This window comes from Rhizobium herbae, assembly GCF_019511375.1.
GTDB classification, from domain to species: Bacteria; Pseudomonadota; Alphaproteobacteria; order Rhizobiales; family Rhizobiaceae; genus Pararhizobium; species Pararhizobium herbae_A.
Window position 1 is genome coordinate 286,340 of sequence record NZ_JAEUAO010000005.1, and the last position, 54,553, is coordinate 340,892.

Consider the following 54,553-nt stretch of genomic DNA (forward strand, 5'->3'; position numbering starts at 1 on the left):
CGCAGGCGGGGGCCGTAATCGATGAAGGTCTGCGCACCTATATGCTCAAGGTGTACAACCTGATGGCCCTTGGTCTGGCGATCACCGGTATCGCCGCCTTCGCTGCGTTCCAATTCGCATTTGCGGACGGACAGCTGACCGCCTTCGGTCAGGCGATCTATGTGAGCCCACTGAAGTGGGTCGTCATGCTCGCGCCGTTGGCTCTGGTGTTCTACATGAGCTTCCGCATCAACTCCATGAGCGTGTCCGCCGCGCAGACCACCTTCTGGGTCTATGCGGGCCTGATGGGTCTTTCGCTGTCGTCGATCTTCCTGATCTATACCGGCCAGAGCATCGTCCAGACGTTCTTCGTCACGGCTGCTTCGTTCGGCGGTCTGTCGCTCTACGGCTATACCACCAAGCGTGACCTTTCCGGCATGGGCTCGTTCCTGATCATGGGTCTGTTCGGCCTGATCATCGCCTCGATCGTCAACATCTTCCTCGGCTCGTCCGCGCTTGATTTTGCGATCTCCGTCATCGGCGTTCTGATCTTCGCCGGCCTGACCGCCTGGGATACCCAGAAGATCAAGGAAATGTACTTCGAAGCAGACGGTGCCGAAGTCGCCGGCCGCAAGGCCATCATGGGCGCCCTGACGCTCTACCTCGACTTCATCAACCTGTTCCTGTTCCTGCTGCGTTTCCTTGGAAACCGCGAATAACCGGAACCCTGAGACAATCGAAAAAGGCGGCCTCGGCCGCCTTTTTTGTTGCCTGCTCCGCGACGTTTGGCGCTTGCCTGATTGCTCTATCCCGGTATGAAGGACGAGTTGTTTTATCCAATCAGGCCTGCCGATGTCTTTCACCCTGCGCGACGCCACCCTTTCCGACATTCCGGCCATCACCGATATTTACCGGGAATCGGTGCTGAACGGTGTTGCCTCCTATGAGATGACGCCCCCGGCGGAAGCGGAAATGGCGTCGCGTTTCTCAGCGATCACCAGCAATGGTTACCCCTATATCGCCGCGGTCGCTCCGGATGGCGTCCTGCTCGGCTATGCCTATGCATCTGCGTTCCGGACACGGCCGGCCTATCGTTTCCTGGTCGAGGATTCGATCTATCTGGCGCCGCAGGCGCGGGGGCAGGGCGTGGGTAAGGCTCTGCTTGCCGAACTCATCCGGCGCTGCACGGAACTCGGCTTCCGCCAGATGGTCGCCGTCATCGGCGGCGCGCATCCGGCTTCGGTAGCGGTCCATCGCGCGGCCGGCTTCGAGCATGGCGGATTGATGAAGGCGACCGGCTTCAAGCACGGCCGCTGGCTCGATACGATCATCATGCAACTGCCGCTCGGCGACGGCGTGACGACCGATCCGCAGCCCGGCGTCTATCCGGACACGCTCTATCGCGGCTGAATCAGGTTTCGATCAGCCTCAGCATCTTGTCGAAGACTTTCAAGACCTGCTGCAGGTCATGGCCGCGCTTCAGGATCATGCCGTGTGTATTGACGACGCTGTAGGCACCCTGCTTGGCTGCCAGCTTCGGGTTTTTCTCAATCCTGAAGAGCGCCATCTCGCCTGAACGCTTGAACACCGAGAACACCGCCCGGTCGCGCAGGTGGTCCATCGCATAGTCGCGCCACTCGCCTTCGCCGACCATGCGGCCATAGACCTTAAGGATCAGATCGAGTTCCCTGCGGTGGAAGGTGATGGGAGGCGGATCCTGGCTGCTGCTGCGGTATTCGTGCAGGTGGACAACCACATTGGAGGTTGGCTGCCTTTCGGAACGGGTCTCGCCTTGCGGCAAATCCGGCTGATCGGTCATCTTTACCCCGGCCTTTATTGTGACAGGACGGTTACAGTTTGCCTGACCCGCGCTGAAATGCAAGCCGCAAGCCGCACCGGTTTGCCAGAGACTTTTTTCTGTATGCCGCATTTCAGTCAAAACCGCGCCCCATTTCGAAACGACACTCGCGCTCGCCGACATGGGGAGTCCTCCCGATTGTCCGGTCTGCTGTCTGCTCGAGGGATGCGTTTTTCGAGCGGGAGCAGTGTTGGAGTGGTTGGCCATCAGCGCCCCTCGGGCGCGGCCACTCCAAACGCCACGTTTTCTGGCAGCGCCCGTTGCCAAGAAGCCTGGTCGGTTCGGTCCGGTATCTTCGAACCCTCAGCCCCAGCCCCTCGATGCTGCCGGGCCGAACCAGCATCCTGACCCGTCACGGATCAGTTGGCGGCGCTGTCCGCCATGACGGTCGTCGCGCCGAGGATGGCGCCGGGCGTTTCATTGTCCTTCATCTTCTGCAGCAGCACCGCGCAGCCGTCATTGTCGCCTTCACTGAGAACGGAGGCCGGCAGCACGAAATTGGCGGGGTTGCCGTCCCACATGCCGATCGTCTGGACATCGCGCACGGAATGCCAGTAGGAAATCGTCCTGCCGCTGTTCTCACCCTTCTTCACGTCAACCAGTTGCTCGCGGTTGAAATAGACGACGACCACGTTGGCCTTGCCGTCGCCGGCACCGACATTGATGTCCACCTCGTCCTTGCGCACGGTGGCATTGACCGGAACGGTCAGACCCTTGCCCTTTTCACGCATTTCCGTCAGTCGCCGGTTGATGCCGTCGAGATCGGCGCCGTTGATATGGTCGCGTCCGTTGAGGATGGCCTGGGGTGTGTAGACGCCGCTGCGGCCGAGCATCCGGGCATAGGCGTATTGCCGGGCGGTGTTGTCCTTGGTGGCGAGCGTATCGGCCCAGCCGAGATAGTTCCAATAGTCGACGTGATAGGAAAGCGCCACGACCTTGCCGTCATCGATCAGTTTTTTCAACGCCGCATCCGCCGGGGGGCAGGAAGAACAGCCCTGGCTCGTGAACAGTTCGACGACACCGGCCGGCTCGCCGGCTATCACCGGCAACGCCATCAGGCCGAGGCCACAGGCGAGCATGATGCGGCGAAGGTTAGGGGATCCAGGCATCGGGCATCGTTCCATTTCAAAGGATGCGGGGAGCTGCGAAGCAATCGAAGCCTTTCATACGCCGCTCGCCTTTCAACAGAAAGTCACGTTGGAGTGAGGCGAACGACATTGAAGGCGCTGAGTGCACGAGACGCAAAAAGGCCGGGGTTTTGCAGCCCCGGCCCCTGGTTTTCACCCGGATGGATTTAAGCGGCGAGGTCGCGCAAAACGGTCTGCAGGATGCCGCCATTGTTCATGTAGGTAACTTCATCGAGCGTATCGATACGGCAGATGAGAGGGACTTCCTTCACCGAACCGTCGCTGTAGCTGATCCTGGCGACCCGCTTTTCGCGCGGCTGGACATTGGTCAACCCGTCGATATCGACGATCTCGTCACCCTTCAGGCCGAGCGATTCCCAGGTCGTGCCTTGCTCGAAGACGAAGGGCACGACGCCCATGCCGACGAGGTTGGAGCGGTGAATACGCTCGAAGGACTGGGCGATCACGGCTTTTACGCCGAGCAGGTTGGTGCCCTTCGCCGCCCAGTCGCGCGACGAGCCGTTGCCATATTCGACGCCGGCGAAGATGACCAACGGAACGCCCTCTTCCTTGTACTTCATGGCCGCGTCATAGATCGACATCTCTTCCTTCGAAGGATAGTGGATCGTATAGCCGCCTTCCTTGCCGTTCGGTCCCATCATGTGGTTGCGGATGCGGATGTTGGCAAAGGTGCCGCGCATCATCACTTCGTGGTTGCCGCGGCGCGTGCCGTACTGGTTGAAGTCGGCAACGCTGACGCCATGGCCGATGAGGTACGCACCGGCCGGAGACGCCGCCTTGATCGACCCGGCCGGCGAGATGTGGTCGGTGGTGATCTTGTCGCCGAACAGGCCAAGCACGCGCGCGCCCTTGATATCGGAAATACCCGAACCGGTCTTGCCCATGCCGACGAAGTAGGGCGGGTTTTGCACGTAGGTCGAGTTGTCGTCCCAGGCATAGGTCTGGCCTGCCGGAACCTGAACTGCCTGCCAGTTGGCGTCGCCCTTGAACACGTCGGCATATTTCGATGCGTAGAGTGCGCGGGTAACGTATTTCAGGATGAATTCCTGGATTTCCTGCGAGGTCGGCCAGATGTCCTTGAGGAACACCGGGTTGCCGTCGCTGCCGATACCGAGCGGCTCGGTCGTCAGATCTTTTTTGACGGTGCCGGCGAGCGCGTAAGCCACGACCAGAGGCGGTGAGGCGAGATAGTTCGCCTGGACGTCCGGCGAGATGCGGCCTTCGAAGTTGCGGTTGCCCGAGAGAACGCCGGACACGATCAGGCCCTTCTCGTTGATGGTCTTCGAGATTGGTGCCGGCAGCGGGCCGGAATTGCCGATGCAGGTCGTGCAGCCGAAGCCGACGAGGTTGAAGCCGAGCGCATCAAGTGATTCCTGCAGGCCGGACTTGGCGAGATATTCGCCGACGACCTGGGATCCCGGTGCGAGCGAGGTCTTCACCCAAGGTGCCGACTTCAGGCCCTTGGCAACGGCGTTGCGGGCGAGAAGGCCGGCGGCGATCAGCACCGAGGGGTTCGACGTGTTGGTGCAGGAGGTGATGGCGGCAATCGCCACGTCGCCATGGCCGAGATCGAAATCCGTGCCTTCGACTGCGTAGCGGTTTTCCAGCTGTCCCGGCTTCTTGTAGTCGTTTTCGAGCGAGGTTGCGAAGCCCGAAGCGATGTTTTCGAGCGGGATGCGGCCTTCCGGACGCTTCGGACCAGCCATGGCGGGAACCACGTCGCCGAGGTCGAGTTCGAGCGTGTCGGTGAAGACGAGGTCGGAGCCGTCGCCTTCGCGCCACATGCCTTGCGCCTTCGAATAGGCTTCGACGAGAGCGATACGCTGCTCTTCGCGGCCGGACATGGTGAGGTAGTTGATGGTTTCGGCATCGACGGGGAAGAAGCCGCAGGTCGCGCCGTATTCCGGGCCCATGTTGCCGATCGTGGCGCGGTCGGCGAGCGTCATGTTGTCGAGGCCGGAACCGAAGAATTCGACGAACTTCGAAACCACGCCCTTCTTGCGCAGCATCTGTACGACCATCAGCACGAGGTCGGTGGCGGTGACGCCTTCCTTGAGCTTGCCGGTCAGCTTGAAGCCGATGACCTCCGGCAGCAGCATCGAAACCGGCTGGCCGAGCATGGCCGCTTCAGCCTCGATGCCGCCCACGCCCCAGCCGAGAACGCCGAGACCATTGATCATGGTCGTGTGGCTGTCGGTGCCGACACAGGTATCCGGGTAGGCGGTGATCTCGCCGTTTTCTTCCTTCGTCCAGACGGTCTGGCCGAGATATTCGAGGTTGACCTGGTGACAGATGCCGGTGCCGGGCGGAACGACTCGGAAATTCTTGAAGGCCTGCTGGCCCCATTTCAGGAAGCGGTAGCGCTCGCCGTTGCGCGCGTATTCGAGCTCGACATTCTTGGCAAAGGCGGTCGGCGTGCCGAATTCGTCGACGATGACGGAATGGTCGATGACGAGGTCGACGGGAACGAGCGGGTTGATCTTTTCCGGATCACCGCCGAGCGACACCATCGCGTCGCGCATGGCTGCGAGATCGACCACGGCAGGAACGCCGGTGAAGTCCTGCATCAGCACGCGCGCCGGGCGATAGGCGATTTCGTTTTCGACGAGACCCTTGTTGGTCAGCCATTCGGCGACGGCAAGGATGTTTTCCTTCGTGACCGAGCGGCCGTCTTCGAAGCGCAGCAGGTTCTCAAGCAGAACCTTCATCGAATAGGGGAGCTTGGAAACGCCGGCGAGGCCGTTTTCTTCGGCTTTCGGCAGGCTGTAATAGACATAGTCTGTGCCGTTGACCGAAAGCGTCGACCGACAATTGAAACTGTCAAGGGATTTGGACACTGGATACCCCGTTCCGTTTGATCGCCAAAGTGACGTACGAACGCCCGAGCGCATTTGATGCGCGATATGGGATGCGGGTACGGCCATTTCCGCTGTCCGTACGTGGAAATCATTCCATGTTCGGCGCTAGGATGAAATTCACGCCGACCGCTGGCGTGTTGGGGCGGTTATAGATAATTTCTCCGGAACGTGCCAGACCGTGTGCGACCAATTTGAGACAATTTTTTTGCGTTGCGACGAACGTCGTAAAAGGAATGTGAATGCCGATCAGCCTCCTCGTCGAAGGCCTCAGTGCGAAGCGCGGCGAGGACCTGATTTTCCACGATATTTCGTTTGTTTTGACAGCCGGCGAGGCCCTCGTGGTGACGGGTCCGAACGGCTCGGGAAAGTCGACCCTTTTGCGCGTTCTGGCGGGGCTGCTGGCGGCGCAATCGGGCAGGGTGCTGCTTGACGGAATCTCGTCTGAAATCGGCCATCCCCGCGAGTTCTGCCACTACCTCGGCCATCGCAATGCAATGAAGCGCGAACTGACCGTCGAGGAGAATCTTTCCTTCTGGAAATCCTTCATGGGTGATTCGCCCGGCGGGGCCGGTATCGGCATCGAGGAGGCCGCCGAGGCGCTCGGCCTCGGCGGTATTTCGCACCTGCCTTTCGGCTATCTCTCGGCCGGCCAGCAGCGGCGCATGGCGATGGCCAAGCTGCTTGTCGCCTATCGCCCGATCTGGCTGCTCGACGAGCCGACGGCGGCGCTCGATGCAAGCGCCGACCGGCTGTTTGCGACGTTGGTGACCCGGCATCTCGGCGCGGGCGGCATTGTCGTCGCGGCAACGCACCAGCCGTTGGGGGTGGAGGCGAGGGAATTGCGGATGACGGGGTTTGCGGGTGTTGCGGGAGAGGTAGGTCATTGATGCCGCTGTCCTCTTGCCGTGGGGTGCCCCCTCATCCGGCCCTTCGGGCCACCTTCTCCCCGCTGGGGAGAAGAGGGAACGCGCCGCGGCTCCTTCGAATTCAATGCTTCGTTGAGACGCGAGGTGTCTGTTTCTCAGTGGGCGTGCCGCAGACACCCTCTTCTCCCCAGCGGGGAGAAGGTGGCCCGAAGGGCCGGATGAGGGGGGCTTTCGCCGACGATGCGGGAGCCTGCGCATGACCTCCCTCTTCCTCCGCGACCTCAAACTTGCCATGCGCGCCGGCGGCGGGGCGTTGATCGGTGTGTTGTTCTTCATGACCGTCGTCGCCGTCGTGCCGTTCGCCGTCGGTCCCGACCTCAATCTTTTGTCGCGGATCGGCCCGGCGATCCTGTGGATCGGCGCGCTGCTCGCATCGCTTCTCGGGCTCGACCGTCTGTTCCAGGCGGAGCGCGAGGATGGCTCGCTGGACCTGATGCTGATGCAGGAGACGCCGCTGGTGCTGACGGTGCTGATGAAGTGCCTGGCGCACTGGACGGCGACCGGCTTGCCGTTGGTGATCGCCTCGCCGCTGCTGGGGCTGTTCATGAACATGAAAGAGCTTGCGATCGGTGCGACCATGCTGACGCTGCTTGCCGGCACGCCTGCAATCACCCTCATCGGCGCGGCCGGTGCGGCGGTCGCCGTGACGCTGCCGCGCGGCGGTCTGCTGGTGTCGATCCTGGTGCTGCCGCTCACCGTTCCGGTCCTGATCTTCGGGGTCAGCGCGGCCTATGCGGCGGTCGAGGATCCGGCGCCCTTCCTGCCGCCCTTCCTGATATTGATCGCGATCACGCTTTTCTTTGCCGTCATCGGGCCGCTTTCGGCGGCACTGGCGCTGAGGGCCGCGTCGGACTAGAGCATTCCGCCCTTTTGTAGAAGGGCGGATAAAATGCTCTAGAATTAAAGATCGAGCGACCTTTTACGCGTTCATTGAACGCGTGGCGCTCTGACGCAATTGTGATCGCATGGTATTCATTGAAGAGAAGGTCCTTCGGCGTTAAAGAACCATCATGAGCGAAAACAGCCTCAGCATCCGCAAATTCAGCGATCTCGCCAATCCGACACGGTTTTTGGGCCTGGCGGGGCGCGTGCTGCCGTGGCTTGTCGGGTTGACCGTCGTGCTGTTTGCAATCGGCCTCTATCTTTCCTTCACCACCGAGGGCGATTACCAGCAGGGCGAGACGGTGCGCATCATGTACGTGCATGTGCCTGCCGCATGGCTGTCGATGATGTGCTACACGGTGATGGCGGTCTCGGCGCTTGGAACTCTGGTCTGGCGGCATCCGCTTGCCGATGTTTCCGCCCGCGCCGCAGCGCCCATCGGCGCCAGCTTTACCTTTCTCGCTCTCGTCACCGGTTCGCTCTGGGGCAAGCCGATGTGGGGGACATGGTGGGTCTGGGACGCGCGGCTGACCTCGGTCTTCGTGCTGTTCCTGATGTATCTCGGGCTGATCGCGCTCAACCGGGCGATGGACGATCCGGGCAAGGCGGCGAAGGTATCGGCCATCCTGATCCTCGTCGGCTTCGTCAATATCCCGATCATCAAGTTCTCGGTCGAATGGTGGAACACATTGCATCAGCCGGCAAGCGTGCTCAGGCTCGGCGGGTCGGCGATCGATCCGGAATTCCTGTGGCCGCTGCTGGTGATGGCGGTTGCCTTCACGCTTCTGTTCTTCGCGCTGCATATCGCCGCGATGCGCAACGAGATCTGGCGTCGCCGGGTGACCTCGATGCGCCGCCAGGCGGCGCGCGCCGCTGGCCGGGAGGCCTGACATGATGACCCATACCGCCTATGTCGCCGCAAGCTATGGCACCGCCGCCCTTACGGTGGTGGCGCTGATCCTCTGGGTCTGGACCGACGGACGCGCGCGCCGCCGCGAATTGCAGGCGCTGGAGAAGGCCGGCATCCGCCGCCGTTCGGCCCAAGGTGGAGAGGCGCAATGAGCGACGAGGCAACCGAGCTGCAGGGCGCCCGGCCAGGCAAGACGCGCATCGTCCTTGCGCTTCTCCCGCTTTTGATTTTTGCGGGGCTCGCGGCGATTTTCTGGAGCCAGCTCGATTCCGGCCGCGACATCAGCGAAATCCCCTCGGCGCTGATCGGCACCAAGGCGCCGTCGCTCGACCTGCCGCCGCTCGAAGGCGCGACCTTCAAGGGCGCCCCCATGCCGGCGCTCAACGATGCGGCGGTGAAGGGCAAGCTGACGCTGGTCAATGTCTGGGCGTCCTGGTGCCTGCCGTGCCGCGAGGAAAATCCGATCATCCTCGAGCTGGCGAAGGACCCGCGCCTGACGGTGGTCGGGATTAACTACAAGGACCGGACGGACAACGCGCTCAGGTTCCTCGGTGAACTGGGCAACCCCTTCTCCGCCATCGGCATCGATCCGCGCGGCAAGGCGGCAATCGACTGGGGCGTCTACGGCATCCCGGAATCCTACCTCGTCGACGCCTCCGGCACGATCGTCTACAAGCGCGTCGGACCGTTCGATGAGAAAAGCCTGAAGGAAGGGCTTTTTCCAGCGATCGAAAAGGCGACGGCAGGCTGACCAGGCTTGACCCGGCATCCACTCGCAACGGCCGGCCTCCTTATTGACATAGAGCCGGGGGTGGATCCTCGGCTCGAGGCCGAGGATGACCCGAGGGGGCGAGGGTGACCCTACAGCGCCGCGCGTCTTATCAGACGCGCAAAGGTCGCGGTAGCACTTTGAATTGCTGCATGTTTTGTCCTTGAATTGGCTAGGATCTAACGAAACATGCAGTCGGACGAGGGACCGCTGGGTGAACTGGCTTCGTAACGTTCGCAGGTGCGTCTCAAAGAGACGACTGCCAGGCCTTCACGGCCTCCAGTGGATAAACCAGCATCAGCACGTTCAAGGTCAGGTTATCGCGGATCAGCCAGCCGGTGAAAATCTCGAAGAAGATGGCGATGGCGACGGTGGCCGCGACCGGCGCGCGCCAGGCAAACAGGAAGCCGAGCGCCATGAAGACGGTGTCCATCACCGAATTCAGGATGCTGTCGCCGTAATAATCGAGCGAGATCGTCGCGGCGCGGTAGCGGTCGATGATGATCGGCGAGTTTTCCAGGAGTTCCCAGCCGACTTCGATCACCAGCGCCAGAAGCAGCCCGGCGGCGATTGGCCTGCGGCGCAGCACGAGATGGGCAAGGCCGTAGAACAGGAAGCCGTGGATGATGTGCGAGGGGGTGTACCAGTCCGCCAGATGCTGCGAATTGCCGGGGCCGTTGGCGATCGGCTCGAACAGCTTGACATAGCCGCATTCGCAGATCGGGATGCGGCCCATCCAGCACATGATGACCGCCTGCAGGACGACGATGGCGGCGCAGGCGGCAAGCCAGACGGCCTGCCGCTGAGCGGGGTTGCGGGCGTCGATGGCGCTCACTTGCCGGCCTCTTCCGGCGGATTGAGCGAATGCTTCATGATCAGCGGCATCTGGAACATGGTGAAGGCAAGCGTGATCGGCATGGTGCCCCAGACCTTGAAGGCGACCCAGAAATCGTCGGCGGCCTTGGCATCGGGCAGGTAATAGGCATTGGCGCCGCGCCAGACGATCTCGTTGAGGATCGCGAGGAACAGGAAGAACACGCCCCAGCGCAGGGTCAGCTTGCGCCAGCCCTCGGCGTCAAGCTGGAATGCGGCGTTGAAGACATAGCCAAGCAGCGATCTGCCGAAGGCAAGGCCGCCGAGCAGCACCACGCCGAACAGCGTGTTGATGATGGTCGGCTTCATCTTGAAGAACAGCTCGTCCTGCAGGTAGATGCCGAGGCCGCCGAAGACGACGACGACGATGCCGGAGACGAAGGGCATCAGCGGCAGGTGGCCGAGCACGACCTTCGAAACGACGAGCGAAACGACCGTCGCCGCCATAAAGAGCCCGCTGGCGATGAACAGCGGCCCGCCGAGCGTCGCCAGGACCGGAAAATTGGCAGCCAGCCATTCGCCGCGCAGGTTGGCGAAGAAGAAGACGAGCAGCGGCCCGAGCTCAAGCGCGAGCTTCAGCATCGGGTGGTGCCGGTCTTCGGCAGTGGGTCTCGTATCGCTTTCGAATTTCATGGGATCGGTCAAACCTGGTTCGCTTCGCCTCGCCATGTACGCTTCCCACGGCGTGGCATCAATGGGCAATGCCGGCAATCGCATGAGCAAAGTCGCCGGCCTCGAAGGGCTCGAGGTCATCGACGCCTTCGCCGACGCCAATGAAATAGACCGGCAGCTTGTGCTTGGCGGAGATGGCGACGAGAATACCCCCGCGCGCCGTGCCGTCGAGCTTGGTCATGATCAGGCCGTTGACGCCGGCGACATTGCGGAAGATCTCGACCTGGCTCAGTGCGTTCTGGCCGGTGGTGGCGTCGAGCGTCTGCAGCACGGTGTGCGGCGCGTCGGGATCGAGCTTGCCGAGCACGCGGACGATCTTTTCGAGTTCCGCCATCAGCTCGGCGCGGTTCTGCAGGCGGCCGGCGGTATCGATGATCAGCACATCGCTCTTCTTCAGTTTCGCTTGCTCGAACGCCTCATAGGCAAGGCCCGCAGCATCCGCCCCGAGTTTCGAGGAGACGATGTCGGACTTGGTGCGCTCGGCCCAGATCTTCAGCTGCTCGATCGCGGCCGCGCGGAATGTGTCGCCGGCAGCGAGCATGACCTTGAGGCCGGCGCCCGAAAGCTTGGCGGCGAGCTTGCCGATCGTCGTCGTCTTGCCGGTGCCGTTGACGCCGACGACGAGGATGACATGCGGTTTGTGGGAGAGATCAAGCTGCAGCGGCTTGGCGACAGGGGCGAGAACCTTGGTGATCTCGGCCGCCATGATGCGGGTGACGTCCTCGCCGGTCACGTCCTTGCCGTAGCGCTCCGAGGCCAGCGTGTCGGTGACGCGCAGCGCTGTCTCGACGCCGAGATCGGCCTGGATCAGGAGGTCTTCGAGGTCCTGCAGCGTCTCGTCGTCGAGCTTGCGCTTGGTGAAGAGGGCCGTGATCTGGCCGGTCAGCTGCGACGACGTGCGGGCAAGGCCCTGGCGCAGGCGCTGGAACCAGGTGAGTTTCTGTTTGGGGGCTTCGGGCTGGGCTTCGACGGCGGCGCCGCCGGCGGCGAAGCCCTTGGGGAGGATGGGCGTTGCTTGCGTTTCTGCCGCATCTGTCGTGTCGGCCGAGGGGCTATCCCCCTCTGCCCTGCCGGGCATCTCCCCCTCGAGGGGGGAGATCGCTTGCGGCGCGATTTCGGTTCTGTCTTCGAAGAGCGTGGCGGGTTGCCCCCCCTCTGCCCTGCCAGGCATCTCCCCCTCAAGGGGGGAGAGTGGACTCGCGGAAAGTTCCTGCGTTTCGTCAATCGTAGTAGGCTGCGGTGAAGGAGCGGCGGCCTCCGTCTGATCTTCCCCCTTTAGGGGGAGATGTCCCTCCCGGGTCGTGCCTTCGGCAAGCCCGAGGGCAGGCTCCGGCACAGAAGGAGGTACGAAGCTCTCCTCGACCTCGGACGCTTCGGCCTCCACTTCCAGCAGCGACAGCGGGATCAGTCCAAGATCGCCGATCTGTTCGGTCGGGGGGAGAAGTGCGTGTTCCTGTTCTTCCGCGGTCTCTGCCGCGAATTCCGGCGCATCGGCGCTGTCGGCAGAGGGGCCGCCGCCGGTGTCCATCTCCTCCGCCAGCACCGGGTCGGTGGCGACGGGCAGGTCCTCGGTGCGCGAATGCGGCTCGAGCTCGGCTTTGATTGCCCGGGTTTCTTCAGGCGTGAAGGCCGATTCAGCGACGTCCAGAACCGCATCAGCCGCAGGCACGGCGGCGGGCTCGGCTTCGATCGGCTTGTCCTTGCCGAAAGTGAAGACCTTTTTGAGAAAGCTGAGCGCCATTGGGTATCCCGTAAACTCGGGCCGGGTCGGGGCCGTCAGTTGCATGTCCAAAGCGCGACGCGCTTCAGGTCCTTGTCGTTCTCACATGTCACCCCTAGGCCGCTGAGCGGGCTTGGGCAGTATGCGTGAGATGCTTGCCGTTGTGGCCGGTGATCGTCACCTCAACCATATCGCGCGGCGTCAGGCCGGGGACAGCGGCAAGCGTGAAATTTTCCGTATGCGCCAGGCCGTTGTTCTCGACGAGCAGGCTTTGCTGCGTTCCGATCATGCTGTCAAGATGGGCCTGATGGAGCTGAAGTCCAGTGGCGCGCAGCCGGGCGGCACGTTCCTTGACCAGAGCGCGGTCGAGCTGCGGCATCCGGGCGGCGGGCGTTCCTTCTCGCGGGCTGTAGGGAAACACGTGCAGATGGGCGATGCCCGCCTCTTCGGCGAGGCTCACGGCATTCGCAAACATCGCTTCGGTCTCGGTCGGGAAACCGGCGATCATGTCGGCGCCGAAGCTCACCTGCGGCCGCAGCCGGCGGACGTCATCGATGAAACGCAGGGCGTCAGTGCGGCTGTGGCGGCGTTTCATCCGCTTCAGGATCATGTCGTCGCCATGCTGCAGCGACAGATGCAGATGCGGCATGAAGCGCGGCTCATCGGCGATCAGGTCCATAAGATGGCTGTCGGCCTCGATGCTATCGATCGAGGAAAGGCGCAGGCGGCGGATTTCGGGCACCTGTTTGAGAACGGTCTTTGCCAGCAGGCCGAGCGTCGGCGTGCCGGGCAGGTCGGCGCCGTAGCTCGTGGCATCGACGCCGGTCAGGACGACCTCGCGGTAGCCGCTGTCGGCGAGCTTGCGCGCCTGGTCGACGATGGCGCCCATCGGCACGGAACGGGAATTGCCGCGGCCATAGGGGATGATGCAGAAGGTGCAGCGGTGGTCGCAGCCGTTCTGCACCTGGATGAAGGCGCGCACGTGGCCTTCGATGTGCTTCACCATCTGGGGCGCTGTCTCACGCACGCTCATGATGTCGTTGACGCGCAGCTTTTCTTCGGCCGAAACGCCGAAATCGGGTAGCGACCGGTAGGAGGCGCTTTTCAGCTTCTCCTCGTTGCCCAGCACGGCATCGACCTCGGGCATCTCGGCAAAGGCCTGCTTTTCGACCTGGGCGGCACAGCCAGTGACGATGATGCGGGCATCAGGGTTTTCGCGGCGGGCGCGCCGAATCGCCTGGCGGGCCTGACGCACGGCCTCGCCGGTGACGGCGCAGGTATTGACGAGGATGGCATTGTTCAGCCCCGCCCTCTCGGCCTCTCCCCGCATCACTTCCGATTCATAGGTGTTGAGGCGACAGCCGAAGGTTATGACGTCGACGCCGCTCAAAGCGCCCGGCTTTCCGTGGCCGCGATTTCGTCGCGCGACCACAGCCCGGTCGTCGGGTCGACCGTCCCGGACCATTCCCATTCGGCAGGTCCCGTCATGATGACATGGTCGTCGCGCTCGCGCCATTCGATCGACAGGATGCCCGGCGGGGTGGCGCTGGCGACCGTGATCGCCACATTGCGGCCGGTGCGGCCGGTGCGAGCAGCCGAGACGGCGGCGGAACAGGCGGCGGAGCCGCAGGCAAGCGTCAGGCCTGCGCCGCGTTCCCAGGTGCGGGTCGTCAGCGACGAAGGTGAGGTGACCTGAGCCAGGGTGATATTGGCGCGCTCGGGAAACATCGGGTGGTTTTCGAGCAGCGGGCCGAAGCGTTCGAGATCGAACGACATGACGTCGCGATCGACCCAGAAGATCGCATGCGGATTGCCCATCGACATGACGGAGGGCGAATGCAGGATCGGGTCGTCGATCGGGCCGATCTGTAGTTCGATGCGGCTCGTGTCGTAAAATTCCTCCGATAGCGGAATGCGGTCCCACTCGAAAACCGGCATGCCCATATCGACCGAGATCGTGCCGTCGGCATGCTCTTCGGCATTCAGGATGCCGGCGACGGTCTGGAAGGTGAAAGCGCGCCTGCCGGTTTCGCTCGCCAGCGCCTGGACGACGCAGCGCGTGCCGTTGCCGCAGGCCTGTGCCTTCGAGCCGTCGGAATTGAGGATATCGATCCATGCGTCGGTGCCACTGGACTTCGGATCGTGGATCGCCATGATCTGGTCGAACTGGGTGGCCGGATGAGCATTGAGGGCAATCGCCGCTTCCGGTGTCACCTTGTCCTTACGGCCGCGCATGTCGACGACCAGGATCTTGTTGCCAAGCCCGTTCATCCTTGCGAATTCGACCGTTGTGCTCATGAGGTCCGTTCCATCGTTTCTCGCGGTGTATATGGCGGAATTGCGGGGAAATTACCAGTGGTGCGAATCAGCCTCCTCTTGATGGGGCGGTGGATCTCCCACTTCCTCCCCGTCGGGGAGAAGTGGGAGTGTGCGGCGCCGTTTGCTTTCCATCGCATCCTTCAAACATCTTTATCCACGCCCGGAAAATCCGCCGTGGTTTGCTTCAGTTTCACTTGGCCGGGGCGCTGGAAAGTGCCGAGACTAAGGAATTTATATGACGCCTTCCAGCGCCCCGTTCGATGTCTGTCGACTGGCAACTCCGGTTTCTCTGCGGGGATGGCGGCACCTTTTTCCGGTACAGGGTGGCGCTCGACCGATGCCGGATTGCTCCGGTTCTGCGGCGCCACGAAAGGAATTGCTCGTCGCAAGCCCAGTCGCCGCTCCTCATGTGTGCCTCACAGGCACGCCCCGCCCTGTTTCAGGCGGGAGGGAAACCATTTTCTGCCAGTCCACCGGGTAAAGGCGCACGTCCTTCCTCCGCCCGGCACCGGTTCCGTCTCGCCGCGACGCCTCGCAGGGTAGCCGATGACGGAACGCAACGATCATGGCACAGGTTTCTGGGGTGGGGATGAGCGGGGAAACTGCGCGGAGGCGGACGGTCCGTCGAGGCATTGCCATCTTGCTGGTCGCCGGTCATCTTGCCGTCTGTGACCAGACCGGAGACAACAAATGCCTGAAACATCTTCCGTGCTCACCGGAAAATGCATGTGCGGTGCGGTCGAATATGCAGTCGACGATGCCTTCGAATATTCGATGAATTGCCACTGTTCCAACTGTCGCCGCACCACGGGATCGGCCTTCAAGCCGTTCGCCGGGGTCAGGCGGGAGCGGCTACGGGTCCTCAGGGGGGAGGGTGCTGTACTTGTCTACGGCAATGAAGACGATGCCCACGATGTCCACTGCCGGACGTGCGGATCGCTGCTTTATTCCGTCGTGCGCGAGGGTGCCTATGCCCACGTTGCCATGGGCACGCTGGTCGATGCGCCGACGATCCGCCCGTCGGGCCACATCTTCGTCGGCTCCAAGGCGCCGTGGTACGAGATCACCGACGATCTGCCGCAATATCGGGAGTTTCCGCCGGATTGAGGGCGGCTCGCGGCTTGCTTCCTCTTGGCGGGGAGAAGAGGTTGCCGCTAGACCTCAGGCACGTCGAACACCTCACCTGCCCTGAGCGCCCGAAAACGCTCCGGCGCAACGCCTTGCTCGCTCAATGCCTTCTTCAGCGCCGCCTCCGGCTCCTCGATCCCCTCATTGGTCAACTGGATCGTCGCGAAGTGATGGCCGGCGACATAGGCTGCCCGGCAGAGTCGCATGCCCTTCACGGCTTCTGCCGGGTTCTGGTGCTGCGCCTTCATGAACCAGCGCGGCTCATAGGCGCCGATCGGCAGGTTGGCGAGGCGGAAGGAGCCGTGCTTCCTGCAGGCAGCGCGGTAGTTGATGCCGCCATGAAAGCCGGTGTCGCCGATGTGGTAGATTTTTCCGGCGGGCGTCGAAATGACGAAGGCGGCCCAGAGCGCCATGCGGCGGTCACGCGTGCCGCGCGCCGACCAGTGGTGGCAGGGTTCGCAGTCGATGCTGACGCCGTCCGGGAGGGAGAGCCGGTCGCCCCAGTCGACGGCGGACATCTTCGCCGCGGGAATGGCGCGGCGGATGATCATGTCGTTGCCGAGCGGCGTGACGATGTGCGGTCCGTGCGCCTTGTCCAGCCGTTTCAGCGTTGCGATGTCGAGATGGTCATAGTGATTGTGGGTGACGAGCACGATATCGACCGGCGGCAGGTCGTCGAAGCGGATGCCGGGCTCGACGACGCGCTTGGGGCCGGCGAACGAAAACGGGCTGACGCGCGGCGACCAGACGGGATCGGTGAGGATATTGAGGCCGGCGACCTGGATGAGCAGCGTGGCGTGGCCGACCATTGTGACACGCAGGCCATCGACGCGCTCGTCGGGCTTTGCCGGCGGGAACGGACTTGAGGCCTGTTTCGGCCAGGGGCTCCTGCCGCCGCCGAACTGCCAGCGCATCAGTTCGCGAAAGCCGAGCGGCGCCTCGCCCTCCGGGTTGAAGAAATACGTGCCGTCGAAATGATCGGAGACGGGGCCGGTGTAATAGGGGTTGTGCGTCTTCTTGGATGGTGATGTCTGTGTCATGCGGGACCGATCGACGGGATGAGCAGGATGATCTGGTAGGCCGCCAGCGTCATTGTAAGGGTGGATGCCGCTCTTTCCGGCATTTTTGGCCTCTATCCTTGACTTTCCCGCCGCTTTCGTGTTTACCGCCCGCAATCTGCGACAAGAACTGAGACTTGTAGCCGCCGACCGGGACCCATTGCGGTATAAACAGATCCCGGAGGTCAACATCCGACAGCGCGTTGCGCCCTCGGGTGCCTTTTGGCTTTGCGTCTTGTTTTCGTCAAGGAAAAGCACAACGTTTCGGGCATCCGCGCATCTCCCTTTCGAGGCGAAGCCGAGAAAGAAAGGCGCAAAACCAAAAGTCCGAAACGACAAGGATGAAGCGATGTTTGAAAGTCTCCAGGACCGCCTTGGATCAATCCTGAATGGATTGACCGGCCGTGGCGCGCTGTCGGAAGCCGATGTGTCGGCCGCCCTGCGCGAGGTTCGCCGTGCGCTCCTGGAAGCCGACGTCGCGCTCGAGGTCGTGCGCTCGTTCACCGACAAGGTGCGGGCGAAGGCCGTCGGCGCCGAGATCCTGAAATCGATCAAGCCCGGCCAGATGGTCGTCAAGATCGTCCATGACGAGCTGATCGCCATGCTCGGATCCGAAGGCGTGCCGATCGATCTCAATGCACCGGCGCCGGTCGTCATCATGATGGTCGGTCTGCAGGGCTCGGGCAAGACGACGACGACGGGCAAGATCGCCCTTCGCCTGACGACGCGGGACAAGAAAAAGGTCCTGATGGCGTCGCTCGACACGCGCCGTCCGGCAGCTCAGGAACAGCTGCGCCAGCTCGGCGCCCAGACCGGCGTCGATACGCTGCCCATTATCGCCGGCCAGTCGCCGACCGATATCGCCGCGCGCGCCGTGCAGGCCGCAAAGCTCGGCGGTCATGACATCGTCATCCTCGACACCGCCGGCCGCACCCATATCGACGAGCCGCTGATGATCGAGATGGCCGAGATCAAGCGCCGCTCGAACCCGCATGAAATCCTGCTCGTCGCCGATGCGCTGACCGGTCAGGATGCGGTCAACCTGGCGCGCAATTTCGACGAGCGCGTCGGCATCACCGGCCTCGTGCTCACCCGCATGGACGGCGACGGCCGTGGCGGTGCTGCCCTTTCGATGCGCGCTGTCACCGGCAAGCCGATCAAGCTGATCGGCGTCGGCGAAAAGATGTCGGAGCTCGAAGAGTTCCATCCGCGCCGCGTCGCCGACCGCATCCTCGGCATGGGCGATATCGTCTCGCTGGTCGAAAAGGCGGCCGAGAACCTCGACGCCGACAAGGCCCGCGCCATGGCCGAGAAGATGGCCAAGGGCAAGTTCGACCTCAACGACCTCGCCGACCAGCTCAGGCAGATGCAGAAGATGGGCGGCATGGGCGGCATCATGGGGCTGATGCCCGGCATGTCCGGCATGAAGGACAAGATGGCCGCCGCCGGTCTCGACGACAGGCTGTTTTCCCGCCAGCTCGCCATCATCTCCTCGATGACCAAGGCCGAGCGCGCCAATCCCGATATCCTCAAGCATTCGCGCAAGAAGCGCATCGCGGCGGGCTCCGGCACGGATGCGGCCGACATCAACAAGCTTTTGAAAATGCACCGCCAGATGGCCGACATGATGAAGATGATGGGCGGCAAGAAGGGCGGCGGCATGATGAAGCAGATGATGGGCGGTCTTGCCGGCAAGATGGGCCTCGGCGGCATGGGCGGCGGAATGGGCGGCATGCCGGACCTGTCGAAGATGGATCCCAAGCAGCTCGAAGCGCTGCAGAAGCAGGCCGAGGCTGCCGGTCTCGGCAAGGGGCTGCCCGGCGGCGGTTTGCCGGGTTTGGGTGGCGGCATGAAGCTGCCCGGTCTCGGCGGCGGCTTTCCGGGGCTTCCCGGCCTGCCGAAGAAGAAGTGAGGATCGGGGAGCATGGTTGATCCTGCAGTCAAAACAGAACTGTCGAGCTACCGTCAGTCGATCGACAATATCGACGCGGCGCTCGTCCACATGCTGGCCGAACGGTTTCGCTGCACCAAGGCGGTGGGCGTGCTGAAGGCCAAGTACAATTTGCCGCCGGCGGACCCGGCGCGCGAGGAATACCAGATCGCCCGTCTTCGGCAGCTTGCCGCAGACGCGCATCTGGACCCGGATTTCGCGGAGAAGTTCTTGAACTTCATCATCCACGAAGTGATCCGGCATCATGAAGCAATCGCTGCCGATCTCAAGGATTGATCCCGAAAAGTGGATACCGGTTTTCGGACCAGATCGTTCCCGGTGAAATCGGCTTTGACAAATACACAAACAAGGCCGCCACAGGCGGTTGAAGATCTCAAGGAGTACATGACATGGCACTGAAAATTCGTCTCGCCCGCGGTGGTTCCAAGAAGCGCCCGTTCTACCAGATCGTTGTTGCCGATGTGCGTTCGCCGCGCGACGGCCGCTTCCTCGAAAAGGTCGGTTCGTGGAACCCGATGCTGAAGAAGGACGACGCCAAGCGCGTTGAGCTGAACAACGAGCGCATCCAGCATTGGCTGTCGAACGGCGCGCTGCCGACCGACCGCGTGCTGCGCTTCCTCAACGAAGCCGGCATCGCCAAGCGCGAAGCCCGCAACAACCCGGAAAAGGCAGTCCCGGGCAAGAAGGCCCAGGAACGCGCCGCCGAAGCCAGGCAGAAGGCTGAAGACGCCGCTGCAGCTGCTGCCGAGTAAGCCGCGCAACAGCATATTTTTTGAAGGCGGGCGGCGTTTTCATGCCGCCCGTTTTCGTTTATTCGAAGGGCATACTGGAGACCGGCACGGCGATGAGCAAACTGAAGAATCCTGTCCTGATGGGAACGATCGGCGCGGCGCAGGGCCTGCGCGGCGAGGTGCGCGTGAAATCCTTTGCCGCCGAGCCGACGGCGATCGGCGATTACGGCCATCTCCATGCCAAGGACGGCCGCTCCTTCGAGGTGCTCGAGGTGCGCGAGGCGAAGAACGTCGTGATCGTGCGCTTTCGTGGCATCAACGACCGCAACGCCGCCGAGGCGCTGAACGGTCTCGATCTCTACGTCGAGCGAGACAACCTGCCGGACGAGGATCTCGACGACGATGAATTCTTCTATGCCGACCTCGAGGGACTGGAAGCGCTCGACGGCGAAGGCAAGAGCTATGGCACAGTCACCGGCGTCTTCGATTTCGGCGCCGGCGACCTGCTGGAGCTGAAAGGCCCCGGCAAGCGGCCGGTGCTGATCCCGTTCTCCGAATGGTCGGTGCTGGAAATCGATCTGGAAGCCGGCACGATGCTGGTAGATCCGCTCGCGGCCGGGCTGATCGATGACAACCGCGACGATCCGAGCGCACCGTTCAAGCCGAAGAAGAAAAAGTGACCGCCGGACTATGAGCTTTCGCGCGACCGTTCTGACGCTTTATCCGGACATGTTTCCGGGCCATCTTGGCCATTCACTGTCGGGCAAGGCGCTGGAGCGCGGCCAGTGGTCGCTCGAAACCGTGCAGATCCGCGATTTCGCCGAGGACAAGCACCGCACCGTCGATGACACGCCGGCCGGCGGCGGCGCCGGCATGGTGCTGCGGGCGGATATCCTCGCCAAGGCCATCGACCATGCCTGCGCCGGCAACGACCGGCCCCGGCTCCTGATGAGCCCGCGCGGGCGGCCGCTGACGCAGAAGCGCGTGCGCGAGCTTGCGGCCGGTCCCGGCGCGATCATCGTCTGCGGCCGGTTCGAGGGTGTCGACCAGCGGGTGATCGACAGCCGCGGGCTCGAGGAGATCTCGATCGGCGACTATATCCTGTCGGGCGGCGAGCCGGCGGCGCTCACGCTGCTCGATGCGGTCGTGCGCATCCTGCCGGGCGTCATGGGCAACGATCTTTCCGGCGTGCATGAGAGTTTCGAGAGCGGGCTTTTGGAGCATCCGCACTATACGCGGCCGCAGGTGTTCGAGGGCATGGAAATCCCGGCCGTGCTGACATCGGGCCATCACGGCGAGATCAAGAAGTGGCGCGAGGCCGAGGCGCGCAAGCTGACGGCCGAGCGGCGGCCGGATCTTTTGCATCACCCGGTCACAAAGTAGTAAACCGCCAGCAGCAGGCCGACGGCAATGACGATCGCGCGGATGAAGACCTGCGGCACGCGGCGGGCGAGCCAGACGCCGGCATAGCCGCCGAGCGCGCCGCCGGGGATCATGAAGGCGGCATGCAGCCAGCCGATGACATTGCCGCCGGCAAAGACGATGATGGCGACGGCGGCGATCACCATGGCGAGGAAGTTCTTCAGCGCATTGACGCGGTGATAGTCGCCGCCGGTCGACAGGCCAAGCACGGCAAGCATCATGATGCCCATGCCGGCGCCGAAGAAGCCGCCATAGATGGCGGTGACGAATTGCCCGATCAAACCGAGCATCCCGACGGGCGTGCCGCCTTCCTTCGGGTTCGGGCGCAAGAGCGGGCCGAGCGCGAAGATCGCGGTTGCGGCGATCAGCAGCCAGGGCACCATCGCCCGGAACGACGGGTTGGACAGCGACAAGAGGATCAGCGCTCCGGCCAGTCCGCCGATCAGCGAGATGATGCTGAGAATAGCGGCTTCGCGAAAATCCTTGCGGATTTCGCGGCGGTAGGCGAGTGCGGAGGTCACATAGCCCGGAAACTGCACGATCGAGGAGGTGGCGTTGGCGACGATCGGCGGCAGGCCGGCAAGCGTCATGGCGCCGAAGGTCAGGAACGTGCCGCCGCCGGCCACGGCATTGACGGCTCCGGACAGGAAGCCGGCGACAAACAGCAAGCAGGCGGTGATGATGGACATGACGCTCCTCCGGCGATAGAAACGACATAGCCTGCGGGTCAACCGGCGGCAAGACGCCGAAATTGGCATCCGTGCGCTTGCGGGCTTTAGAATTTTTGTCATTCGGGGATGACAAACGCGGGGCTTTGGTGTATTCGCCCGACCGGTTCGGGAATCTCCCGTCGCCTGCAAAACAAAGAATGGTGAATTCGCTCCTGTTTCTCTTGCCGAGAAACAAATCCTGGCGGCGCCCTCTCGAAGGGTTGATCCAAGAGGCATGGTTGAGCGCTCTGGCTGTTTCAGAAGAACTCGAGAAGGTTAGACAAATGAACATCATCCAGCAGCTGGAAGCCGAACAGGCCGCCAAGATCGAAGCCAAGCGCACCCTGCCTGAATTTTCTGCCGGCGACACCGTTCGCGTCAACGTCCGCGTGACGGAAGGTTCGCGTACCCGTATCCAGGCCTATGAAGGCGTCTGCATCGCCCGCTCCGGCGGCGGCATCAACGAAAGCTTCACGGTGCGCAAGATCTCCTACGGCGAAGGCGTCGAGCGCGTATTCCCGGTTTACTCTCCGCTCGTCGAGAGCGTCGAGATCGTTCGCCGCGGCAAGGTCCGTCGCGCCAAGCTCTACTACCTGCGCGATCGCCGCGGGAAGTCGGCCCGTATCGTTGAAGACACCGGCGTTCGCGCCCGCAAGCTGAACGACGCCGAGCGCCAGGCCGTTGCCGACGAAAAGGCACGTCTGGAAGCTGAAAAGGTTGCAGCAGCACAGGCTCTGGCCGCCGAAAAGGCAGCCGCCGAAGCCGCTGAAGCAAAGGCTGCGGCTGAAGCCGCAGCTGCTGCGGAAACCGCAGCGGAATAAGTTTCAATCCTTGAGGGATTGTTGGACAAGGCGGTCTTAGGGCCGCCTTTTTCTTTGGGGGCAGCCTCCATTGGGGAATGGGGGCATTGGGGATGGGGCAATGAACAACTATATCGAAACCAACCGGCTGAACTGGGACGACCGGGCGGCCCTGCACGCGACCGACACCACCGGCAGCTACCGGATCGACAGGGTGCTTTCCGGCGGCTCTTCGCTTCATGCGCTGGAGGCGAGCGAGATCGGCGATATCACGGGCAAGGACATCGTCCACCTGCAATGCCATATCGGCCTCGACACGCCGAGCCTCAAGCATCTGGGCGCGCGCTCGGTGACCGGGCTCGATTTTTCGCCGATCGCCATTGCGGCCGCGCGGGCTTTTGCAGCGAGGGCGAAAACGGAAGCGACCTTCGTCGAGGCCTCCGTCTACGATGCCGCGAGGGCTCTCGCGCACCAGACCTGTGACATGGTCTTCGTCACCTGGGGTGCGATCCACTGGCTGCCGGATATTTCCCGCTGGGCCGAGGTCGTTTCAAGTCTGCTGCGGCCCGGTGGCAGGCTCTACCTGCTCGATGGGCATCCGCAGATGTTCCAGCATCAGGCTTCGGACGGCAGGCTCTCGCTGGCTCACAGCTGGCGCACGCCGCACGATGCGCCGCTGTTGTTCGAGGAAACCCATACCTATACCGGCGACACACGGCCGCTGACGCACAGGCGCATGTATGAATGGTTTCATCCCGTCGGAGATGTCGTCAACGCGCTGCTGAAGGCCGGGCTGCGGCTGGATTTCCTGAACGAACACGAGATCCTGACCTGGCAGCACTATCCCGGCATGATCGAGACGGGCGAGGACCAGTTCGAATTGGAGCTTACCTATCCAAGAATGCCGCTGTCGTTTTCGGTCGGGGCGACGAAGCCCGCGTAGGCCCGTCGGGACTGATGCACCCACGCACTTCCGCAAGATGCATCGGATCATTCCGGCCGGGTCGCGGGATCCCAGTGCTCGTCGGCCTTGCCGTCCTTGATCCGCCACGTGTCAAACCAGGTGGTGGTATAAGTCTTGGCCGGGTCCTTCTCATCCTTGACTTCACGGACATAGCCGACGGTGACGAGGTCGCCCTCGGCGGTGACGAAGGCGACCGGTGTCTTGATCTTCTCCGGGATTGGCGAAGGCTGAAGTTTCAGGACCTCGGTGACATAGGCGACCAAGCCGGCGCGGCCGGGCGCGACATTGGGATTGTGCTGGATGTAACGCTCCGTCAGGTAGTCGCCGGCCTTGTCCCAGTGGTTGGCTTCGAGCAGATCACGGATGATGCCGTAGACCACCTGCTTGTTGGCATTGAGCTTCGGGTCCGGGCTGGTGAAAAGCGCTTCGGCGTCGGCGGCGGCCACCACTGCCTCCTGTGCTTGCGCGGGAGGGGCCGAAAGTGCCGCGCCAACCAGCGACAGGGCGAGAACGGCGGATGCTATAGCGGTTTTCATTGTCTTTCCTTGTGGTCCGGCACACGGCCTGATGTGAGCGGCATCCCTGCCGCCGACAGACGCTAGAGCCTGCGAGGCGGCAGGAAAAGACGGCAGTTTTTCCACCCATGGTGCGCAAAAGGGAAGCAGGTTCCCAGCACCTCACCGCTTCATCGGCGATAGTGCCAGCGCCCGCCGTCGAAACACCGCCACAAGGGGCGATCCCTTCTTGCTTTGGCCGGAGGTTTCGTGACAGTCTTGCCCGCCACAATTCAGGAGCCTTTCATGCTTTCCCGCCGTACCGTTCTTGCCGGGCTGACCGCCCTCGTCGTTGCACCCTTCAGCGTTTCCGCGGCCGATCTGCCGGATCTCGGTGGCCGGACGGTGGTCGTCGTGACCGAGAATGCCTATCCGCCGCTGCAATTCGTCGAGCCGAAGTCGGGCAAGGCGATCGGCTGGGAATACGACGCAATGGAAGAGATCGCCAAGCGGCTGAATTTCAAGCTGGAAATCCAGAACACCAGCTGGGACGCGATGATCCAGGCGGTCTCCGACGGCCAGTACGACATCGGCATGACCGGCATCACCATCAAGGACGAACGCAAGACGCAGGTTGACTTCTCCGATCCCTATATGCGGTCGCAGCAGTTCATGCTGGTGCGCGGCGACGAAAGCCGCTTCACCGACGCCAAGTCCTTCGCCGCCTTTGCCGACGGGTTCGTCGGCGCCCAGCCGGGCACCTCGCCGTTTTACACCGCCGTTTATGAAATCCTCGACGGCAACGAACAGAACCCGCGGATAAAGCTGTTCGAGACGTTTGGGGCGACGGTGCAGGCGCTGAAGGCCGGCGATGTCGATACGGTGCTTACCGACAGCGTCGCGGCCAAGGGGTACGTCGATTCCTCCAACGGCGCGCTGAAAGTGATCGGCGGTCCGCTCGGCACGGAGGATTTCGGCTTCATCTTCAAGAAGGGCTCGGACCTCGTCGCCCCGGTCAATGCCGCGATCGCCGCCTTGAAGGCCGACGGCACGCTCGACAAGCTGAACCAGAAATGGTTCGTCGATTACAAGATGGGCGAATGAACGCTGCCCGATGACGCCTGCGCAGCCTCAAGACCTGTCTGAGAAGGGCGACTATCCCTGGTGGCTGGTCGCCCTTGCGGTTATCGCCGCAGCGCTAGCCGTGGTGATCGTGTCCAATGAGATCTACACCCAGGTCTTTACCATCGTTTCGGCCGGCATCGGCATCACCGTCCTGGTGACGCTGCTGGGGTTTTTCTTCGCCACGCTGCTTGGGCTCGCCATTGCGCTGATGGCGCTGTCGGAGCGTGCTGCCCTGCGCCAGATCGCCCGGTTCTATACCGAGGTCATCCGCGGCATCCCGATCCTCGTGCTGCTCTTCTACATCGCCTTTGTCGGCGCTCCGGCACTGGTGACACTTGTCAACACGGTTCTCGGTCCGCTGGTCGAGGCCGGCTACGCCAAGCCGCTTCTGGTGCGCGACGTGTCCTTGATGTGGCGGGCGATCATGGCGCTCACCATCGGCTATTCCGCCTTCATCGCCGAGGTGTTCCGCGCCGGCATACAGTCGGTCGACAAGGGCCAGATCGAGGCGGCCAAGGCGCTGGGGCTGTCGCGCTACCACCGGTTCCGCCTGGTGGTCTTCCCGCAGGCGATCCGCGTCATCCTGCCGCCACTCGGCAACGACTTCGTCGCGATGGTGAAGGATAGTTCGCTCGTCTCCGTGCTCGGCGTCGCCGACATCACCCAGATGGGCAAGATCTACGCATCCGGTTCTTTCCGGTTTTTCGAGACCTATTCGATCGTCGCCTATATCTACCTGATCCTGACGATCGGGCTGTCGGTGGGCTTGCGGCAACTGGAGAAGCGGCTGCGGCGGGCGCAGGCCCGCTGAAAGGCGCATGACTCGCCAATTGCCGAACCGTCAAAAAATTGATATATGCGCGCCCATGGAATCCAAATTCGGATGTTTTGCGCAAAAAATCGTCGTGCTGCAGGACCACAAGCGTCTGCCGGCACGGTTTTTTGCGTGCGTTTCAGGCGCGCTCAACAGCCGACTTTCCTGATTTGGGGCTGATCCCTGATGCGGCCGCCGGCGCCCTTTTGCCGGATATTTTCCAGACCTTCCTTCATGTTGGATGAAAAGCCATGAGCGCACCGCGTACTCTCTACGATAAAATCTGGGACGACCACCTGGTCGATCAGCAGGACGACGGAACCTGTCTTCTCTACATCGATCGCCATCTCGTCCATGAAGTGACGAGCCCGCAGGCGTTCGAGGGGCTGCGCATGGCCAATCGCCAGGTCCATGCGCCGCAGAAGACGCTCGCCGTCGTCGACCATAACGTGCCGACCTCGCCGGACCGCCATCTCGGCATCAAGAACGAGGAAAGCCGCATCCAGGTGGAGGCGCTGGCGAAGAACGCGGCCGACTTCGGCGTCGAATATTACTCCGAGAACGACAAGCGCCAGGGCATCGTCCACATCGTCGGGCCGGAACAGGGTTTCACGCTGCCGGGCATGACCATCGTCTGCGGCGACAGCCATACCTCGACGCACGGCGCCTTCGGTGCCTTGGCGCACGGTATCGGCACGTCCGAGGTCGAGCACGTGCTCGCCACCCAGACGCTGATCCAGAAGAAGGCCAAGAACATGCTGGTGCGCGTCGATGGCGTCCTGCCGGAGCATGTCACCGCCAAGGACATCATCCTTGCCATCATCGGCGAGATCGGCACCGCCGGCGGCACCGGCCATGTCATCGAATTTGCCGGCGAAGCGATCCGCGCGCTGTCGATGGAAGGCCGCATGACCATCTGCAACATGACGATCGAGGGGGGCGCCCGCGCCGGCCTGATCGCGCCGGACGAGAAGACCTTCGAATACATCAAGGGCAAGCCGCGGGCACCGAAGGGCGAAGAACTGGAACAGGCGATCGCCTACTGGAAGACGCTGCACACCGACGAGGGCGCCCATTTCGACCGGGTCGTCGTGCTCGATGCCGCCGCCCTGCCGCCGATCGTTTCCTGGGGCTCCTCGCCGGAAGACGTCGTCTCCGTCCAGGGCATCGTTCCGAACCCCGACGAGATCCAGGACGAGAACAAGCGCACGTCGAAGTGGCGCGCACTCGACTACATGGGCCTGAAGCCGGGCACGAAGATCACCGACATCGCCATCGACCGCGTCTTCATCGGTTCCTGCACCAACGGCCGCATCGAGGACCTGCGCGAAGTCGCCAAGGTGGTCGAAGGCCGCAAGGTTGCCCCGACCGTCTCGGCGATGATCGTCCCGGGTTCCGGCCTCGTCAAGGAACAGGCGGAAGCCGAAGGCCTCGACAAGATCTTCAAGGAAGCCGGTTTCGACTGGCGCGAGCCGGGCTGCTCGATGTGCCTTGCCATGAACGACGACCGCCTGAAGCCGGGCGAGCGCTGCGCCTCGACCTCAAACCGCAACTTCGAAGGCCGCCAGGGCTTCAAGGGCCGTACCCATCTCGTATCGCCGGCGATGGCGGCTGCGGCTGCGGTATCGGGGCACTTCGTCGATATCCGCGAGTGGAAGTAAGACTTCTACCCTCCCCTTGAGGGGAGGGCTTGCGGTTCGCCTTCTTCTCCCCGGCGGGAGAAGGTGGCGCCCCCGGGTCTTGCCTTTGGCAAGCCCGACGACAGGCTCCGGGGCCGGATGAGGGGCGGCTGGCGCCGAGAAACCCCCCTCATCGCCTCGCATGCGCTCGGCACTTCTCCCCGCGGGGGAGAAGCGGGAGCTTGCGGCAATCGCCTACGCTCCGTATGCGATAGCCGTTGCCCTAAGGGGGAGGGAGATGCCAGATGGCCAAGAAATCGCCGAAGCCGAAACACCGCCTCATCCTGCTGCGCCACGCCAAATCCGCCTGGCCCGACGGTGTGGCCGACCGTGAGCGGCCATTGGCGGAGCGCGGCCGCAAGGCCGCACCCGTCATCGGCGCCTATATGGCGCGTGAAAAACTCAATCCCGATCTCGCCCTCGTCTCGCCCGCCCGCCGCGCCCAGGAGACGTGGAAACTCGTTCGAGAGGCGCTGTCGAAAAAGGTCGCCGAGCGCGAGGCCCCCGATATCTACGAGGTGTCGGCCGAGCGCATTCTCGAGGTGATCCGCGCCGTCGAGCCCTCTATCCGCACGCTGCTGATCGTCGGCCACAATCCGGGCATGGAGAATGCCGCGTCGCTGCTGGTTGCGGGTGGCGATGCCGATGCCATGGGCCGCATGAAGGCGAAGTTCCCGACGGCCGGCCTCGCCGTCATCGGCTTCGATGTCGACGGCTGGGACGAGGTGGAAGCGGGCACTGGTTATCTCCAGCGATTCGTGACACCGCGATCCGTGGGGTGAGGCGGTCAATGAGGATGGATCTCACGCCGCCTCCAGCCGAAAAATTGCCCAGATGTTGCAATCGGCGTGGTACTCTTGCGGGTACCGTTCCTTCAGGCCGCACTGAACCTCTCTTGCCCTGCCGTGGCTTTGCAGCAAACCCTTTGTTGACAGCTCGGCATTGGCAAAGACATCCGGAAAGCCGCCGCAGTTGGTAAGCGCGCTGACGCCTTGGTCCTGATCCAGAAGGTCATAGCCGAGAAATCGAAAGCGATCGCCCAGGCCTTGCAAGACCGCCTCTTCCGATGGATTGCGCAGAACCGCGAGGATGTTGAGGTTCGCCTGCGAGCCGAGTTGCTGCTTGAGGAAATCGAGATCCGTGAAGAAGTTGAGCATGCCGTCTTCGTTGACGATGTGATTCCAATAGCTGGCCTTGGTTTCCTTGAGAATGACCGGGCAAAGCATCCCGTCAAGCGAAACGACCTCATCAAGTTGTGTCAGGCCCGACCAGACGATGTAGTCGCGCCATTGCGAACCTTTTGACGGATCGAATCTTTCCACGGCGATATAGAGCGCTGTGTTGCCCGATACGTTCCCATCCCTCGTCGTCATCCCACCACCCTCACCACGGTCCCCCGCCGCATGAACCGCAACAGCCGTGTCATCGCGGGCCGGCTGACGGCGACGCAGCCCTCGGTCGGCATATAGCCGGGCCTGGCGAGATGGAAGAAGATGGCCGAGCCGCCATGGCGTTTGCGGCGGCGCAGGTTCCAGTCCATCACCAGGCAGATGTCGTAGAGGCCGTCGGCGCGGCGCATCTTTTCGTGGCTGGGCTTGAAGGGGGCGGTGACGGGACGGTTGTAGTTGGCATCGCGCGGTTCGTCGCACCAGAGCAGGTTTTGCGGCGTGAAGCGGAGCGGCAGGGCCGTCGGCGGCGGTGTGATACGGTCGTGGCGGACATAGCCGCCGATCAGGCGCATGGCGGCAATCGGGGTGGCGCCGTCGCCCTCGCGCTTGCGCGAGCTGATGCCGCCGCGGCCGATCGCGGCCTCCTCGGTGCGGCCCGCGAAGGTGACGAGCGCGCGGCTGTGATTTCCCGGTTTTCTCCTGACGATGATGGTGCGGACGGGATTTGCGGCCTTGCGGGGTTTTCGTCGCATTTTACACACAGTTTTTTGCGTTGTCCGTGAATGGAAACCACACCATAGCACTACACAACATGTAACAAACGGGTGAAGCTTCCAGGCTTGTTTAAGGTAGCGTTTGAGCTAGTTTCAATCCGGAAGCAAGGAGGGATCTCAGCATGTCGGCCCGCACCATTCTTCTCGTCGACGATGACAACGACCTGCGCGAGACGCTGACCGAGCAGCTGTCCCTCTATGAGGAATTCACCATTCTTCAGGAGCCGACGGCGGCCAAGGGCATCCATACGGCCCGCAACCAGCAGATCGCCCTTCTGGTGATGGATGTCGGGCTGCCGGACATGGACGGGCGCGAGGCGGTCAAGCTCCTGCGCAAGGGCGGCTTCAAGGCGCCGATCATCATGCTGACGGGCCACGACACCGATTCCGACACGATCCTCGGGCTGGAAGCGGGCGCCAACGACTATGTCACCAAGCCGTTCCGTTTCGCCGTGCTGCTTGCCCGCATCCGGGCGCAGCTGCGCCAGCACGAGCAGAGCGAGGATGCGACCTTCACCGTCGGTCCCTATACGTTCAAGCCGGGGCAGAAGCTGCTGACGCTGGAAAACGGCCAGAAGATCCGGCTCACCGAAAAGGAAGCGGCAATCATCCGCTATCTCTATCGGGCCGACCAGAAGGTGGTGACGCGCGACGTGCTGCTCGAAGAGGTCTGGGGCTACAATTCCGGCGTGACGACCCACACGCTCGAGACCCATGTCTACCGGCTGCGCCAGAAAATCGAGCGCGACCCTTCCAATGCGGAGATTTTGGTGACAGAGAATGGCGGGTACAAGATCGTTCCCTGAAGACATGGGGGCGTGACGACACCCGGCCTTATGCTTCCTGCGAGGTATTCCCTTGTCGCTGAATGACGACATCGCCCTTCTGTCCCTCGTGCCGCTGTTTGCGGATATCGACGATGACAAGCTGCGGCTGATCGCCTTCGGGGCCGAGCGCCGCCGGCTGAGCCGGGGCCAGCAGCTGTTTCGCGAGGGCGCACCGGCCGATTGCGCGTTCGCCGTTGCAAGCGGCTCGTTCAGTCTCACCCGCAGCCAGGTCGATGGCGGCGTCGAGGTCGTCGACACTGTCGGCCGCGGGACGCTTCTTTCGGAGCTGGCGATGATCTCCTTCGTCGAGCGCAAGTTCACCGCGACGGCTGAGGAAGACAGCGAGGTGATCCGCATCAACCGGCCGTTGTTTCGCCGCATGCTGGAGGAATATCCGGAGGTGGCCGTCGTCGTCGAAGCGCGCATCAAGGACAATCTGCAGACGATGATCCGCAACGTGCAGAAGCTGGCGCCGAAATTCGGGTAACGTTTCTTCCGAGAGACAGTGTGTTTCGACGATGCGCGCTCTGCGGCCCGCTCCTGACCTTCCGCGCGCTGCGCTCCGTTCCCATCTATTCGGCAACACATCGCCATCATCAGGGACAAGACAATGAAGAAAATCGGCTTCCTTTCCTTCGGACACTGGAACCCTTCACCCCAGTCACAGACCCGCTCGGCCGGCGATGCGCTTCTGCAGTCGATCGATCTGGCTGTTGCCGCCGAAGAGCTCGGCGCTGACGGTGCCTATTTCCGCGTCCATCATTTTGCCCGGCAGCTCGCCTCGCCTTTTCCTCTCCTGGCCGCTGCCGGTGCCAGGACCAAAAAGATCGAGATCGGCACGGCAGTCATAGACATGCGCTACGAGAACCCGCTCTACATGGCCGAGGATGCCGGGAGCGCCGACCTGATCGCGAACGGGCGCCTCCAGCTCGGCATCAGCCGTGGTTCGCCCGAACAGGTGATCGATGGCTGGCGCTATTTCGGATTTGAGCCCAAGGAAGGTTCAACGGATGCGGATATGGGTCGCCAGCATGCCGAGGTCTTCCTCGAAGTCCTGAAGGGCGAAGGTTTTGCTGAGCCGGACCCGCGCCCGATGTTTCCCAATCCGCCGGGTCTCCTGCGCCTCGAGCCGTTTTCGGAAGGCCTGCGCGAGCGCATCTGGTGGGGCTCGGCTTCGAACGCGACTGCTGTCTGGGCGGCAAAGCAGGGCATGAACCTGCAGAGCTCGACGCTGAAGCAGGACGAGACCGGTGAACCCTTCCATGTCCAGCAGGCGGCGCAGATCAGGCTCTATCGCGAGGCTTGGAAGAAGGCAGGACATGGCCGCGCGCCGCGCGTCTCCGTCTCCCGCTCAATTTTTGCGCTGGTGGATGATCGTGACCGTGCCTATTTCGGCCGTGGCAATGAAAGCGACCAGATCGGCTTCATCGATAACATGCGCGCCGTGTTCGGCCGCTCCTATGCGGCGGAGCCGGACAGGCTGATCGAACAGCTGAAGGCCGACGAGGCGATTGCCGAGGCCGACACCCTGCTCCTCACTGTCCCGAACCAGCTTGGCGTCGAATACAACGCCCATGTCATCGAGGCGATCCTGAAACATATCGCACCGGCGCTCGGCTGGCGGTGAAAAATCTCAAAGATCGAAGTGGGCGATCACCGGCACGTGGTCTGACGGGCGCTCCCAGCCGCGGGCTTCCTTCAGGATATCGACGCGGGTCAGGTGCGGCGAAAGGTCGGCGGAGGACCAGACGTGGTCCAGGCGGCGGCCGCGATCGGCGGCTTCCCAATCCTTGGCGCGGTAGCTCCACCAGGTATAGAGCTTTTCCGGCGACGGCGCGTGCTGGCGCATCAGATCGACCCAGGCGCCGCCAGTCATGACGGCGGTGAGCCCCTCGGTCTCGACCGGCGTGTGGCTGACGATTTTCAGAAGCTGCTTGTGCGACCAGACGTCGTGCTCCAGCGGCGCGATGTTGAGGTCGCCGACGAGGATGGAAGAAATGCCGGCCTCGCTTTCGGCGTGCAGCAGCTTCATCTCGTCGATGAAATCGAGCTTGTGGCCGAATTTGGGATTGATCGCACGGTCCGGCTCGTCGCCGCCCGCCGGCACATAGAAATTGTGCAGGCGGATATTCTTGCCGGATTTCTCGAACACCACCGAGAGGTGGCGGGCATCGCCGACGCCGCAATAATCACGCCGGTCGGTCAGCTCGTGCAGCGGCAGGCGGGAGATGGTGGCGACGCCGTGGTAGCCCTTCTGGCCGTGGATGGCGATGTGCTCGTAGCCGAGCGCCTTCAGCGGCGAAAACGGAAACAGATCGTTCGGGCATTTGGTCTCCTGCAGGCAGAGAATATCCGGCGACCATGTGGTCAGCAGATGTTCGACCAGCGGCATGCGCAGGCGCACCGAGTTGATGTTCCAGGTCGCGATCGACAATGCCATGCGGGAAGTCTTTCCTTGGATACGCTTGGTGAAGGTACGTCATAAGCCACGCAGAGACCGTTTACCCCCCTCTGCCCTGCCGGGCATCTCCCCCTCAAGGGCGAGATTGGCTCGGGGCTGGCCTCTTGCTCCTGATCTCCCCCCCTTGAGGGGGAGATGTCACGAAGTGACAGAGGGGGGTATTTCGCTGCTGTCGTGTACCGCGGTCATAAGGGCTTTTTTCGCGCCTGGCCATTGAATTTGCGTCCGATATTGACAGTTGTGTCTGGTGATATCTATTGCCGTTCAGGTTTCATTTGCCGCGATCATTGCGGCGCGGCTTCTCCGGAAAGGTCCCGCATGATCCGGCATCTCGGCCCCGAGGATTTCGATATCTTTCGCCGCATCCGGCTCGAAGCGCTGCGCGCCGAGCCTGCCTTCTTTGCCAGCAGCGCCGCGGATTGGGAAAAGCTGCCGGACGACGAGTGGCGCCACCGCCTGACTGTCAACGCGGTATTCGTCGATTTTCACGAGGAAGAGCCGGTTGCCATCATGGGGCTCATTCGGCAGGGCGCCAGCAAGATGGCGCACCGGGCCACTCTCGTCATGGTTTATGTGCGTCGCGACCGGCGCGGCGGCGGTCACGCGAGAGCGCTTCTCGAAGCAATTGTCTGGCATGCCCGACAAGGCGGTATCCGGCAATTGGAGCTTGCCGTCAGCGCCGAAAACCCGGCGGCCATCCGGTTTTACCGGCGGGAAGGTTTTGTCGAGGTTGGCCGTATACCCGGCGGCACGATCCACGAGGGACGGGAGATCGACGAGATCCTGATGACGCGGCGAATCGACCGCGAGGCATCGTCGGCCTGACGTGTCCTGCGCGTCATATCACAACACACGGCGGTGGCCTTTCACCCCCCTTTTGCCCTGCCGGGCATCTCCCCCTCAAGGGGGGAGATTGGCGTGTAACTGGCCTCGCTCCCGATCTCCCCCTTGAGGGGGAGATGTCACGAAGTGACAGAGGGGGTATTCTCATAACTGTCAGGGAATGGAATCACTTCGACTTGTTGCGCACGTCGTCATAGGGAATCTGGAAGACCTTGTCGTCCATCGGCACGCCGTTCTTGACGTTGAAGATCATCACGGACGTGTCCTTCTTCTGCGCATCGGTGATCGTCCACTGGCGCAGGTCATAGGTCTTCGGGTCGAACATCAGGGTGATCGTCGCATCGCCGAAGACGCTTCTGTCGCCGAGCACGATGGTGATCAGGTCGGCCTCTTCCTTGACGTTGCGTACCATCTTGCCGGTCAGGTCGATATTGTCGGACAAGAGCAGCTTCAGCGGCGTCTTCGACAAGGGATAGATGTCCCAGGTCTTCATTTTCTGGTTGCCGATGACGACCGACTTGCCATCGGCTATGACGCGCATCGGCGAGGGTGCCTCGTAGTTGAAGCGGATCTTGCCGGGACGGCTGATATAGAACTTGCCGCCCGTCTGCTCGCCGCGCGGGCCGAACTGCACGAACTCGCCGCTCATCGTCTTCACCGAGGCGAAATGATCGGCGATCTTCTGGGCGATGCCCGCCTGCGCCATGGCGGGCTCGGCGGCCGGGCCGATGAAGGCCACGGCGGCAAGGGCTGCGAGACCACTGACAAGCCATCGGCGCGGCAGCGAAAACGCGTGCTTCTGTCCGCGGCGGCCGGTTGCGGTTTCTGTCATGGCAATCTCCTTCATTTCAGTCTCATGTGGAGCGCAAGTGCGGCGCCTTCAAGGCCTTGCCTGCGCCCCTCTTCAATTCGCCGTGAGGTCACGCGGGCCTTTTCGCTGGGCAAGCGCGACGAGGGCATGCGCGGCGTCAGCGGCCGGTGATTTCACTTTCGGTGGGAACCAGAATCTCGCGCTTGCCGGCGTGATTGGCCGGGCCGATGATGCCTTCCTGCTCCATTCGCTCGATCAGCGAGGCGGCGCGGTTGTAGCCGATGCCGAGGCGGCGCTGGACGTAGGAGGTCGAAGCCTTGCCATCGCGCAGCACGATGGCGACTGCCTGGTCGTAAGGGTCGTCTGATTCGGCGAGGTTGGAGGTACCGGCCGGACCGCCGCCTTCGCCGTCCTCGTCGTCATCCTCGGTGATGGCGTCGAGGTATTGCGGCGCGCCTTGCGTCTTCAGGTAGGCGACGACGTCCTCGACCTCGGTGTCCGAGACGAAGGGACCGTGGACGCGCTGGATGCGGCCGCCGCCGGCCATGTAGAGCATGTCGCCCATGCCGAGCAGCTGCTCGGCACCCTGTTCGCCAAGGATGGTGCGGCTGTCGATCTTCGAGGTCACCTGGAAGGAGATGCGGGTCGGGAAGTTGGCCTTGATCGTGCCGGTGATGACGTCCACGGACGGACGCTGCGTTGCCATGATGACGTGGATGCCGGCGGCGCGGGCCATCTGGGCGAGCCGCTGGACGGCGCCTTCGATGTCCTTGCCGGCTACCATCATCAGGTCGGCCATCTCGTCGATGATGACGACGATATAGGGCATCGGGGCAAGGTCGAATTCTTCCGTCTCGTAGATGGCTTCGCCGGTCTGGCGGTCGAAGCCGGTCTGGACGGTGCGGCTGATCTGCTCGCCCTTGGCCAGCGCCTGCTCGACGCGGCTGTTGAAGCCGTCGATGTTGCGCACGCCGATCTTCGACATCTTCTTGTAGCGCTCCTCCATCTCGCGCACGGTCCATTTCAGCGCGACGACGGCCTTTTTCGGATCGGTGACGACCGGCGAGAGCAGATGCGGAATGCCGTCATAGACCGAGAGTTCGAGCATCTTCGGGTCGATCATGATCAGGCGGCACTGCTCGGGCGTCAGGCGATAGAGCAGCGAGAGGATGAAGGTGTTGATGGCGACCGACTTGCCGGAGCCGGTGGTACCGGCAACGAGCAGGTGCGGCATCTTGGCGATATCGGCGATGACGGGCTCGCCGCCGATATTCTTGCCGAGCGCCATGGCCAGACGTGCCTTGCTCTGTTCGAAATCGCGGCTGCCCAGCAGTTCACGCAGGTAAACGGTTTCGCGGCGCTGGTTGGGCAGTTCGATGCCGATGGCGTTACGGCCCGGCACGACGGCGACGCGGGCGGCGATCGCTGACATCGAGCGGGCGATGTCGTCGGCAAGGCCGATGACGCGCGACGACTTGATGCCGGGGGCGGGCTCCAGTTCGTAGAGCGTGACGACCGGGCCCGGGCGGACATGGATGATCTCGCCCTTGACGCCGAAATCCTCCAGCACGCCTTCGAGCATGCGGGCGTTCTGTTCCAGTGCGTCAGCCGACAGCGTCGCGTCGCGCGCGACATTCTTCGGCTCGGCGAGGAAGTGCAGCGGCGGCAGGGTGAAGTCCCCGTCGTCGGAGACGAAGGAGGCCTGTGCCTCGCGCTCGATGCGCTGGCCTGTCTTGGGGGGCGGCGCGGCCGGGATCACGCGTCCGCTCGCCTGGGCTGGCTGCTGCCTGCGCGGTGCTGGAACCGGCGCCCAATCGGCGGCGACATCGTCGTCCGCGTCATCTTCGGGCATGATGCCGGCCGGGCGGCGGCCGGCGTCAAGGAAATCGTCTTCCTCGTCGTCGTCGATCGACATCGGCGGCACTGTGACGACGCGACGCTCGCTGCGGTCGAGCGACGGTTCGACGCGCTCGGCCCGGGACATGACCTTTGGACGCACCGGTTCGTTCAGCGTGCCGAATTCGTCGGTGTTGAAATCGTAGGGTTCGTCATAATGGCGCGCGGCCGGTTTGCGGCGGCCGGCAAGGCCGAACAGCCGGCGCAAACGCGCCTGGGCGGTGAAGCGCATATGGGTGAGCGCCCCGGCAATCACCATGACGATGCCTTCGGATTCGTCGTCCTCCAGCTCGTCGCGGACGGTGCGCGCCTTGCTCGGCGCCGGTGCCGGCTCCGGAATATCCTCTTCCGTGTCGGCAACGCCGATCAGGCCGGCGCTGTAGACCAGGAAATAGGCGGCGGGCAGGGCAAGCAGGGTGCCCAGCACCGCGCCGAACGTGCCGGATGGAAAGGTGCCGGTGAAAAGCGCCGGGAACCGCAGGATCATGTCACCGAAAACACCGCCGAGGCCGCTCGGCAGCGGCCAGGTGACCGGCGCCGGGATGCAGCCGAGTGCTGCCGAGGCGAGCACCGAGCCGCCGAACCATGCGGCGGCGCGCTTGAGAATGTGGTCGAAGGGCTTGCTGAAGATCAGCACCAGGGCCCAGGCAACGACGGGAAGCAGCGCCACGACGCTGGCAATGCCGAAGAACTGCATGAAGATGTCAGCGAAGGCCGCGCCGGTGTAGCCGAGAATATTGGTCGGGGCATCCGCCGTTGCATAGGAGAAGCTCGGATCGGAGACGTTCCAGGTCGACAAGGCGGCGACGGCGAAGCCGAGCGCGACGAACAACGAGAAGCCTGCCAGCGCGGCCACCTGCCTTAGGACAAATGTGGAAAGCACAAACCGGTTGGAACGGTTGTCGAATACCGCCTGATTGCTTCTGCTCATGGTGACCTGCTGCCCGTTCGTCTGCAAAGCGCAATGCGCACATGTTTCCACCGTAAGCAGAGGAGGGTTAAAGCCCTATTAACCTTGATGCTTCGTTTACGCGAAACGCGCCTGCCGCGCCGGTTTTCCACGGCCAAGACAAGCCGGCCACAAAAAAAGCCCGGATGCGAGATCCGGGCAAAGATGCGGTTTCGTGAACACGAAGCCGCGACGGGACTGTGAACGGAGCCGGCTTTGCCGGCTCCGCAATTTCTCAGGAGTGGTAGGCAGCTTCGCCGTGCGACGACAGGTCGAGACCTTCGCGCTCGGCTTCGACCGTGACGCGCAGGCCGATGATCACGTCGACGATCTTGTAGAGGATCGCCGAGCCGATGCCCGACCACAACAGCGTGACAAGGACGCCTTTGAACTGCGACCAGACCTGGGCTGCAGTGCCAGCATAGCCGGCGGCGAAGTCGGCGGTCGAATAGTCGACGATGCCTGCGCCGCCCAGCGCCGGGTTGACGAATACGCCGGTCAGCAGCGCGCCGAGGATACCGCCGATGCAGTGAACGCCGAAGACGTCAGCCGTATCGTCGTAACCGAACTTGTTCTTCACGGTGGAGACGAAGAAGTAGCAGATCGGCGAGACGACGAGACCCATGACGATGGCGCCCATCGGGCCGACGAAGCCGGCGGCAGGCGTGATGACGACGAGGCCGGCAACCGCACCCGACACGGCACCGAGGATCGAGGCCTTGCCGCGGGTGAAGGTTTCGACGACCGACCAGGAGATGACGGCGGCAGCGGCGGCGACGAAGGTGTTGATCATGGCGAGCGCGGCATAGGCATTGGCTTCAAGGTTGGAGCCGGCGTTGAAGCCGAACCAGCCGACCCACAGAAGGGAAGCGCCGACCATGGTGAGCGTCATGGAGTGCGGAGCCATCATGTCCTTGCCGAAGCCGGTACGCTTGCCGATCATCAGGCAGCCAACGAGGCCTGCGATGCCGGCATTGATGTGAACGACGGTGCCGCCGGCGAAGTCGATGGCGCCGAAGCCGAAGATCAGGCCGGACGGATCGGCATAGAGGCTCGGGCCGCCCCAGAACCAGACCATATGGGCGATCGGGAAGTAGATGAAGGTCAGCCACAGGATCGTGAACAGGATCACCGCGGAGAACTTCACGCGCTCGGCGAAGGCGCCGACGATGAGGCCGGGGGTGATCGCAGCAAAGGTCATCTGGAAGATGACGAATGCCAGTTCCGGAATGACGACACCCTTCGAGAAGGTTTCAACGACGGTCGTCGTGTCGACGCCGGCAAGGAACAGCTTGGAGAAGCCGCCGACGAAGGAGTTCAGGCTGCCGCCGGCTGTGAAGGCCATGGAATATCCATAGACGACCCAGATGATCATCGCGACGGCAGCGATCATCAGCACCTGCATGAGCACGGACAGCATGTTCTTTGTGCGCACGAGGCCGCCATAGAAGAGGGCAAGACCAGGAACCGTCATGAGGAGCACGAGCGCCGAGGACACGAGCATCCAGGTGGTATCGCCCTTGTCCGGGACCGGCGCTGCGGCCACGGCTTCAGCGGCGGCCGGCGCCGTTTCCTGCGCAAAGGCAATGGCCGGGGCGAGGAAGGCTGCAACTGCAGCGCTCACGCGTCCAAGAGAGGTGGAAAGTTTAAGTGAGGACATCTGAAATATAGCTCCCTGAACGGCCGTGACTTACAGCGCTTCTGAATCGGTTTCGCCGGTACGAATGCGCACCGCATGGTCAATCGAGTAGACGAAGATCTTGCCATCGCCGATCTGGCCGGTCTTGGCCGAGGATGCGATCGCCTCGACGGCCTTGTCGACGATCTCGGAAGCGACGGCGATTTCGATTTTCAGCTTCGGCAGGAAGCTGACGGCATATTCGGTGCCGCGATAGATTTCCGTGTGTCCCTTCTGGCGCCCGTAACCCTTGACCTCGGTCACGGTCAGGCCCTGAATGCCGACAGCGGTGAGGGCTTCGCGAACCTCATCGAGCTTGAACGGCTTGATAATGGCCATCACAATTTTCATCTGGTTTCCCATCCTTGTTCATCTTCGGCTCGGGGCCGTCTCTCCTTGCCGCCGAGCGCAAATTCCCCAACGACCGTGCATTGCCATTCAAGGCGCGTGCCAGATTCGAACAGTGGCCTTAACCCTATGAAAAGACATGGAAACGCCACATTTTGCCGGGCGGCGCCGGAAAAATGTTAAAAAAACGTCAATTTAAACGATGAAAAAATGGGCAAAAAATAAAAAACGACGCTTTTTTATTCAGATGCCTTTTTCCGGATCAAGCCTTCCTGGGCAACCGAGGCAATCAGGACACCGGAGCGATCAAAAAGGCTGCCGCGGGTCATGCCGCGCGCGCCGAACGCGCTCGGGCTGTCCTGGGTGTAAAGCAGCCAGTCGTCCATGCGGCAGGGCCGGTGGAACCACATGGCGTGATCGAGGCTCGCCACCTGCAGGTCGCGGTCGAAGACCGAGGTGCCGTGGGCGTAGAGCGCCGTGTCGAGCAGCGTCATGTCGGAGATATAGGCAAGCACGGCCGCCTGGATATGGCGTTCGTCCGGAACGGTTCCGACTGTCTTCACCCACACGTCCTGCACCGGCTCCAGCGTGTCGCGCGAGAAATAGTGCTTGAGTGACACCGGGCGAACTTCGATGGGCCGCGGGCGTTCCCAGTAACGGCGGATCGCCTCGGGCGCATTCACCAGGAACTTCTCCTTGATGTCCTGCTCGCCCATCAGGCTTTCCGGCGGCGCCACGTCCGGCATGGCGATCTGGTGGTCGAAGCCGTCTTCGTCAAACTGGAAGGAGGCCGACAGGGCAAAGATCGCCTTGCCGTGCTGGATGGCGACGACGCGGCGGGTGGCGAAGCTCGCTCCGTCGCGGATGCGGTCGACATCGTAGATGATCGGAACAGTGGGATCGCCCGGCCGCATGAAATAGGCATGCAGCGAATGCACGTAGCGGCCTTCGCTGACGGTGCGCTGTGCCGCCACCAGTGCCTGGCCGATGACCTGCCCGCCGAAAACACGCTGCCAGCCCACCTGGGGCGAGCGGCCGCGAAAGAGATTCTCCTCGAGCTTCTCAAGGTCCAGCGTCTGCAGAAGAACATCCATCGGGCCAGGGGTGTCATTGGGGCGCGACATTTCGGCAATCTCCAGGGGCAGAATGGCGCCGGTGGTAGGAAGGCGCGTGCCAATGATCTATATAGGCGAGAAGCAATGCTCAAGAGCGACGGGAGAACTGAGATGATCGATGTGGTGATTGCGGGCGGCGGTTATGTCGGGCTGTCGCTGGCCGTATCCGTCAAGAAGGCGGCACCGCACCTTTCCGTAACCCTGATCGACGGGGCCCCAGAACAGGCCTGGAAGAAGGACGAGCGCGCCTCGGCGATCATCGCCGCCGCGGCGCAGATGCTCGACGTGCTCGGCATCTGGAGCGAGATCGAACCGGAAGCCGAGCCGATCAAGCGCATGGTGATCACCGATTCGAAAACCGCAGATCCGGTCCGTCCGGTGTTCCTGACGTTTGAGGAAGGCGGCGTCGACGGACGGCCCTTTGCCCATATGGTGCCGAACGTGGCGCTGGTCGGCGCCCTGCGCAAGGCTGCCGGCGTGCTCGGTATTGATATCCGTGCGTCTGCGGTCGCGAAGGATTTCAAGAGCGGCGATCACAGCGTCACCGTCACGCTGGCGAGCGGCGAAGTGATCGAGGCGCGGCTGCTGGTCGCCTGCGACGGCGTGCGCTCGAAACTGCGCGATGCGGCAGGCATCAAGACGGTGGATTTCGACTATGGCCAGTCCGGCATCGTCACCACCGTCGAGCACGAGCGCCCGCATGACGGCACGGCGCAGGAGCATTTCCTGCCGGCCGGGCCGTTCGCGACGCTGCCCTTGAAGAACAACCGGTCCTCGCTGGTCTGGACGGAGCTGACGCGGGATGCGGAGCGGTTGATCGCCAGCGATGACCTGGTCTTCGAGGAAGAGCTGGAACGGCGTTTCGGCCACAAGCTCGGAGCGCTCAAGGTCGTCGGCGCGCGCCAGGCCTTCCCGCTCGGCCTGACGCTGGCGCGCGATTTTGTCGCCCCGCGTTTCGCGCTTGCGGGCGACGCCGCCCACGGCATCCATCCGATCTCCGGCCAGGGCCTCAATCTCGGCTTCAAGGATGTGGCGGCGCTGGCGCAGACCATCGTCGAGGCCGACCGGCTCGGTCTCGATATCGGCTCGCTTGCGGTGCTCGAGCGCTACCAGAGCTGGCGGCGCTTCGACACGTTCCGGATGGGCGTGACGACGGACGTGCTGAACCGGCTGTTTTCCAACGACGTCACGCCGATCCGGGCGCTGCGCGATTTCGGCTTGGGGCTCGTCGATCGCATGCCGTCGCTGAAGGCTTTCTTCATCCGGCAGGCTTCGGGACTTGGCGGGCAGGGTGAGCCGAAGCTGCTCGGCGGCCAGCCGATCTGAACGCTGGAATCCCGTGAGAGCCCCTCACCCTAACCCTTTCCCTGCAAGCTGGGAGAGGGGACTTGCCCTGATTTGGCGAGGGGTCCGCGGCACCGTCCTTCCCCCGCCTGCGGGGCGAAGGTGCCCGGCAGGGCGGATGAGGGGCTTTCAACGCATAGTGGAAGTTCATGCGGTGATCGCAGCGATCAATCCTCGATCTTGCGTGCCTCGGAGATCAGCATGATCGGAATGCCGTCGCGGATCGGATAGGCGAGCTTTGCCTTTTCCGAAATCAATTCGTTGTCGGCGGCGTTATAGCTGAGGCGGCCCTTGGTCAGCGGGCAGACGAGAAGTTCGAGCAGTTTGGGGTCCACGCGACTGGTCCTGTCTTCCATCATTTGCGCCTACTGCAGGATGGTCTCGATGTCGCCGAAGCTGCGGGCAAGCACGATCTCGGTGATGGCGATCAGTGTTTCGGCGCGGGTCTTGAGGTCGGGGGCTTCCAGCAACGCCTGTTTCTCGGCCGGGCCGTAGGGCGACATCATCGCCATGGAATTCACCAGGGTGGCATTGCTGGCCCGCTCGACGCTTTCCCAGTCCGCCTCCAGCTTGTTGGCGTCGAGATAGGCCTTGAAGGCGGCAAGCAGGGCTCCCCGGTCGACCTGCGCCTCGTCATCCGGTCCGTTGAGATCGGTGGCGAAAGGCGCGATGCGGAAATTGCGGTAGCCCTTCGTCGGATGCAGCTCATCGAACAGGCGGAAGCGGCAGATGCCGGTGAGCGACGTCAGGTAGCGGCCGTCTTCCATCTCGGCAAACGAGGTGATCCGGCCGATGCAGCCGACCTGGCAAAGCGCCTGCACATGCGCCTGGCCCGCTTCTTCGCGCGATTCGCCGAAGAAGGGCTGGATCATGCCGATCAGGCGGTTTCCCGCCAGCGCATCGTCGAACATGGCCAGGTAGCGCGGCTCAAAAATGTTCAGCGGCAATTGCGAGCCGGGAAGCAGGAGCACGCCCGTCAGCGGAAATACCGGCAGCGTCTCCGGCAGGTCCTGGGGCCTGAGATAACGTGCATTTCCAACTTGCATTTCTGACCATACCCCGTCGCTGTCAGGCGCTTTCTCGGCGAGTGCGGCCTTGCCGCCGCTTAAGGACAAGAAATGGTGCGCCCACCTGAAATCTCAAGGGACCGCGTCACAAAGCTGTTACGAGAACAGGATCGACGACAGCTTCCGCCGTGCGGAGAGCGTTGCCGGGTCCATCGGGCCCCAGACGTCGAAGAACTGCAGAAGTTCGCGCCGCGCGCCGTCGTCCTCAAAGGTCCGGTCGCGCTTCATCACCTGCAAGAGGTGATCGGCTGCCGCCGCGCGGTCGCCCTCGACATTGCGGATCTTGGCAAGCTTGATGCGCGCGCCGTGATCGTCGGGATTGGTGGCAAGAACCTGTTCCAGCGCATCGGGGTCGCCGAGCTTGCGGGCTTCCTCGATCTGGCCGAGTTTTTTGATGACGGCGACGATGCTGGCGTCCTTGGCCAGTGTATCGGAGAGATTGGACAGGATCTCGCGTGCCTGTTGCAGGTCGCCCGCCTCGATCATGCAGTTGGCAAGGCCGGCCAGCGCCGCGGCATTTTCCGGATCCGCCTGCAGCACCGCGCCGAAAAGGCCGGCGGCATTCTGAAGATCACCCTGATCGAGCAGCGTCTTTGCCTCGGTCAACGCCGCCTCGATCTCGGCTGCCCGGTCATCGACCACGGGTGGGGCGATCTTGTCGATGAACTGGCGGATCTGGCTTTCCGGCACCGCGCCCATGAAGCCATCGACCGGGCGGCCCCCGGAAAAGGCGATGACGGCGGGGATCGACTGGATGCCGAGCTGGCCGGCGATCGACGGATGATCGTCGATGTTCATCTTGACGAGCTTGACGCGGCCTTGTGCCTCGGTGACGACCTTCTCGATCACCGGCGTCAGCTGTTTGCAGGGGCCGCACCAGGGGGCCCAGAAGTCGACGAGAACCGGCTGTTGGCGCGAGGCCTCCAGCACGTCGCGGGAAAAGCTGGCGGTCGTCGTATCCTTGATGAGGTCGCCAGCCGCCGCCGTTGCGGGAGCCTTGGCCGCCGCGCCGCCATAACTGGCCGTCGCCGTCATCTGGTTGCCATAGGATCCTGCATAGGGGTTATCGCTGCCGCTCATCCATGTCTCCTCGCGGGCGTTTTCGCCCGTCTGCCCGTCGCTGCTCGGTTTCCCGTCAAAGATCGTATGTCAGGACGCCACTTTCAAGACAAGCGGTTCGTGTCCCGTCGCCTCGATAAAGCGCAGGAGATCCCCGGAGGCGATCGATGTAGTCGCATCATTGGCGAGCGGGTGGCAGTTCACGGTCGCCTCCTTCATCAGAGCTTCGTCGACAATGATCTTCACCTGTTTTTGCGTGTCGTTGATGACCCCGAAGGCGGTGACCGCGCCGGGAACGACGCCGAGATATTCCATCAGCTTCTCCGGTCTGCCGAAGGAAACCTTGCTGGCACCGCCAATGATCGTATGCACGGTCTTCAGGTCGACGGTTGCGTTCTCTTCGACGGTGAGCAGGAAATAATTGTCCTTCTTGTCCTTCACAAACAGGTTTTTTGTATGTCCACCGGGGATCTCGTCGCGCAGCGCGACCGATTCGGCGACGGTAAAGACCGGCGCGTGCCGCTTGGTCGTGTGCTCGATGCCGAGGCTGTCCAGAAACTGGAACAATTCGTCCTGCGTCTTCGGCTGCACTTCACTCATGGCGGGTTCCTTCGTCTTGAAAATGGCGGTCCTGATTTACGGCGAAGGGCAGCCAAGCGCAATCTCCGCATTTGCGAAGGCTGCAAAACGCCTTGTTTTCAGGGAGTTGCGACGTTCCTGAAAAAATTTCTTCGACAAGCCGTCATTTCCCTGTTGCATTTGGAAAACGGCTGGGCCATATAGCGCCCGTCGCCGCAACGCAGCGACCTTCGGCCACTGACTACCCCAGGCCGTCGACAATGAGCGGGTGTAGCTCAGGGGTAGAGCACAACCTTGCCAAGGTTGGGGTCGGGCGTTCGAATCGCCTCACCCGCTCCATTCTTTCCAAGTTGTCGCAAGCCTCGGTTCGCCGGGGCTTTTGTGTTTTCCGGCGCGGTTGACACGAGGCATTGACGGCTCTCGCAAGTCAGGGTGTTCCCCACACAGCTGCGAATTCGTCACGCGAAGCGATCGGCTCTGCAGCGGGCAATTGCGCCGACAATCCCGTTCGTTGTAGTTATTTTCCGCCGCTTGATTTTGGAGGAGACGCGCATGGACCGATACACGGGGGGGTGCCTGTGCGGAAACGTCCGCATCGTAGCCTCGGGCAGGCCATACCGGGTCGGCCTTTGTCACTGTCTCGATTGCCGCAAGCATCATGGGGCGCTTTTTCACGCTTCCGCGATATTCCCGCAGGATGCGGTGACGATCGACGGCGAAACACGCGACTACTTGGGGCGGTTCTTCTGTCCCCGCTGCGGCTCGTCCGTTTTCGCACGCACCGCTGACGAGGTCGAAGTGAACCTCGGATCGCTCGATGCCCCCGACCAGCTGATGCCGACCTACGAAAGCTGGATCATCCGTCGCGAGTCCTGGTTGCCGCCGTTTCCGCTTGCGAGACGATACGACCGCGATCGTGACGCCACGAGCCGCTTCGAGGAATAGCTCGCCGCGCCGTTTCAAGCCGACATCGGCGTCCGCAACCGGATGCTTGGGAAAGCGCCTTCGACAGGAATGTGCGGCGAGGCGGCCGTAGCCGATCGGCTCAGCCACGCACCTGTGCTTGCAGCCGCTGCGCTTTCCTCTCGGCTGCCCGGTGATCTTTCACCTTGCCGCGCAGACGCCTGGCGATCTCGCGCAGGCCGACCTTTCCGCCGCGCCCCACCCCGGCGAGCAGCAGATCTGCGGCAATCCAGGGGTGTTTGCGCGCGAGGCGCAGGAGAACGTGGGCGACGGCCGCTGCTGCGGCGCGGTCTCTGATGGAGTGGCCAAAGCGCTTTTGAAGGAAGCGTTCCAGCCGTCGCTCCTTTCCTGGAAATTCCCGGTGCGACGTCGGCCTCAGTGGACGGCGGCGCCCTGGCGAGGGCCCTTGTTTGCGCGCCTCCGCCCTTTTGCCTGCTTGCGCACCTTTTTTGGCAGGGCTGTATCCGCGGCCTCCCGCACCACTTCCGTAGCCGCTTGCGCAGCGCCGCGGATGGCATCGGTGGCGAGGCCCATGGCCCTGGCTCCCTTGCGCGCGCCCTTCTTGGTCGCGTCAACGATTTCTTCCCGTTCGCCGATGAGAATGGCAGCGGCGGCGCCTGCGCCCGCCGTCAGGGCGTTCGCGAGCACGTCGCGACCGAGGTCGCTGCCGAGCAGCGAGCGAATGACGGACGATTTACGGATGGCCTTCGGCACTTTGTAGCCCGCAACTTTCTTGGGGATCGTGTTCTTTGCCATGTCGGTTCTCCTTTTCCTGGCAGTGAACGCGGGAGGGACGCAGGCAGTTCCCGATTTTCTTTAGCCGGCAGCCCGATTAAGCCCAGAGCGGGCCTTCAGGATGTGCAGCAGCGCTCAGCCGCGCCCCACATAGGGCATCTTTGTCGCCATGACCGTCATTGACAGCACGTTGGCTTCGAGCGGCAGGCTGGCCATGTAGACGACGGCGTCGGCGACAAGCTTGGCGCGGATGGTCGGTTCGCTGGCGGTCTCGCCATTCGCCTGCAGCACGCCGCCCCCCATCTTCGCCGTCATGTCGGTCGAGGCGTTGCCGATGTCGATCTGGCCGCAGGCAATGTCGAAGGGGCGGCCGTCGAGTGCTGTCGATTTGGTCAGGCCGGAGATGGCGTGCTTGGTGGCGGTATAGGGCGCCGAGAACGGACGCGGCGTCGAGGCGGAGATCGAGCCGTTGTTGATGATGCGGCCGCCCCGTGGCGTCTGCGCTTTCATCAGCTTCATCGCCTGCTGGGTGCAGAGGAAGGCGCCGGTCAGATTGGCGGCGACGATGGCGTTCCACTGCTCGAAGCTGATGTCCTCCATCGGCACTGCCGGCAGGCTCATGCCGGCATTGTTAACGAGCAGGTCGAGGCGGCCAAAATCGTGGCGGATGGTCTGGAAGAGGGTGGCGACCGATTGCGGATCGCCGACATCGGCGGCGAAGGCCCTGACCGTGCCTGTGGTATGGGCGGCCATGTCGCGTGCGGTTGCCTGCAGAACGTCGGAGCGGCGGCCGGAGATGACGACGGTGAAGCCGCTTTCGACGAGCGCCTCGGCAATGGCGCGGCCGATGCCGGTGCCGCCGCCGGTCACCAGTGCTATTCTGTCATGGGTCGGTGTCGTCATCCGTCCATCCCTCCGCGGCTCAGGCATGGCCTATCTCAGCAGGATGTCAGTTCCGGGTAAAGACGTAGTCGGTTTCCTGCCTGAGCGTTTCCCCCGGCCGCAGCACGGCCTCGGGGAAGCCGGCATGGTTGACCGCATCCGGCCAGATCTGCGTTTCGAGGCAAAAGCCGGCGAAGGGGCCGTAGCGGCGGCCTTCGAGACCCGGAACCGGGACATTCATCTTGAAGCCGGTGTAGAACTGCACGCCGGGTTCGGTGGTGCGGACCTCCAGCGAAACGCCGGAATTGATGCTGCGCACCAGGGCAACGGGCTGTTTTGGACCGCGGGCATCGGCGAGACAGAAATTGTGATCGTAGGCGATCTTGTCGCCTTCCATCTGGCGACGCAGCGGCGTCATCGAGCGCAGGTCGAAGGCGGTTCCCTCGACAGCACGGATTTCGCCGGTCGGCACCTGCAGCGCATCCGTCGGCAGGTAGTGATTGGCAGCGATCATCGCGTCGTGGCCGAGCGCGTCGGCGGCGCCGTCGAGATTGAAATAGCTGTGCTGGCAGACATTGCAGATGGTCGCGCGGTCGGTCGTGCTCTCGTAGACGACATTGAGCACGCCGCCGTCGGTGACGGTATAGGTGCAGGTGACGGTGCAATTGCCGGGATAGCCGGCGCGGCCGTCGGGATCGGTGATCTCAAGCACGACGCGGTCTTCGGCGCGGTCGACGATCGTCCACAGCCGCTTGGCAATGCCGTCGCTGCCGCCGTGCAGGTGGGTCACGCCCTTTTCGTTCAATTCGAGCTGGTAGGGCGTGCCGTCGATCGAAAAGCGGCCGCCGCCGATACGGTTGGCGTTGCGGCCCGGCGTCGCGCCGAAATAGGGGGAGTGATCGAGATAATCCTGAAAGTTCTCGAAGCCGAGAACCAGCGGCGCGGCGTGGCCGTCGAGGCGCAGGTCCTGGATGACCGAACCCCAGGTGAGGATGTTTGCGGTCAGCCCGCCGCCGCGGATGATGAGGCGATGGACCGGTTCGCCGGACGGCAAATGGCCGAAAGTTTCTGTCTGCACGGCTTTATCCTCCACTTATTCGGGCGGCAAACTGCGTCATTTCGTGCAGCGCGGCAACCGAAAAGTCATACAATTCACGACGGATCCGCCGCCGCAGCCGATGCCGTTCACAGCATCTTCTGGTAGACAATGAATGGCGACTTCGCTGCGATCCGGTCGTAGAGCTGGCGGGCCGTGGCGTTGAATTCCTGCGTCATCCAGTAGACCTTCGGCGTCCCTGCCGCCTGCGCCCTCGCATAGACAGCCTCGATCAGGGCGCGGCCGATCCCCCGTCCACGCACCTGCGGATCGGCATAGAGGTCCTGCAGATAGCAGACCGGATTTTCGAACCAGCATGAGCGGTGGAAGAGGAAATGCGTGAGCCCGACCGCCCGGCCGTCGAGCACCGCCAGCAGACCGGCAAACTCATGCGCGTCGCCGCTCAAGAGGCGTGAGAAGGTCAGCGCATAGATCTCCTCCGGCAGGGTGGTTTCGTAGAAGGCCAGATAGGCCTTCCACAGACGGCGCCAGTCGGCTTCGTCGGTGCGCTCGAGCGGCCGAATGACCAAATCGGCCATCATGTCCTGTCCTTCCCGATATTGGCGAGATCATAGGGCGTCGTCTGGTAGATGTCGTTGATCCAGTTGCCGAACAACAGATGCGCGTGGCTGCGCCAGCGGTTCTGGGGCGGCAGTTCGGGGTCGTTGTGGGGGAAATGGTTGTGCGGCATCTTGATCGGCACGCCGGCATTCACGTCCCGGAAATATTCCTCCGACAGCGAGGTCGAATCATATTCGACATGGTTGAAGACGTAGAGGCGGTTGCCGGCCTTCTCATGCACGAAGCAGACGCCCATCTCGTCGGATTCCATCAGGATTTCCAGTCCCGGCACCTTCTCGATATCGGCGCGGCGCACCTCGGTCCAGCGCGATACCGGGATCTGGAAATCGTCGGAGAAGCCGTTCAGATAGACCGAAGACGGGTTGAGATTGTGGTGGCGGTAGACGCCGAAGGCCTTTTCCTTCAGCGTGTGTTTCGGCACGCCGTGGAAATGGTAGATCGCCGCCATCGCGCCCCAGCAGATGTTGAGCGTCGAATGGACATGGGTGTGCGTCCAGTCGAAGATCTCTCGCATCTCGCCCCAGTAGGTGACGTCCTCGTAGTCCAGCGTCTCGACCGGCGCGCCGGTGATGATCAGGCCATCGAACTTGCGATGCTTGACCTCGTCGAAGGTGTCGTAGAAGGCAAGCAGATGCTCTTCCGGCGTGTTCTTGGCCTTGTGGCCGCCGAGCCGGATCAGCGAAAGCTCGACCTGCAGCGGCGTGGCGCCGACGAGGCGCGCCATCTGCACCTCGGTCCTGATCTTGTTCGGCATGAGGTTCAGGAGCCCGATCTGCAGCGGGCGGATGTCCTGGCGGATCGCCGCGGTTTCGGTCATCACCCTGACCCCCTCCTTGACGAGGGTCTCGAAGGCGGGCAGCGTATCGGGAATCTTGATGGGCATGGGCAACACTCGGGTCAGGACAAGCAGGAATAGCGGCCGGAACAAAAAAACCGGCAACGACAAGATCGCTACCGGCCCGCTTTGCTTGCGCATGCACGGCCCTTTAGCAACTTGTTTAACGTGGCTGCAAGCCGGCCGGCCAAATCACCACGAAGAGCGGATATAACGCCGCGGACAGCTAAAATCAATGGTGGCGGCATGGCCCGTTTCTGCCTGACGGGGTGCCGCTTCTCCTTGCGTCATGCCCGTCACGAGGGGCAGGCGATCGCATAGGAATTTTGCGGCTTGCCCCTTCTTCTTCCCCGCGAGGCGATGGGCGACGATCCGGCTTGTGGCAGATGCACGGTGCGGGGCGCCACCTGCCCTTCGGGCATCGTCCCCCGGAGGGGGCGAAGAGGAGCGAGCGGCACGCCTTTCATTCACGCGCGAAAACTTCGCCGTGGTTTTCAAAGAGCAGTTCGGCCGGGGCACATCGGGTGCCTCAGGTAAGTAGGAGTAGGTGACACGCGATGTGCCCCGTTTCGGTGTCTTTTGCCGCGCTTCTCAGGTTCTTCTGCGCTTCTTAAGAAAGAAGCCTCCAATGCCCCGGCCCGGCCTCTTATCCGCCAGGCCTTTCAATATGGTGGGGCATGCCCTTGACCCTTGGGTGGCAAAGCCGCCCGGCGGGGTGAACCGCCCGTGGTGTGACATGCCCGGCACGCCCGGCCCATTTGCGGACCGGAGGAGAACCGCCTTTCACGCAGCCCCGGAGATTTCGCGTGCGTTTCGCCAAATCACCCGGGCACCGGCCCCGCCTCGCCGGCAACGCACTCCGGTGTATCCGATGGCGGGACGGGAGGAGTATGGCACGGGCGCCAAGGGCGGGGATGAACGGGAATGATGGAGGCAGCGCATTTGCGTCGATTCCGCCTCGGCGAGATAAATCGTATCCGATTAAATCGGAATAGTGTTGACAAGGGCCTGCGTCCGGCGTATTTAACTCGCATCCGATTAGATCGGATACGAACAAAACCGCAAACAAAGGACATCACCATGACCGAGAAGCTTCTTTTCACCGGAAAGACCCACAACAAGGGCGGCCGCGACGGCTTTGCCCGCAGCAGCGACGGCAAGCTGGATGTTAAGCTGGCGCAGCCCCACCCGGCCGCCGAAAACCTGTTCGGTGCCGCCTGGTCGGCCTGCTACATGGGCGCGATCGAGGTCGCCGCCGCCCAGAGAAACATCAAGCTTCCGGCGGGTCCCGAGGTCCATGCCGAGATTGATCTCAACGTCGATGATGGCTCCTACTTCCTGCGGGCGCGCCTCAATGTCAGCTTGCCGGGCACCGACCGCGACGTCGCCCATGAACTGATCCACGCAGCCCATGAAATCTGCCCCTATTCCAAGGCGACGCGCGGCAACGTCGACGTGGCCACCAACCTTCTCTGAGCCCGATCGGTCGGGTCTGCCTGCCGGCGGCAGACCCGACGCTCTTGGACGCTAACCTTGCTGCGGCCGATCCGGCCGCATTCTGTATTTCTGGAGCAAATTCCGGAAACGTGCGACGCGGTTTTGCGTCCGGATTTCCGTCAAAACATGGATAGAGCATTTTCCGTGTCTCGAAGACATGGCCGTTTGACAGCGTGGCTGTGGCCCCTCTTCCGCCCTGCCGGGCACCTTCTACCCTTTTGGCCAGGGCAATCGCATATGGATCGAAGGCGATTGCGACAAACTCCTTCTTCTCCCCGCCGGGGAGAAGTGCCGAGCGTATGCGAGGCGATGAGGGGGTTTTTGCGATTTCGGTGCCAGCCGTCCCCTCATCCGGCCCTGCGGGTCTCCCCGCCGGGGAGAAGAGGGAGCAAGCCGCAAATCCATATGCCATTGCCCTGCCGTTTAGACGGGGAGAAGGAGACTTGCCGCACGCGTTTCGTTACTCTCGGCGGTCAAGCCGAGGGGCACCTCCCCTCGCCCCGCCCGCGGGGAGAGGGCTAAGGTGAGGGGCAAGGCCTCCTCAAGTTCGTGTCATGCTCGGCCCGCCGGTCAGGCTTTGTCCCGCTGCGTGGCCGCCAAGAGATTGTCGCGTAGCCTTGCCACGGCCTGCTGCACCACGAAAAAATCGTCCCCGAGCCCGGTCGCGCCAATCAGCGATGCGCCGGGGTCCGTTTCCAGCACACTGCGCCCGGCCGGCGTCAGGCTCACACGCACCTGCCGTTCGTCGGCGGGATCACGCTTGCGCTGGATATAGCCGGTCTGCTCCAGCTTCTTGAGGATCGGCGTCAGCGTGTTGGATTCCAGAAACAGCCTTTCGCCGAGCGCGCCGACGGTCTGGTCGTCCTCTTCGGACAGCGCGACCATGGCGATATACTGGGTATAGGTCAGGCCGAGCGCATCCATGATCGGCTTGTAGGCGCGGCCGAAGGCGAGGTTCGCCGAGTAGACCGCAAAGCAGAGAAAATTCGAAAGCTTTTTGCTGCCGGGCTGGGGGGAGGGGTCGGAGCCTGGTTTTGTTTGCGGTGCGGTCACAGGGATGATCCTTCAATAGGCCTTTGTCACTATATAGATCGCATCCGATTAAATCGCAATAGTGAGTTGTGGGCCCAACTGGTGTCGCCGAGGCAACTTGCAGCAATCGCCGTCTTGAGTGGCTGCCGCTTGCGGCGCTTTGGGAGCGTCAGGCAGGGATGATTGTGTCCTGCGCCAGCCGCTTCGGCGCCGCCGCCTTATGGAGATCACGCCGGTCAGACGCTTGTTGCGACCCGCTAGAGGGAGAACTTGAACCTCGCACATGCCCCGCACCCCGTCATTCTCGTTCAGGCAATAGTCGGCATCTGTATCGCCGCCCGGGCCGTCGGCGAGGGCGTATTGCGGCGGTGGCTCAAAGCTTGCGCGCGCAGGCAATATCGTGAATTGATCGAATGTCTGGAACGCGGCAGCGGCGCTGGTCGCCGTCTGGTAGGAGGCGCCTGGCATGTTCCCGGCAAGCGTCGACCACAGAGCTTGACCGTTGCTCCGCAAATGGTCGCCCAGCGACCGATAGGCCACCATCAGGCCCGTTGCGATCCGAGGTGGATCGCGGACCGGAAAGCGGCCGCTGCGCTTGACGTAGGAGGCCATGAGATAGGGCATATCGTTTTCGCCCAAGCGGGCGTGGTCCACATACTGCACCCGGACGGGGCCCGTGCCGCGGTGCTTCAGGCCCAGCATGTCGGCTGCCTTGCTGGACAGGTCGATGATGCGACCGTTGTGGAAGGGGCCGCGATCGTTGACGCGCACGACGAGCGACGAACCGTTTGCAGTATTGGTCACCCGCACATAGCTGGGCAGGGGAAGGGTCGGATGCGCGGCAGAAAGGTGATCCGGGTCATAGATTTCGCCGTTCGCGGTCAGGCGCCCGCGAAACGCCGAGCCGTACCAGGAAGCGACGCCCCTCTTGTCGTAGTTCGGCTCTTCCTTCGGATGATAGCGCTTGCCCTTCACCACATAGGGCTTGCCGATCATATAGCGGCCACCGCCCTTGTGAATTTTCTTGCCGTAGGCGACCCGCGGCCCTGCCTTCACGCCGTCGGCCTTTTCGGAAATATATCCTTTGCTGTTGGGCGCTTGCGTGGTCGCACAGGCAGCACAGCCGCAGCAGACCATCGTGAGCGCCAGCCATCGCAAGCCTCTGACAGCCGTGCTGACATCAAACCCCATCCGTCCAACGCCGGCGACAGCCTTCCAGGCATCTGCGGCAAGCCCGTCACGCGCTTGCAGGAGGCCGTGCATCGGGTTGAGGGATAGCCGGTTTTGCAGCTGAGCCACGCGGCGGGCTGTATTCCGGGGTCGGCTCATTCCTTCGCTCCTTCCGAACCATAGAAGCGGAGCCGATGCCAAAAGTTCCATTAGGATGTGCGAATATATGCCGACTTTTCACTGGCCCGGCGCTGACGACGCCACCGCGGACGCGGTGAAATCGGTTCGCATCGATCAGGTGCGCGTTGACGCGGCCGATGTCGGGCCGAGGCCACCGGATGCTAGGGGCCTTACTACCCCTCCAGTTCTTCCCGCAGCATCTCCAGTTCAAGCCATTCCTCTTCCATCCGCATGATGGATGCCCGCAGCTTCTCGAGTTCGGTGGCGAGGGTGGAGAAGCGGGTGGGGTTTTTGGAAAACAGGGCGGGGTCGGCCATTTCGCTTTCGCGTCGGGCGATTTCGGCCTGCGCCTTTTCCATCTCCTTCGGCAGGTTTTCCAGCGCGAATTTCTGCTTGAAGGAGAGCTTGCCCTTGGCCGCCTTCGGGGCGGCGGCGGAACTGCCATTGTCGGCGGACCTGGCCTTTTCGGCCCTGTCGGCGCGCTTCTTTTCCTCCTGAGCGCCCTTGCGTTGCGCCATCATGTCGGAATAGCCGCCGGCATATTCGATCCAGCGGCCGTCCGGCGCGTCCGGGTTGGTGGGCGCGATGGTCGAGGTGACGGTGCGGTCGAGAAAGTCGCGGTCGTGGGAGACGAGGATGACGGTGCCGGAAAAGCCGGCGACGATTTCCTGCAGAAGATCGAGCGTCTCGATGTCGAGGTCGTTGGTCGGTTCGTCGAGGATCAACAGGTTGGTCGGGCGCGACAGGATGCGGGCGAGGATGAGGCGGGCGCGTTCGCCGCCCGACAGGTTCTTGATCGGCGTGCGCGCCTGCTCCGGCTGGAACAGGAATTCCTTCATGTAGCCGGTGACATGCCGCTGCTCGCCATTGAC

At 62.9% G+C, this 54,553-nt stretch carries 57 protein-coding genes, 1 tRNA gene and 1 riboswitch (2 of these 59 cut by a window edge); of the genes, 27 read left to right on the top strand and 31 right to left on the bottom strand.

Features of this window, described 5'->3' with window-relative positions:
• Together JNB71_RS20390 and JNB71_RS20395 are read left to right on the top strand one after the other, a co-directional pair.
• Positions 1-698: the 3' portion of a Bax inhibitor-1/YccA family protein gene (locus JNB71_RS20390; protein WP_220373609.1), read on the top strand. Its footprint begins 46 nt before the window's first position; only the last 698 of its 744 coding nucleotides appear in the window; the start codon falls outside the window, past its left edge; it ends in the stop codon at positions 696-698.
• A 133-nt stretch (positions 699-831) separates the two neighbouring features.
• Complete coding sequence (locus tag JNB71_RS20395) at positions 832-1,389, top strand: GNAT family N-acetyltransferase (RefSeq protein ID WP_220373610.1); 558 nt, start codon at positions 832-834, stop codon at positions 1,387-1,389.
• A 1-nt stretch (position 1,390) separates the two neighbouring features.
• On the opposite strand, the gene JNB71_RS20400 is transcribed toward JNB71_RS20395, so the two are convergent.
• From JNB71_RS20400 to acnA, 3 genes are all read right to left on the bottom strand, one after another.
• Positions 1,391-1,798, bottom strand: coding sequence for a DUF2794 domain-containing protein (locus tag JNB71_RS20400; RefSeq protein WP_220373691.1), 408 nt, complete (start codon positions 1,796-1,798; stop codon positions 1,391-1,393).
• A 398-nt stretch (positions 1,799-2,196) separates the two neighbouring features.
• On the bottom strand, positions 2,197-2,946 hold the full coding sequence (locus JNB71_RS20405) for a DUF1223 domain-containing protein (RefSeq protein ID WP_431029431.1): 750 nt from the start codon (positions 2,944-2,946) through the stop codon (positions 2,197-2,199).
• Between the two features lie 185 nt (positions 2,947-3,131).
• The gene (acnA, locus tag JNB71_RS20410; protein ID WP_220373611.1) at positions 3,132-5,822 is read right to left on the bottom strand and encodes an aconitate hydratase AcnA; all 2,691 of its coding nucleotides are present in this window, start codon (positions 5,820-5,822) and stop codon (positions 3,132-3,134) included.
• Between the two features lie 266 nt (positions 5,823-6,088).
• Between acnA and ccmA the strand changes: the two genes are divergently transcribed.
• The 5 genes from ccmA (at position 6,089) to JNB71_RS20435 (ending at position 9,312) form a co-directional block, all read left to right on the top strand.
• Positions 6,089-6,730 carry a heme ABC exporter ATP-binding protein CcmA gene (ccmA, locus tag JNB71_RS20415; RefSeq protein WP_220373693.1) on the top strand — a complete coding sequence of 214 codons (642 nt, stop codon included), beginning with the start codon at positions 6,089-6,091 and terminating at the stop codon, positions 6,728-6,730.
• 235 nt (positions 6,731-6,965) lie between these two features.
• On the top strand, positions 6,966-7,625 hold the full coding sequence (ccmB, locus tag JNB71_RS20420) for a heme exporter protein CcmB (protein ID WP_220373612.1): 660 nt from the start codon (positions 6,966-6,968) through the stop codon (positions 7,623-7,625).
• Between the two features lie 154 nt (positions 7,626-7,779).
• Entirely contained in the window at positions 7,780-8,541 is a 762-nt protein-coding gene (locus tag JNB71_RS20425; protein ID WP_220373613.1) for a heme ABC transporter permease, read from the top strand.
• Position 8,542: 1 nt separating this feature from the next.
• The gene (gene ccmD, locus JNB71_RS20430) at positions 8,543-8,713 is read left to right on the top strand and encodes a heme exporter protein CcmD (RefSeq protein WP_220373614.1); all 171 of its coding nucleotides are present in this window, start codon (positions 8,543-8,545) and stop codon (positions 8,711-8,713) included.
• Positions 8,710-9,312 (top strand): DsbE family thiol:disulfide interchange protein, encoded by a 603-nt coding sequence (locus JNB71_RS20435; protein ID WP_220373615.1) that lies wholly within the window; start codon positions 8,710-8,712, stop codon positions 9,310-9,312. Before ccmD ends, JNB71_RS20435 begins: the two co-directional genes overlap by 4 nt.
• A gap of 265 nt (positions 9,313-9,577) precedes the next feature.
• Here JNB71_RS20435 and JNB71_RS20440 read toward each other — a convergent pair whose 3' ends face one another.
• From JNB71_RS20440 to dapF, 5 genes are all read right to left on the bottom strand, one after another.
• Positions 9,578-10,165, bottom strand: a complete 588-nt coding sequence (locus tag JNB71_RS20440) for a DUF2585 family protein (RefSeq protein WP_220373616.1) — start codon at positions 10,163-10,165, stop codon at positions 9,578-9,580.
• Entirely contained in the window at positions 10,162-10,836 is a 675-nt protein-coding gene (locus tag JNB71_RS20445) for a septation protein A (protein ID WP_220373694.1), read from the bottom strand. Before JNB71_RS20445 ends, JNB71_RS20440 begins: the two co-directional genes overlap by 4 nt.
• Before the next feature lie 58 nt (positions 10,837-10,894).
• Complete coding sequence (gene ftsY / locus JNB71_RS20450; protein ID WP_220373617.1) at positions 10,895-12,616, bottom strand: signal recognition particle-docking protein FtsY; 1,722 nt, start codon at positions 12,614-12,616, stop codon at positions 10,895-10,897.
• A 94-nt stretch (positions 12,617-12,710) separates the two neighbouring features.
• Entirely contained in the window at positions 12,711-13,985 is a 1,275-nt protein-coding gene (gene mtaB, locus JNB71_RS20455) for a tRNA (N(6)-L-threonylcarbamoyladenosine(37)-C(2))-methylthiotransferase MtaB (protein WP_220373618.1), read from the bottom strand.
• Positions 13,982-14,893 carry a diaminopimelate epimerase gene (gene dapF, locus JNB71_RS20460; protein ID WP_220373619.1) on the bottom strand — a complete coding sequence of 304 codons (912 nt, stop codon included), beginning with the start codon at positions 14,891-14,893 and terminating at the stop codon, positions 13,982-13,984. Before dapF ends, mtaB begins: the two co-directional genes overlap by 4 nt.
• Positions 14,894-15,604: 711 nt before the next feature.
• On the opposite strand from dapF, the gene JNB71_RS20465 reads away from it, so the two are divergent.
• Entirely contained in the window at positions 15,605-16,021 is a 417-nt protein-coding gene (locus tag JNB71_RS20465) for a GFA family protein (protein WP_223215932.1), read from the top strand.
• Positions 16,022-16,068: 47 nt separating this feature from the next.
• Here JNB71_RS20465 and JNB71_RS20470 read toward each other — a convergent pair whose 3' ends face one another.
• The gene (locus tag JNB71_RS20470) at positions 16,069-17,082 is read right to left on the bottom strand and encodes an MBL fold metallo-hydrolase (protein ID WP_220373620.1); all 1,014 of its coding nucleotides are present in this window, start codon (positions 17,080-17,082) and stop codon (positions 16,069-16,071) included.
• A gap of 367 nt (positions 17,083-17,449) precedes the next feature.
• Here JNB71_RS20470 and ffh point away from each other — a divergent pair, with 367 nt between their 5' ends.
• The 5 genes from ffh to trmD all read left to right on the top strand — a co-directional run bounded on the left by ffh (position 17,450) and on the right by trmD (position 21,165).
• The gene (ffh, locus tag JNB71_RS20475) at positions 17,450-19,012 is read left to right on the top strand and encodes a signal recognition particle protein (protein WP_220373621.1); all 1,563 of its coding nucleotides are present in this window, start codon (positions 17,450-17,452) and stop codon (positions 19,010-19,012) included.
• Between the two features lie 12 nt (positions 19,013-19,024).
• Complete coding sequence (locus tag JNB71_RS20480) at positions 19,025-19,327, top strand: chorismate mutase (protein WP_018328560.1); 303 nt, start codon at positions 19,025-19,027, stop codon at positions 19,325-19,327.
• 113 nt (positions 19,328-19,440) lie between these two features.
• Entirely contained in the window at positions 19,441-19,803 is a 363-nt protein-coding gene (gene rpsP, locus JNB71_RS20485; RefSeq protein WP_220373622.1) for a 30S ribosomal protein S16, read from the top strand.
• Between the two features lie 41 nt (positions 19,804-19,844).
• Positions 19,845-20,462: a ribosome maturation factor RimM gene (gene rimM / locus JNB71_RS20490; protein WP_220373623.1), complete on the top strand. Its 618-nt coding sequence runs from the start codon at positions 19,845-19,847 to the stop codon at positions 20,460-20,462.
• 10 nt (positions 20,463-20,472) lie between these two features.
• Positions 20,473-21,165, top strand: coding sequence for a tRNA (guanosine(37)-N1)-methyltransferase TrmD (gene trmD, locus JNB71_RS20495; RefSeq protein WP_220373624.1), 693 nt, complete (start codon positions 20,473-20,475; stop codon positions 21,163-21,165).
• On the opposite strand, the gene JNB71_RS20500 is transcribed toward trmD, so the two are convergent.
• Positions 21,147-21,893: a sulfite exporter TauE/SafE family protein gene (locus tag JNB71_RS20500; RefSeq protein ID WP_220373625.1), complete on the bottom strand. Its 747-nt coding sequence runs from the start codon at positions 21,891-21,893 to the stop codon at positions 21,147-21,149. The genes trmD and JNB71_RS20500 overlap by 19 nt on opposite strands.
• Before the next feature lie 305 nt (positions 21,894-22,198).
• On the opposite strand from JNB71_RS20500, the gene rplS reads away from it, so the two are divergent.
• Both rplS and JNB71_RS20510 read left to right on the top strand, forming a co-directional pair.
• A complete protein-coding gene (rplS, locus tag JNB71_RS20505) occupies positions 22,199-22,735 on the top strand; it encodes a 50S ribosomal protein L19 (RefSeq protein ID WP_018328565.1) in 537 nt (178 codons plus the stop codon).
• Positions 22,736-22,835: 100 nt separating this feature from the next.
• Positions 22,836-23,657 (top strand): class I SAM-dependent methyltransferase, encoded by an 822-nt coding sequence (locus JNB71_RS20510; protein WP_220373626.1) that lies wholly within the window; start codon positions 22,836-22,838, stop codon positions 23,655-23,657.
• A 47-nt stretch (positions 23,658-23,704) separates the two neighbouring features.
• Here JNB71_RS20510 and JNB71_RS20515 read toward each other — a convergent pair whose 3' ends face one another.
• Complete coding sequence (locus JNB71_RS20515) at positions 23,705-24,214, bottom strand: nuclear transport factor 2 family protein (RefSeq protein ID WP_220373627.1); 510 nt, start codon at positions 24,212-24,214, stop codon at positions 23,705-23,707.
• Between the two features lie 264 nt (positions 24,215-24,478).
• Between JNB71_RS20515 and JNB71_RS20520 the strand changes: the two genes are divergently transcribed.
• The 4 genes from JNB71_RS20520 to JNB71_RS20535 all read left to right on the top strand — a co-directional run bounded on the left by JNB71_RS20520 (position 24,479) and on the right by JNB71_RS20535 (position 28,572).
• A complete protein-coding gene (locus tag JNB71_RS20520; protein ID WP_220373628.1) occupies positions 24,479-25,276 on the top strand; it encodes a basic amino acid ABC transporter substrate-binding protein in 798 nt (265 codons plus the stop codon).
• A gap of 10 nt (positions 25,277-25,286) precedes the next feature.
• Complete coding sequence (locus JNB71_RS20525; RefSeq protein WP_220373629.1) at positions 25,287-26,108, top strand: amino acid ABC transporter permease; 822 nt, start codon at positions 25,287-25,289, stop codon at positions 26,106-26,108.
• Between the two features lie 254 nt (positions 26,109-26,362).
• Complete coding sequence (gene leuC, locus JNB71_RS20530) at positions 26,363-27,772, top strand: 3-isopropylmalate dehydratase large subunit (RefSeq protein WP_220373630.1); 1,410 nt, start codon at positions 26,363-26,365, stop codon at positions 27,770-27,772.
• Positions 27,773-28,035: 263 nt separating this feature from the next.
• A complete protein-coding gene (locus tag JNB71_RS20535) occupies positions 28,036-28,572 on the top strand; it encodes a SixA phosphatase family protein (RefSeq protein ID WP_220373631.1) in 537 nt (178 codons plus the stop codon).
• Between the two features lie 21 nt (positions 28,573-28,593).
• Here JNB71_RS20535 and JNB71_RS20540 read toward each other — a convergent pair whose 3' ends face one another.
• Together JNB71_RS20540 and JNB71_RS20545 are read right to left on the bottom strand one after the other, a co-directional pair.
• A complete protein-coding gene (locus JNB71_RS20540; protein ID WP_220373632.1) occupies positions 28,594-29,163 on the bottom strand; it encodes a hypothetical protein in 570 nt (189 codons plus the stop codon).
• Positions 29,160-29,711 carry a L,D-transpeptidase family protein gene (locus JNB71_RS20545; protein WP_220373633.1) on the bottom strand — a complete coding sequence of 184 codons (552 nt, stop codon included), beginning with the start codon at positions 29,709-29,711 and terminating at the stop codon, positions 29,160-29,162. Before JNB71_RS20545 ends, JNB71_RS20540 begins: the two co-directional genes overlap by 4 nt.
• 143 nt (positions 29,712-29,854) lie before the next feature.
• Between JNB71_RS20545 and JNB71_RS20550 the strand changes: the two genes are divergently transcribed.
• The 3 genes from JNB71_RS20550 to JNB71_RS20560 all read left to right on the top strand — a co-directional run bounded on the left by JNB71_RS20550 (position 29,855) and on the right by JNB71_RS20560 (position 32,186).
• The gene (locus JNB71_RS20550) at positions 29,855-30,538 is read left to right on the top strand and encodes a response regulator transcription factor (RefSeq protein ID WP_018328576.1); all 684 of its coding nucleotides are present in this window, start codon (positions 29,855-29,857) and stop codon (positions 30,536-30,538) included.
• A gap of 52 nt (positions 30,539-30,590) precedes the next feature.
• Positions 30,591-31,046 carry a cyclic nucleotide-binding domain-containing protein gene (locus JNB71_RS20555; protein ID WP_112850907.1) on the top strand — a complete coding sequence of 152 codons (456 nt, stop codon included), beginning with the start codon at positions 30,591-30,593 and terminating at the stop codon, positions 31,044-31,046.
• 123 nt (positions 31,047-31,169) lie between these two features.
• Positions 31,170-32,186 carry an LLM class flavin-dependent oxidoreductase gene (locus JNB71_RS20560; protein WP_220373634.1) on the top strand — a complete coding sequence of 339 codons (1,017 nt, stop codon included), beginning with the start codon at positions 31,170-31,172 and terminating at the stop codon, positions 32,184-32,186.
• Between the two features lie 6 nt (positions 32,187-32,192).
• Here JNB71_RS20560 and JNB71_RS20565 read toward each other — a convergent pair whose 3' ends face one another.
• Positions 32,193-32,999 (bottom strand): exodeoxyribonuclease III, encoded by an 807-nt coding sequence (locus tag JNB71_RS20565; RefSeq protein ID WP_220373635.1) that lies wholly within the window; start codon positions 32,997-32,999, stop codon positions 32,193-32,195.
• Between the two features lie 339 nt (positions 33,000-33,338).
• Here JNB71_RS20565 and JNB71_RS20570 point away from each other — a divergent pair, with 339 nt between their 5' ends.
• Entirely contained in the window at positions 33,339-33,845 is a 507-nt protein-coding gene (locus JNB71_RS20570; protein WP_220373636.1) for a GNAT family N-acetyltransferase, read from the top strand.
• A 184-nt stretch (positions 33,846-34,029) separates the two neighbouring features.
• On the opposite strand, the gene JNB71_RS20575 is transcribed toward JNB71_RS20570, so the two are convergent.
• The 5 genes from JNB71_RS20575 to tesB form a co-directional block, all read right to left on the bottom strand.
• On the bottom strand, positions 34,030-34,695 hold the full coding sequence (locus JNB71_RS20575; protein WP_223215933.1) for an outer membrane lipoprotein carrier protein LolA: 666 nt from the start codon (positions 34,693-34,695) through the stop codon (positions 34,030-34,032).
• 136 nt (positions 34,696-34,831) lie between these two features.
• Positions 34,832-37,501: a DNA translocase FtsK gene (locus JNB71_RS20580; RefSeq protein WP_220373638.1), complete on the bottom strand. Its 2,670-nt coding sequence runs from the start codon at positions 37,499-37,501 to the stop codon at positions 34,832-34,834.
• A 253-nt stretch (positions 37,502-37,754) separates the two neighbouring features.
• Positions 37,755-39,179, bottom strand: a complete 1,425-nt coding sequence (locus JNB71_RS20585; protein WP_220373639.1) for an ammonium transporter — start codon at positions 39,177-39,179, stop codon at positions 37,755-37,757.
• Positions 39,180-39,209: 30 nt separating this feature from the next.
• A complete protein-coding gene (locus JNB71_RS20590) occupies positions 39,210-39,560 on the bottom strand; it encodes a P-II family nitrogen regulator (RefSeq protein ID WP_018328583.1) in 351 nt (116 codons plus the stop codon).
• 224 nt (positions 39,561-39,784) lie between these two features.
• Positions 39,785-40,669, bottom strand: a complete 885-nt coding sequence (gene tesB, locus JNB71_RS20595; protein ID WP_220373640.1) for an acyl-CoA thioesterase II — start codon at positions 40,667-40,669, stop codon at positions 39,785-39,787.
• A gap of 102 nt (positions 40,670-40,771) precedes the next feature.
• On the opposite strand from tesB, the gene JNB71_RS20600 reads away from it, so the two are divergent.
• Positions 40,772-41,986, top strand: a complete 1,215-nt coding sequence (locus JNB71_RS20600) for a ubiquinone biosynthesis hydroxylase (protein WP_262927114.1) — start codon at positions 40,772-40,774, stop codon at positions 41,984-41,986.
• 185 nt (positions 41,987-42,171) lie between these two features.
• Here the strand turns inward: JNB71_RS20600 and JNB71_RS20605 are convergent, their stop codons facing one another.
• From JNB71_RS20605 to JNB71_RS20620, 4 genes are all read right to left on the bottom strand, one after another.
• The gene (locus tag JNB71_RS20605; protein WP_018328586.1) at positions 42,172-42,360 is read right to left on the bottom strand and encodes a Trm112 family protein; all 189 of its coding nucleotides are present in this window, start codon (positions 42,358-42,360) and stop codon (positions 42,172-42,174) included.
• Between the two features lie 9 nt (positions 42,361-42,369).
• Positions 42,370-43,050, bottom strand: coding sequence for an LON peptidase substrate-binding domain-containing protein (locus JNB71_RS20610; protein WP_220373642.1), 681 nt, complete (start codon positions 43,048-43,050; stop codon positions 42,370-42,372).
• Positions 43,051-43,167: 117 nt separating this feature from the next.
• Positions 43,168-44,151: a thioredoxin gene (trxA, locus tag JNB71_RS20615; protein WP_220373643.1), complete on the bottom strand. Its 984-nt coding sequence runs from the start codon at positions 44,149-44,151 to the stop codon at positions 43,168-43,170.
• Between the two features lie 69 nt (positions 44,152-44,220).
• Positions 44,221-44,730: a prolyl-tRNA synthetase associated domain-containing protein gene (locus JNB71_RS20620; protein WP_220373644.1), complete on the bottom strand. Its 510-nt coding sequence runs from the start codon at positions 44,728-44,730 to the stop codon at positions 44,221-44,223.
• A 243-nt stretch (positions 44,731-44,973) separates the two neighbouring features.
• Here JNB71_RS20620 and JNB71_RS20625 point away from each other — a divergent pair.
• A tRNA-Gly gene (locus JNB71_RS20625) sits at positions 44,974-45,048 on the top strand.
• 213 nt (positions 45,049-45,261) lie between these two features.
• Positions 45,262-45,654, top strand: coding sequence for a GFA family protein (locus JNB71_RS20630; RefSeq protein ID WP_220373645.1), 393 nt, complete (start codon positions 45,262-45,264; stop codon positions 45,652-45,654).
• A 393-nt stretch (positions 45,655-46,047) separates the two neighbouring features.
• Here the strand turns inward: JNB71_RS20630 and JNB71_RS20635 are convergent, their stop codons facing one another.
• From JNB71_RS20635 to metA, 5 genes are all read right to left on the bottom strand, one after another.
• Positions 46,048-46,428: a hypothetical protein gene (locus tag JNB71_RS20635; RefSeq protein ID WP_220373646.1), complete on the bottom strand. Its 381-nt coding sequence runs from the start codon at positions 46,426-46,428 to the stop codon at positions 46,048-46,050.
• Positions 46,429-46,542: 114 nt separating this feature from the next.
• The gene (locus JNB71_RS20640; protein WP_220373647.1) at positions 46,543-47,310 is read right to left on the bottom strand and encodes an SDR family oxidoreductase; all 768 of its coding nucleotides are present in this window, start codon (positions 47,308-47,310) and stop codon (positions 46,543-46,545) included.
• Between the two features lie 46 nt (positions 47,311-47,356).
• Complete coding sequence (locus JNB71_RS20645; RefSeq protein WP_220373648.1) at positions 47,357-48,382, bottom strand: aldose epimerase family protein; 1,026 nt, start codon at positions 48,380-48,382, stop codon at positions 47,357-47,359.
• A 92-nt stretch (positions 48,383-48,474) separates the two neighbouring features.
• Complete coding sequence (locus JNB71_RS20650; protein ID WP_220373696.1) at positions 48,475-48,924, bottom strand: GNAT family N-acetyltransferase; 450 nt, start codon at positions 48,922-48,924, stop codon at positions 48,475-48,477.
• Positions 48,924-49,850 (bottom strand): homoserine O-acetyltransferase MetA, encoded by a 927-nt coding sequence (metA, locus tag JNB71_RS20655; protein ID WP_220373649.1) that lies wholly within the window; start codon positions 49,848-49,850, stop codon positions 48,924-48,926. Before metA ends, JNB71_RS20650 begins: the two co-directional genes overlap by 1 nt.
• Positions 49,851-49,933: 83 nt before the next feature.
• A riboswitch (SAM riboswitch) is annotated at positions 49,934-50,011 on the bottom strand.
• Positions 50,012-50,882: 871 nt separating this feature from the next.
• On the opposite strand from metA, the gene JNB71_RS20660 reads away from it, so the two are divergent.
• Positions 50,883-51,278, top strand: coding sequence for an Ohr family peroxiredoxin (locus JNB71_RS20660; protein ID WP_220373650.1), 396 nt, complete (start codon positions 50,883-50,885; stop codon positions 51,276-51,278).
• A 591-nt stretch (positions 51,279-51,869) separates the two neighbouring features.
• Here JNB71_RS20660 and JNB71_RS20665 read toward each other — a convergent pair.
• The 3 genes from JNB71_RS20665 to JNB71_RS20675 form a co-directional block, all read right to left on the bottom strand.
• The gene (locus tag JNB71_RS20665) at positions 51,870-52,352 is read right to left on the bottom strand and encodes a MarR family winged helix-turn-helix transcriptional regulator (RefSeq protein ID WP_346657292.1); all 483 of its coding nucleotides are present in this window, start codon (positions 52,350-52,352) and stop codon (positions 51,870-51,872) included.
• Between the two features lie 48 nt (positions 52,353-52,400).
• Positions 52,401-53,660 carry a septal ring lytic transglycosylase RlpA family protein gene (locus JNB71_RS20670; RefSeq protein WP_431029450.1) on the bottom strand — a complete coding sequence of 420 codons (1,260 nt, stop codon included), beginning with the start codon at positions 53,658-53,660 and terminating at the stop codon, positions 52,401-52,403.
• A gap of 194 nt (positions 53,661-53,854) precedes the next feature.
• Positions 53,855-54,553, bottom strand: partial view of an ABC-F family ATP-binding cassette domain-containing protein gene (locus tag JNB71_RS20675; RefSeq protein WP_220373651.1) — the 3' end only. It continues 1,128 nt past the right edge of the window; only the last 699 of its 1,827 coding nucleotides appear in the window; its start codon lies beyond the right edge, outside the window; the stop codon is at positions 53,855-53,857.

What these genes read in the sequence shown, in the direction of transcription:
- JNB71_RS20535 (WP_220373631.1), top strand. Translation starts at nt 28,036, where the DNA reads ATGGCCAAGAAATCGCCGAAGCCGAAACACCGCCTCATCCTGCTGCGC.
- JNB71_RS20540 (WP_220373632.1), bottom strand. Translation starts at nt 29,163, where the DNA reads ATGACGACGAGGGATGGGAACGTATCGGGCAACACAGCGCTCTATATC.
- rpsP (WP_220373622.1), top strand. Translation starts at nt 19,441, where the DNA reads ATGGCACTGAAAATTCGTCTCGCCCGCGGTGGTTCCAAGAAGCGCCCG.
- JNB71_RS20575 (WP_223215933.1), bottom strand. Translation starts at nt 34,695, where the DNA reads ATGACAGAAACCGCAACCGGCCGCCGCGGACAGAAGCACGCGTTTTCG.
- leuC (WP_220373630.1), top strand. Translation starts at nt 26,363, where the DNA reads ATGAGCGCACCGCGTACTCTCTACGATAAAATCTGGGACGACCACCTG.
- JNB71_RS20570 (WP_220373636.1), top strand. Translation starts at nt 33,339, where the DNA reads ATGATCCGGCATCTCGGCCCCGAGGATTTCGATATCTTTCGCCGCATC.
- metA (WP_220373649.1), bottom strand. Translation starts at nt 49,850, where the DNA reads ATGCCCATCAAGATTCCCGATACGCTGCCCGCCTTCGAGACCCTCGTC.
- ftsY (WP_220373617.1), bottom strand. Translation starts at nt 12,616, where the DNA reads ATGGCGCTCAGCTTTCTCAAAAAGGTCTTCACTTTCGGCAAGGACAAG.
- ccmB (WP_220373612.1), top strand. Translation starts at nt 6,966, where the DNA reads ATGACCTCCCTCTTCCTCCGCGACCTCAAACTTGCCATGCGCGCCGGC.
- trxA (WP_220373643.1), bottom strand. Translation starts at nt 44,151, where the DNA reads ATGAGCGGCAGCGATAACCCCTATGCAGGATCCTATGGCAACCAGATG.
- JNB71_RS20515 (WP_220373627.1), bottom strand. Translation starts at nt 24,214, where the DNA reads ATGAAAACCGCTATAGCATCCGCCGTTCTCGCCCTGTCGCTGGTTGGC.
- tesB (WP_220373640.1), bottom strand. Translation starts at nt 40,669, where the DNA reads ATGTCGCGCCCCAATGACACCCCTGGCCCGATGGATGTTCTTCTGCAG.
- JNB71_RS20525 (WP_220373629.1), top strand. Translation starts at nt 25,287, where the DNA reads ATGACGCCTGCGCAGCCTCAAGACCTGTCTGAGAAGGGCGACTATCCC.
- JNB71_RS20630 (WP_220373645.1), top strand. Translation starts at nt 45,262, where the DNA reads ATGGACCGATACACGGGGGGGTGCCTGTGCGGAAACGTCCGCATCGTA.
- JNB71_RS20405 (WP_431029431.1), bottom strand. Translation starts at nt 2,946, where the DNA reads ATGCCTGGATCCCCTAACCTTCGCCGCATCATGCTCGCCTGTGGCCTC.
- ccmD (WP_220373614.1), top strand. Translation starts at nt 8,543, where the DNA reads ATGATGACCCATACCGCCTATGTCGCCGCAAGCTATGGCACCGCCGCC.
- rimM (WP_220373623.1), top strand. Translation starts at nt 19,845, where the DNA reads ATGCCGCCCGTTTTCGTTTATTCGAAGGGCATACTGGAGACCGGCACG.
- JNB71_RS20545 (WP_220373633.1), bottom strand. Translation starts at nt 29,711, where the DNA reads ATGCGACGAAAACCCCGCAAGGCCGCAAATCCCGTCCGCACCATCATC.
- JNB71_RS20660 (WP_220373650.1), top strand. Translation starts at nt 50,883, where the DNA reads ATGACCGAGAAGCTTCTTTTCACCGGAAAGACCCACAACAAGGGCGGC.
- trmD (WP_220373624.1), top strand. Translation starts at nt 20,473, where the DNA reads ATGAGCTTTCGCGCGACCGTTCTGACGCTTTATCCGGACATGTTTCCG.
- JNB71_RS20600 (WP_262927114.1), top strand. Translation starts at nt 40,772, where the DNA reads ATGATCGATGTGGTGATTGCGGGCGGCGGTTATGTCGGGCTGTCGCTG.
- JNB71_RS20510 (WP_220373626.1), top strand. Translation starts at nt 22,836, where the DNA reads ATGAACAACTATATCGAAACCAACCGGCTGAACTGGGACGACCGGGCG.
- dapF (WP_220373619.1), bottom strand. Translation starts at nt 14,893, where the DNA reads ATGAGCACAACGGTCGAATTCGCAAGGATGAACGGGCTTGGCAACAAG.
- JNB71_RS20585 (WP_220373639.1), bottom strand. Translation starts at nt 39,179, where the DNA reads ATGTCCTCACTTAAACTTTCCACCTCTCTTGGACGCGTGAGCGCTGCA.
- JNB71_RS20590 (WP_018328583.1), bottom strand. Translation starts at nt 39,560, where the DNA reads ATGGGAAACCAGATGAAAATTGTGATGGCCATTATCAAGCCGTTCAAG.
- JNB71_RS20500 (WP_220373625.1), bottom strand. Translation starts at nt 21,893, where the DNA reads ATGTCCATCATCACCGCCTGCTTGCTGTTTGTCGCCGGCTTCCTGTCC.
- rplS (WP_018328565.1), top strand. Translation starts at nt 22,199, where the DNA reads ATGAACATCATCCAGCAGCTGGAAGCCGAACAGGCCGCCAAGATCGAA.
- JNB71_RS20620 (WP_220373644.1), bottom strand. Translation starts at nt 44,730, where the DNA reads ATGAGTGAAGTGCAGCCGAAGACGCAGGACGAATTGTTCCAGTTTCTG.
- JNB71_RS20650 (WP_220373696.1), bottom strand. Translation starts at nt 48,924, where the DNA reads ATGGCCGATTTGGTCATTCGGCCGCTCGAGCGCACCGACGAAGCCGAC.
- JNB71_RS20640 (WP_220373647.1), bottom strand. Translation starts at nt 47,310, where the DNA reads ATGACGACACCGACCCATGACAGAATAGCACTGGTGACCGGCGGCGGC.
- JNB71_RS20565 (WP_220373635.1), bottom strand. Translation starts at nt 32,999, where the DNA reads ATGGCATTGTCGATCGCGACCTGGAACATCAACTCGGTGCGCCTGCGC.
- JNB71_RS20670 (WP_431029450.1), bottom strand. Translation starts at nt 53,660, where the DNA reads ATGAGCCGACCCCGGAATACAGCCCGCCGCGTGGCTCAGCTGCAAAAC.
- JNB71_RS20605 (WP_018328586.1), bottom strand. Translation starts at nt 42,360, where the DNA reads ATGGAAGACAGGACCAGTCGCGTGGACCCCAAACTGCTCGAACTTCTC.
- JNB71_RS20395 (WP_220373610.1), top strand. Translation starts at nt 832, where the DNA reads ATGTCTTTCACCCTGCGCGACGCCACCCTTTCCGACATTCCGGCCATC.
- JNB71_RS20610 (WP_220373642.1), bottom strand. Translation starts at nt 43,050, where the DNA reads ATGCAAGTTGGAAATGCACGTTATCTCAGGCCCCAGGACCTGCCGGAG.
- JNB71_RS20580 (WP_220373638.1), bottom strand. Translation starts at nt 37,501, where the DNA reads ATGAGCAGAAGCAATCAGGCGGTATTCGACAACCGTTCCAACCGGTTT.
- JNB71_RS20635 (WP_220373646.1), bottom strand. Translation starts at nt 46,428, where the DNA reads ATGGCAAAGAACACGATCCCCAAGAAAGTTGCGGGCTACAAAGTGCCG.
- JNB71_RS20445 (WP_220373694.1), bottom strand. Translation starts at nt 10,836, where the DNA reads ATGAAATTCGAAAGCGATACGAGACCCACTGCCGAAGACCGGCACCAC.
- JNB71_RS20435 (WP_220373615.1), top strand. Translation starts at nt 8,710, where the DNA reads ATGAGCGACGAGGCAACCGAGCTGCAGGGCGCCCGGCCAGGCAAGACG.
- JNB71_RS20425 (WP_220373613.1), top strand. Translation starts at nt 7,780, where the DNA reads ATGAGCGAAAACAGCCTCAGCATCCGCAAATTCAGCGATCTCGCCAAT.
- JNB71_RS20520 (WP_220373628.1), top strand. Translation starts at nt 24,479, where the DNA reads ATGCTTTCCCGCCGTACCGTTCTTGCCGGGCTGACCGCCCTCGTCGTT.
- JNB71_RS20400 (WP_220373691.1), bottom strand. Translation starts at nt 1,798, where the DNA reads ATGACCGATCAGCCGGATTTGCCGCAAGGCGAGACCCGTTCCGAAAGG.
- JNB71_RS20560 (WP_220373634.1), top strand. Translation starts at nt 31,170, where the DNA reads ATGAAGAAAATCGGCTTCCTTTCCTTCGGACACTGGAACCCTTCACCC.
- JNB71_RS20480 (WP_018328560.1), top strand. Translation starts at nt 19,025, where the DNA reads ATGGTTGATCCTGCAGTCAAAACAGAACTGTCGAGCTACCGTCAGTCG.
- ffh (WP_220373621.1), top strand. Translation starts at nt 17,450, where the DNA reads ATGTTTGAAAGTCTCCAGGACCGCCTTGGATCAATCCTGAATGGATTG.
- JNB71_RS20550 (WP_018328576.1), top strand. Translation starts at nt 29,855, where the DNA reads ATGTCGGCCCGCACCATTCTTCTCGTCGACGATGACAACGACCTGCGC.
- JNB71_RS20465 (WP_223215932.1), top strand. Translation starts at nt 15,605, where the DNA reads ATGCCTGAAACATCTTCCGTGCTCACCGGAAAATGCATGTGCGGTGCG.
- JNB71_RS20470 (WP_220373620.1), bottom strand. Translation starts at nt 17,082, where the DNA reads ATGACACAGACATCACCATCCAAGAAGACGCACAACCCCTATTACACC.